This window comes from Streptomyces sp. NPDC092369, from assembly GCF_044755245.1.
Taxonomy (GTDB): domain Bacteria; phylum Actinomycetota; class Actinomycetes; order Streptomycetales; family Streptomycetaceae; genus Streptomyces.
Window position 1 is genome coordinate 1,315,315 of the sequence record NZ_JBIVQP010000003.1, and the last position, 57,671, is coordinate 1,372,985.

The window sequence follows — 57,671 nt, forward strand, 5'->3', positions numbered from 1 at the left end:
CCACCGCGTACAGGGCCTGCAGGCCCAGGTTCTTCGTCAGGTCGTCCCAGTAGATCGGGTCGCGCATGAGGTCGGCGAAGGACAGCCAGTAGTGGGAGAAGAAGTACGGCTGGATCGTGTGCAGTTGGGGGATCTGGTCGAGGATCTGGATGGTGATCAGCAGACCCACGGTGGTCGCCATCGCCGCGATGCCGCTGTTGGTCAGGGTCGACACGAACAGACCCAGGGCCGCCATGCCGATCAGGGACGCGGCGACCACCAGGGCGATCAGCAACGCCCGGCCCAGCCCGTCGGCGAAGCTGATCTGCGTGCCGGAGATCGTGGTCAGGTCGCCCAGTGGGAAGAGGATCGCGCCGACCGCCAGGGCCGAGACGGCGACGACGAGGGTGGCGACCAGGCAGAAGGTCAGTACCGTCGCGTACTTGGTGACCAGCAGTCGGGTGCGGCCCGCGGGGGCGACCAGGAGGTAGCGCAGGGTGCCGGCGTTGGCCTCGCCCGCGATGGCGTCGCCGGCGATCACGCCGATCGCCATCGGAAGGAAGAACGGGAGGGTCGCGGCGAGTGCGGTGAAGACGAGGAAGAGGCCGTTGTTGGTGATCTGTGAGATGAACGCGGGGCCTCCCCCTTCGCCGCCTGGGCCCGTGCCGCCGCCGTCGCTCGTCTCGATCTTCACCGCGATGCCTACGAGGATCGGTACGGCCGCGAGTACGCCCAGGAGGGCCAGGGTGCGCCAGCGGCGGAAGGTGGTGAGCAGTTCGTTGCGGAAAAGGCCGAAGGTCCACAACAGCCGGGGAGCGCGTGGGACTTCGACCTGACGAACATGATCAACCTGCGACATCGAAGCCCTCCCCCGTCAGGGCCACGAAGGCGTCCTCCAGTGAGGCTCGTTCCACTCCGAAGCCTCGGACTCTCACCCCCGCCTTCACCAACGCGGCGTTGATGTCGGACAGTTCGCGGTCCGGGGGCTCGGCGGTGACGCGGTCCTCCGTGATGACGATGTCTGTCGCGCCCTGCTCCTTCAGTACCCGCGCCGCGTCCCCCGTGTCCGGTGTCGTCACGACCAGGCGGCCCCTCGCGCCCGCCGCCAGGTCGGCCACCGGGCCCTGGGTGATCAGGCGGCCCTGGGCCATGACGGCCGCGTGGGTGCAGACCTGCTCGATCTCGTCGAGGAGGTGGGAGGAGAGGAAGACGGTCGTGCCGTCGGAGGCCAACTCCCGGACCAGGGAGCGGATTTCGCGCATGCCCTGCGGGTCGAGGCCGTTGGTGGGCTCGTCGAGGACGAGGAGTTGGCGGGGTTGGAGCAGTGCCGCCGCCAGGCCCAGGCGCTGCTTCATGCCGAGCGAGTACGCCTTCGCCTTCTTGCCGGACGCGGCCGTCAGACCCACCCGGTGCAACGCCGTGGCGACGCGGGCGCGCCGGGTGCGCGGGTCGGCGGTCGGGTCGGCGGCGTCGTAGCGCAGGAGGTTGTCGCGGCCGGAGAGGAAGCCGTACAGGGCGGGGCCCTCGATCAGGGCGCCGACGTGCGGGAGGACGGCGCGGGTGGCGCGCGGCATGGGCCGCCCGAGGACGCGCGCCGTCCCGGAGGTGGGCTCGATGAGGCCCATCAGCATGCGGATGGTGGTGGTCTTGCCGGAGCCGTTGGGACCGAGGAAGCCGAAGACGCTGCCCGCCGGGACGGTCAGGTCGAGACCGTCCACGGCGAGCTGTCCGCCGCGGTAGCGCTTGGTGAGGCCGCGGGTGGCGATGACGCTGTCACCCGGGTCCTCCTGCTCCGGCTCCGTGGCGGACGCTTCGCCCATCGGCTCCCTCATTCGTCGTGCTGCTGGTTCCTGCGGTGTTACTGCGCGGCGTTGGCCGCCTTCACCAGCGCGTCCTTGGTGACCGCGCCGACGTAGACCTTGCCGTCGTCGGTGATCAGGGCGTTGATCAGACGGGTCTTGAAGACCGTGCCCGAGCCGAACTTGCCGGACGCCTTGTCGCCGAGCGAGTCCAGGAAGCCGCCGAAGGCGCCGGCCTCGGAGCCGGACGGGACGCCCTGGCCGCCGGTGTCGAAGGTGGCGATGGAGTCCCAGCCGTCACCGATGACGTTCAGGCCGTCGGCGCCCTTGCCGAAGTCGCCGCCGGGGTTCTCAGGGATCTTGCCGTCGGTCTTCGTGCCGCCGCTCGCCTTGCCGCCGGCCCCGTCGACCTTCCCGTCCTCCGTGACCTTCGCGCCCTTGGGCGGCGTGAAGTCGAAGGTGGACGCGGCGGGCCTGGAGTAGCTGATCTTGGTGAAGCCGGCGTCGACGACGGCCGCGCCCCCGCTCGCCGGAGTGAGCGTGAACTTCAGCGGCAGGCCGGTCTTGGCGTCGACGGCCACGGTGATCTGACCGACCGTGGAGCCGTCGTCCTTGGGCTTGATGACCAGGCGGTAGGCGTCCCGGCCGGCCACCTGGGCGGTGCCCTGGACGGTCACCGAGGTCGTGTCGTCGACCGCGGCGAGGGCGTCCTTGGCGAGCTGCTGGGGAGTCGCGGGCGTCTCCTCCTGCTTCTCCTTGGCGCTCGCGCTGTCGTCGGCGGTGGCGTGGTAGACCTCGTTGGTCCCGCTGTCGTAGCCCCAGACGTCCTTGCCGTCGTGGATCAGGCTGTACTCGGCCGCGCTCTCCAGGAGCGACACCTTCTGCCGGTCCGGACCGTCGGTGGCGACGCGCAGGGTGTGCGTGCCGGTGGCGAGTTCGGTGAGCTTGGCCGACGGGTCGGCGGACGAGCCGTCGCCCGAGCCGGTGGCGCCCTGCGTCAGACTGCTCTCCAGACCGCCGAGGTTCGGCAGCCCCAGATCCGTGGTGATCTTCACCGTGCCGGACATCTGCTGTACGTCCGACTTGGCGATCTTCTCGATGAGCTGCTGCGCGGTGATCTTCGGCAGGTCGGGGTCGCCGGAGTCGGCGAGCGCGGGCACGAGCCCGATGGTCGCCGCCGCCACCCCCAACACCGCGACCGGGACGACGTAGCGCGCGGCCTTGCGGCGGCCGGCGCGCAGGTCGTCTGCCTCCGCGGCGGACGTGCTGTCGTCGGATTCGTACGGTGCCATGTGTGCCTTACCTCCGTCGTCGGCGGCGGCTGTCCAGCTGCACTCGCTTTCCACCCCGTGCCGCCATTCTCACCCGAATCGGTGAGGAGTGGTGTTTTCCGTGGTTTCCATCTGACCAAATCGACGGGAGGTAAGCGTCAGACCCCGGACTCAACTCCATGTACACCTGCGGGATGACATGAGGAGGCGACGCCTCCCCCGACCCGTAGGGGTCGTGTCGGGGAGGCGCCGCCCGGACGCTCTCGCGTCAACTGTGTGTCAGCGCTGGAGGAACACGTAGTCCGCCTGGTAGGGCACGCCCACGATGGTGCCGGGCGTGCAGGATCCGGTCGGGGCGACGCCGCCGACGGTGTTCAGGCGCAGGATCTCGGTGGTGTGGGCGAGCAGGCCGCGGTGCTTGCCGGACTGGGTGGCCTTGAGGTCGAGTTCGGGAATGTTGGTGTCGCCGTTCGCGGTCTTGCTGATGACGGCTCCGGTGACCGCGCTGCGGTCGGGCGCGATCCACTGCGGCGTACCGGAGTTGGGCTTGACGAAGGTGTGCTTGATGTTGCCGCCGAGCAGCGCGCTGACGTCCCGCTGGGCGAAGGCGTACCCGCCGCCGGCGGCCGGCTTGCACTCGTAGATCTGCTTGCCCTTGACCACGGAGGCCTGGAAGTTGTGCAGGGCGTCACGGAAGTCGAAGCCGGCGACCGTGACCTTGTGGAGCTGGCCGCGGACGGCGCCGCCGGGGAACTGGGCGGTGTGCAGGTTGGCGTAGAAGGAGTTCGGGTCGGACTTGAGGGCGTTGAGCAGGGCCTTGTCCTTGACCTTGACGGTGCCGGTGACGCTGTGGCCCCTGATCTTGTCGAGCAGCTTGGTGAAGTCGACCTTGACGCCGCCGTTGGTGCCCTTGGCGCCCTGGTGGATGTGGAGCATGGTCGGCCTGCCGGTGCCGCGCCAGGTGACGGCGACGGAGACCTTGTCGCCCTTGACCTTGATGAACTCGACGGCGGCGCCGTCCTTGTCGCCGACGGCGGGACCGCCGGCCACGGGCACCTCGTTGGCACCGCGCAGGCTGGTGGCCAGCAGGGTTCCCCCGGTGCCGCCGGAGACGCCGCCGCTCTGCGTGACGATGTCCTGGCTCGCGCCGGACGGGTCGTTCATGCCGCCCATGGCGACGGAGTGGCCCGCGTGGTCGGCGTGGGTCCCTCCGGCGGCGAAGGCGGGAATCACCGCGGCGGAGATTCCCCCGGCGGCTGCCACCGCGACCGCGGTGACGATGAGGCTCTTACGGCGCTTGGAGAACGTCGCGTTCATGCCCATGATTCTGTTTTCTCCCCGTATTCATGCCGACGCCCCCTGCGTCGGCTTCTGGGAGTGAAACGGGGCTGATCTCAGATTGGACTTAATCCAGAGATGTGATGTGTATCACCTAGCCCGCCCGGTGCACCACCGCGTCGCACAGCTCCACCAGCGCCGCCTTCGCGTCGCACTCCCGCAGCGGAGCCAGCGCGGCCCGCGCGTCCTCGGCGTAGCGGACCGTGTCCCGGCGAGCCTGCTCCAGCGCGGGGTGCTCCCGCAGTCCCGCCAGCGCCTCGGCGTGCCGGGCGTCGTCGGTCAGGTCGGAGTCCAGCAGCTCGCACAGGGCGATGTCCTCGGCCAGGCCGAGGCGCGCCGCCCGCTCGCGCAGCCGCAGTACGGGCATGGTCGGGATGCCCTCGCGCAGGTCGGTGCCCGGCGTCTTGCCCGACTCGTGCGAGTCGGACGCGATGTCCAGGACGTCGTCCGCGAGTTGGAAGGCGACACCGAGCCGCTCGCCGTACTGCGTGAGCACGTCCACGACCGTCTCGTCGGCGCCCGACATCAGCGCGCCGAACCGGCACGAGACCGCGACCAGGGAGCCCGTCTTGCCGGCGAGCACGTCCAGGTAGTGGTCGATCGGGTCCCGTCCGTCCTGCGGTCCCGCGGTCTCCAGGATCTGGCCGGTCACCAGGCGTTCGAACGCCTCGGCCTGCACCCGGACCGCCTCGGGGCCGAGGTCGGCCAGTATGTGCGAGGCGCGGGCGAACAGGAAGTCACCCGTGAGGACGGCCACCGAGTTGCCCCAGCGGGTGTTGGCGCTGTCGACCCCGCGCCGCACGGTCGCCTCGTCCATGACGTCGTCGTGGTACAGCGTGGCGAGGTGGGTCAGCTCCACCACCACCGCGGACGGCACGATCCCCGGCGCGTACCGGTCCCCGAACTGCGCGGCGAGCATGACCAGCAGCGGGCGGAACCGCTTGCCGCCGGCCCGCACGAGGTGCTGCGCGGCCTCCGTGATGAACGGGACCTCACTCTTGGTGGCTTCGAGCAGTCCCTCCTCGACAGCGGCCATCCCCGCCTGGACATCGGCTTCCAGAGCCTGGTCCCGCACGCTCAGCCCGAACGGCCCGACGACGGTCACGAGGGATCTCCTGTCTGCTGGTGTCCACGGCTGGTTACACGGTTTGTCGATAGGTCGCTGCCATCACTCAAGTCAGCGTATCCGGTCAAGTTTCGATCACCCATGCCGCCCACGCGTGCTGCCTGGGTAGGCACCTATGCCACTCGCCCGTGCAGCCCGGGCGATATCCGATCACGACGGGTATGTTTTTGATCACTTGATAACAACGGACATATATCGACTTACATGGAAGTAGTGGAGCGTGTCCCGAACGAGGCAGACGTCGAACCCGAGGACCGCCCGGCTCCTACCAACCGCACTGGGGTCACGCTCATGCGCATCCGAACGTCCTTCCCGTACGAGACGACTCACGAGGACCTCCGTGTCCGGCTGCCCGACGGAACGCGGTTGTACGCCCGCGTCTGGCGACCGCTCACCGACGAACCCGTACCGGCGCTCCTGGAGTACCTGCCCTACCGCCTCACCGACTGGACCGCGCCCCGCGACGCCCAGCGGCACCCCTGGTACGCCGGGCACGGCTACGCCTCCGTCCGCGTCGACGTGCGCGGGCACGGCAACAGCGAGGGGATGCCGGGTGACGAGTACTCGGCGACCGAGCTGGCCGACGGGGTCGAGGTGGTCAACTGGCTTGCCGCACAGCCCTGGTGCGACGGCAAGGTGGGCATGTTCGGCATCTCCTGGGGCGGCTTCAACTCCCTCCAGCTCGCGGCCCTCGCGCCCGAGCCGCTGAAGGCGGTCGTCACGGTCTGCTCCACGGACGACCGCTATGACAACGACGTGCACTACATGGGTGGTTCCGTCCTCGCCGTCGACATGCACGCGTGGGCGGCGACCATGCTCGCCTTCGTCTCCCGCCCGCCGGACCCGCTCCATGTGGGCGAGGAATGGCGGGACATGTGGCTGAAGCGGCTGGAGGCCGTCGACCCCTTCATCCACACCTGGCTCGCCCACCAGACCCGGGACGAGTACTGGCGGCACGGCAGCGTCTGCGAGGACTACGACGCGATCGGCGCCGCCGTCCTGGCGGTGGGCGGCTGGCACGACCCGTACCGCGACGCCGTGCTGCGGCTCGTCGAGCACCTCCCGGCGGACCGGGTGCGGGGGCTGATCGGCCCGTGGTCCCACCAGTACCCGGACCGCGGCCTGCCGCCGGGCCCGGCGATCGGCTTCCTCCAGGAGACCCTGCGCTGGTGGGACCACTGGCTCAAGGGCAAGGACACCGGCGTCATGGCCGACCCCCTCCTGCGCTCCTACGTCAGCGACTCGCACCCGCCGGCGACGGTCCACGACACCCTGCCGGGCCGTTGGGTCGGCGAGCCGGCCTGGCCCTCGCCGCACGTCAAGACGACGACGTACGGACTGCGGGGCGCCCCCGCGATCGTCCGGTCCCCCATGCACACGGGCGTGGACGCGGGCCGGTTCTTCCCCTTCGGGAACGACGCCGATCTGCCGCCGGACCAGCGGGACGAGGACGCGCGCTCCGCGTGCTTCGAGTTCGAGGTGCCGGCGGAGACCTGGGTGCTGGGGCGGCCGAGGGTGCGGCTGCGGCTGACCTCGGAGGTGGCGCGGGGGCAGGTGATCGCCCGGCTGTGCGATGTGGCGCCGGACGGTTCGTCGACGCTGGTCACCCGGGGTGTGCTGAACCTGTCGGCGCGGTTCGGGCGGGAGCGGGCGGTGCCCTGGACGCCGGGCGCGGTGGAGGACGTGACCTTCGAGCTGAACGGCATCGGGTACGCCGTTCCGGCCGGGCATCGCATCCGGCTCGCGGTGTCCTCGGCGTACTGGCCGTGGATCTGGCCCCAGCCGGAGTCGGCGGCCGGCTTCACGATGGACCCGGAGGGCAGCGCGCTCGAACTCCCTGTGCGAGAGCAGGAGTTGACGTACGACATTCGCTTCGGGGAGCCCGAGGAGGCCGAGCCGATCGGGGTCAACTACCCGCCCACGCTGGACGAGCCGCGGCCGGAGCGGGTGGTCGTGCGGGATGTGGCGAAGGGTGAGTGGCGGCTGGAGGTGGACCCGCGGCACGGCGGCACACGCGTGTATCCGGACGGCCTGGAGTTCACCGAGGACGCGCTGGAGACGTACACGATCGACGAGAGGGACCCACTGTCGGCGCGCGCCCGGTCGGACTGGTCGATCCGGCTGCACCGGCCGGAGCTGGCCTGGGACACCACCGTGCGCACCCGGTCGGAGATTACTTGCGACGAAAAGGACTTTATTGCCTCGAATGAGGTGATCTGCACCGAGGGCGGCGAGGTGATCTTTCACCGGACCTGGGAGAAGAGGATTCCGAGAACTGCCAGTTGAGGATGAATGCCCGTTTTGCCGCTCTTCATCCCGCCGTGACTTGGGTCACGCGCTTCTGTGCGTGCCCTGTGTCCCGACATGTCGGCGTTCCGCCTTTCGCCGCTTGCCAGTTGACCCTTGGCAGGCGCAAAGGATCAAGCGCCTCATAGGCCTCAGACCAAGGTCAAGAGGGTCTATGTGTGAATCCGGTACTTGTTCCGGACATGTGCTCTCGCATACGTTCCCGCCCTGTCGGGTGGAACGCCGAATCCTGCCGCCGCCCGGCATCCCAGTCACGAACTCACCGCACGGCAGGAGCGGGGGACCCAGGTAAGTCGCCGGACCGGTCATCGCGACCGGGACGGCTCGGGGTTAAGTCACGTCCGCGAGGGCGTGGCCGGGCACCTCCCAGCCCGAACCCGACAGCTCACCTCGCAGGCGACGGAGAGGAACCTCGTCATGCCTGCATCCGCTCAGCACCGCCGTAGCCGCAACTCCCGCCTCGCCCGCAAGCTCGCCGTGCTCGGCACGGGGGCCGCGGTGCTCGCCCTCCCCGTCATCGGCGCGACCACCGCGTCCGCGGCTCCCTCGTCGACGGTGACCGCCGCGTCGCTGGGGTACTCCAACACCCTCGACGGCTGGATCCGCGCCTCGCTCCAGGTCATGGCGCAGAACGGGATCCCTGGCACCTACGACGGCATCTACCGCAACGTGATCCGTGAGTCGTCCGGCAACCCGTACGCCATCAACAACTGGGACTCCAACGCCGCGGCCGGCACCCCGTCCAAGGGCCTGCTCCAGGTGATCGACCCGACGTTCGCCGCGTACCACGTGGCCGGCACGTCGTTCGACCCGTACGACCCGGTCGCGAACATCACGGCCGCCTGCAAGTACGCGGCGGCGGTGTACGGCTCGATCGACAACGTCTATGGAGCCTACTGAGCCACCCGGTAAGGGTCACTCTCAGAAGAGTCTTTCGAGGACGACGGCGATGCCGTCGTCCTCGTTCGATGTCGTCACCTCGTCCGCCACCGCCTTGAGTTCGGGGTGGGCGTTGGCCATGGCCACTCCGTGGGCGGCCCAGTCGAACATGGGGATGTCGTTGGGCATGTCGCCGAAGGCGATCGTCTCGTGCGGGCCCAGGCCCAGGTGGCGGGCGGCCAGGGCGAGGCCGGTCGCCTTGGTGACGCCGCATGGCTGGAGTTCGACGGTGCCGGGTCCCGACATGGTGACGGTGGCCAGTGAACCGACCACTGTGCGGGCCGTGGTGGCCAACTCGTCGTCGGACAGGTCGGGATGGCGCAGCAGCACCTTGCTGATCGGTTCGTGCCACAGGTCGTCGCGGCGGCCGACCCGGACCGCGGGCAGCGTGGGGTGCGGCATGAGGTAGCCGGGCTCGATGAGCGTGAGTCCGTCCACGCCGTCCTGGTCCACGGCCGCGTACACCTGCCCGACCTCCGCCTCGATCTTGCCGAGCGCGGTCTCGGCCAACTCCCGGTCCAGCGTGACCGACCAGAGCAGCCGGTCCGCGCCGGCGTCGTACACCTGCGCGCCCTGCCCGCACACCGCGAGCCCCTTGCTGCCCAGCTCGTCGAGGAGCGGACGCACTCTCGGGGCCGGCCGTCCCGTCACGACGAGATGGCGGGCCCCGGCGCCGACCGCCCGCGCGAGCGCGGCGAGGGACCGGTCGGAGAGGGTGTCGTCGCCCCGGAGCAGGCTGCCGTCCAGGTCCGTGGCGATGAGTGAATATGCGAGGGGTGCGGCCATGATCAGAGAATACGGATGGAAAGCCCGGCTAACTCGACGCGAACCGGACGGTTGCTGACTACATGTGCGTGGAGCGGTGGCCGGTGGTCCGGTCACGCCGACTCCCTGATCACCAGCTCGGTCGGCAGCAGCACCCCCGCCGTGTCCTCACCGGCGATCTGCGCGAGCAGCATGCGGACCATCTCGGCGCTGATGCGGTCGTAGGGCTGGCGCATGGTGGTGAGGGCCGGGGTGCCCGCGGTGGCCGCGGCCGAGTCGTCGAAGCCGCCGACAGCGACGTCATCGGGGACCGAACGGCCGTACTGCTGAAGAGTGTTGACGACTCCCAGGGCCATGAGATCGGAGGCCACGAACACCGCGTCGATGTCCGGGGCCCGGTCCAGGAGCCGGCGGGCCGCCTGCTCTCCGCCGGTGCGGCGGTAGTCGCCCTCGACCACGAGCGCGGGGTCGAAGGGCAGGCCCGCCTCGGTGAGGACGTCGCGGTAACCGGCCAGCCGGTCGGGGCCGCCCGCCGTGTCGAGCGGTCCGGTGACCATGCCGATACGACGTCGGCCGCGGGCGATGAGATGGCGCACCATCTCCTGGGCGCCCTCGCGGTCGGCCGCCGCCACGTAGCTGACCTTGGAGCCGAGGCCGACGGGCTTGCCGCAGGCCACCAACGGGATTCCGGCGTCCCGGAGTTCGGCCGCGACCGGGTCGCCGCTGTGGTTGGAGACGAGGAGCACGCCGTCGACGTGACCCGAGGTGATGTACCGGGTGAGGCGGCGCCGGTCGTCCTCGGAGGAGGCCAGCATCAGCAGCAGCGGGATGTCGTGCCGGGCCAGGTGCTCGGTGCACCCGCGCAGCAGCACGTTGAAGTTGGGGTCCTCGAAGAACTTCTCCTGCGGCTCGGTGAGGAGGAACGCCACCGAGTCCGACCGTCCCGTACTCAGGCTGCGGGCATGCCGGTTGACGACATAACCCGTCTTCCTGATCGCCGACTCCACGGCGGTGCGCGCGGCGGGCGAGACGTAGTGGCCCCCGTTCAGGAACCGCGAGACGGTCCCCCGGGAGACCCCTGCCTCCCGGGCCACGTCATGGATGGTGGGCGGTTTGCGGCGGCCGTTCGGACTGGTGGCCATGGTCCTCGTTCTGCCGGGTCGGTGCGGTGGGGGGAAGTCCGGTGCGGTGGCGGGCGGTTCGGCTCAGGCCTTGACGGATCCGCTGAGCAGGTCCAGGGACCAGAAGCGCTGGATCACCAGGAAGAGTCCGATCAGCGGCAGGATCGCGAGGAAGCAGCCCATGATGACCAGCGTGTAGAGCGCGGGTTGGGAGGCGCCCTGGTTGAGCAGGGTGTAGAGGCCCAGCGTGATCGGGAACTTGGTGTCGTCCGCGAGCATCACGTACGGCAGCAGGAAGTTGTTCCAGATGCCGACGAACTGGAACAGGAACACCGTGATGAGACCCGGCATCATCATCGGCACCGCGATCCGCGAGAAGATCCGCCACTCGCTCGCGCCGTCCATGCGGGCGGCTTCGAGGAGTTCGGCGGGCACGGAGGCGGCCGCGTAGATGCGGACGAGGTAGACGCCGTACGGGGAGAGGATCGACGGCAGGAGCATCGACCAGTACGAGTCGGCCAGGCCCAGCTTCGAGAGGAGCAGATACTGCGGGACCGTGAGCACGATGCTCGGGACCAGGACGCCGGCCAGCATCAGCTTGAAGACGAACTCCCGTCCCCTGAAGGCGAAGCGGCCCAGTGCGTAGCCGCCGGCGGCCGAGACCGCGGCGGAGAGCAGGGCGCCGCCGCCCGCGTAGAGAAGGGAGTTGGCCATCCACTCCCAGTAGATGCCGTCCCGGTAGGAGCTCAGCTCCTTGAAGTTGTCGAGGAAGCCGGTGCCGGGGGCGAAGGTGAAGGTGGAGAACAGTTCGCCCTGGCCCTTGCTCGCCGCGATGACCACCCAGGCCACGGGGATCAGGCAGTACAGCGAGCCGATGATCAGCACCACGGTGGGCACCCAGGCGGTGCGCTTCGGCCTGCTGAGGCCCTGGTCGGCGGTGAGGGTGAGGGGGGTCATGCCCGGTCCTCCCGGGTGTAGCGGTCGGAGACGCGCAGCAGCGTGAAGGAGAGCGCGAAGGTCGCCAGGGCCAGCACCACGGCGGTGGCGGACGCGCCGTAGATGTCCGACCTGAGGAAGGCGGCATCGTAGATGGCCATCAGCGGACTCCAGGAACTGGAGAGGCCGTTGGTCAGCGGCTTGAGCGCCATCGGCTCGGTGAAGACCTGGAGCGTGGCGATGACCGAGAAGAAGAACGTGAGCACGAGCGAGGGCAGCACGATCGGGATCTTGATCCGCAGGGCGATCTTCAGGTCGGAGGCGCCGTCGATGCGGGCGGCCTCGTAGATCTCCTGCGGGATCGAGCGCAGGGCGGTGTAGATCACGATCATGTTGAAGCCGGTGCCGCCCCACACCGCGATGTTCGCGAAGGACAGGTACAGGTTGCCGCCGTCGAACAGGTCGGGCTGCGGCAGGTCGAACTCACGGAGGAGGTAGTAGAAGGGGCTGACCGTCGGGAGGTAGAGGAAGCCCCACATCAGGGCGGCGATGATGCCCGGGACGGCGTACGGCAGGAAGATCGCGAGGCGCGCGAACTTGGCGCTGCGCGCCTGCGGGGTGTCCAGCATCAGCGCGAAGACCAGCGCCAGACCGAGCATCGTGGGGATGACGATCAGGCCGTAGCCGAAGGCGCGCAGGACGCTGTGGCCGAACTCGGAGTCCTCGAGGACGTCGGTGTAGTTGCCGATGCCGTTCCACACCTGCTCGCGGGCGCCCTTGCCGAGGCCGATGCCCTTGACCTGGACCTTGTGGAGACTGAGCCACACCGCGTACCCGATCGGTACGACGGTGAAGGCGGCGAACAGGAGCACGGCCGGCAGAAGGAACCAGTACGGCGCGCTGCGGCCACGGCGACGGAGGCGGCGGGGGCGGACGGAGGGGGCGGTGCCGTCCGCCAAGGGCCCGGCCGTCAGCCGGTCGGAGCCCTTGAGCGGAGTGCTGGTCATGCCTCGGTCACCTTGAAGCCCTGCTTCTTCATGTCGGTGAAGGTCGCCGACTGCATGGTGGCGAGCGCGGTGTCGAACTGGGCGGACTTCTTCGCCTTGGTGGCCTTGCCGAAGGCGTCGCTGAAGGTGTCGTAGGCGACCTGGACGTTCGGGCCCCAGGCGGAGGCGGCCGTGGTCGCGGCGATCTTGGCGGCCGTGTCGTAGAAGTCCGTCTGGTTCGGGAAGAACGCCGGCGGGGTGAGCACCGAGCCGGACTGGCCCTTGGTGGCCGCCGGGTAGATGCCGGCCTCCTTGACCAGGGCGGCCAGCGCCTCCGGGTCGGTGTTCAGCCAGTTCGCGAACTTGGTCGCGGCCTCGGCGTGCTTGGAGTCCGTGGAGATGCCGGTGGAGGAACCGCCCCAACTGCCGGTGACGTCCTCGCCCGCGCTCCACTGCGGCAGCGGCGCCATCCGCCACTTGCCCTTGGTGTCGGGGGCCGAGCTGACCAGCACGCCGGGCGCCCACACGGCGGAGACCCAGGCGAGGTGGGTGCCCTTGTTCAGCGCGTTGTTCCAAGCCGGCGTGTACATCGGCTGGTTGTCGATCGCGCCTTCCTGGACCAGGCCGCCCCAGAAGTCGGCGACCTTCTTGGTCGCCGCGTCGTCGATGCCGACGGTCCACTTGCCGCCGTCGCCCACGGTCCACCACTTGGCGCCGGCCTGCTGCGCCAACCCCGCGAACAGACCGGGGTCGTTGGAGGAGAACGTCGTCAGGTAGGCGTTCGGAACTGCCTTCTTGGCGGCGCGGGCGGTCTTGGCGAAGTCGTCCCAGGTGGTGGGGACGGTCAGGTTGTGCTGCTTGAACAGGTCCTCGCGGTAGAAGAACATCAGCGGCCCGGAGTCCTGCGGTATCGCGTACACGGCGTCCGTGCCGAGCGTGACCATGCCCCAAAGGCCCTCGGCGAACTGGGACTTGGCGGACTTCGCGTACTTCGAGATGTCCGCGAGGACGTCGTTGGAGACCAGCGTCGGCAGCGACTGGTACTCGACCTGGATCAGGTCGGGGGCGTTGCCCGCCTTCTTCGCGGTGATCAGCTTGGAGACGATGTCCTTGCCGGCCGCCTGCTTGGACACGGTGACCGTGATGTCCGGGTTCTTCTTGTTCCAGATCGCGGCGACCTTGTCCATGTTCGGCGCCCAGGCCCAGTAGGTCAGCTTGACCGGCCCGCCGCTCTCGCCGGAGTCGTCGTCGGAACCGCCACAGGCGGCGAGGGTGCCGGTGAGGCCGACAGCTGCTGCCCCGGCAAGGATGCTGCGCCTGCTGAGTTGATGGCGGTGGATCGACATCTTCATCTCCCCTGACTGAACGGCTCTGCCCGAACGGCTCTGTGATCGTGCACAGTAGAGAAGTGTTTCGGACCCTTGTCAATGGATGAAGCCTGGGGTTATCTACCTGTTGTCGACGGATGACACCCTCGGTCGGCTATGTGCACGATCACAGAAATAGGAGCGAACTCCATGCCGTCCCCCGCCCCGCACGACCGCCCGCCGCTCGCCTTCGGGGGTGACTACAACCCCGAGCAGTGGCCACCGGAGGTGTGGGAGCAGGACGTACGGCTGATGCGCGAGGCCGGGGTCACGACGGTCTCCCTCGGCGTCTTCTCCTGGGCCCGCATCGAGCCCCGCCCCGGCGCGTACGACTGGGAGTGGCTCGACACGGTCATCGGCCTGCTGCACGAGGCGGGCATCTCGGTGAACCTCGGCACGCCCACGGTCGTACCGCCGGCGTGGTTCTACCGGGCGCACCCCGACGCCCTTCCCGTGACCCGCGAGGGCGTCCGCCTGTCCTTCGGCTCGCGGGGCGCGATCTGCCACTCCAACCCGGAGTACCGGACGGCGGCGGCCACGATCACGCGGGCGCTGGCCGAGCGCTACGGCAGCCACCCGGCGGTGGTCCTGTGGCACGTCCACAACGAGTACGGCGCACCCGTGCTCGCCTGTTACTGCGACACCTGCGCGGCCGCCTTCCGGGTCTGGCTGCGGGATCGGCACGGCACGCTCGACGCCCTCAACGAGGCCTGGGGAACGGCCTTCTGGGGCCAGCAGTACGGCGAGTGGGAGGAGATCACCCCGCCCCGGGCGACCCCGTCCGTCTGCAATCCGACCCAGCAACTGGACTACCGGCGCTTCGCCGACGCCCAGGCCCGCGCCAACTTCGTCGCCGAGCGGGACATCCTGCACCGGCTCTCCCCCGGCGTCCCCGTCACCACCAACTTCATGGTCGCCCCGAGCCAGGGCCAGACCGTCGACTACTGGGCCTGGGCGAAGGAGGTCGACCTCGTCACCAACGACCACTACCTGATGACCGACGGCCGCCGCACGCACGTGAACCTGGCGCTGGCCGCGGACTTGACGCGCTCGGTGGCGGGCGGTGGTCCGTGGCTGCTCCTGGAACACGCCACGTCCGGGGTCAACTGGCAGCCGTACAACCCGGCGAAGCGCCCCGGCGAGATGGCCCGCAACTCACTGGGGCACGTGGCCCGGGGTTCCGAGGGCGCGATGTTCTTCCAGTGGCGGCAGTCGCGGTCGGGCGCGGAGAAGTTCCACACCGCGATGCTGGCGCACTCGGGGACGGACAACCGGGGCTGGCGGGAGGTGACCGAACTAGGCCGCCGTGTCGCGGACTTGGGCCTGGCCGGCCTGCGGGGTACGCGGACCCGGGGTGACGTGGCGATGGTGTGGTCATGGGACTCCTGGTGGGCGCAGGGCCTGGAGTGGCGGCCGAGCCAGGACCTGGATGCGCGGGAGCGGTTGGATTCCTTCTACGAGGCGCTCTACGACCGGCACTTGACGGTGGACTTCCTGCCGCCGACGGGGTTGGGGGACCTGGACCCGGCGCGGTATCCGCTGCTGGTGGTACCGCAGTTGTACGCGGCGCCGGTCGGGGTGGGGGCCGATCTGGAGCGGTATGTGGCGCGGGGCGGGACGCTGCTGGTGTCGTTCTTCTCGGGGATCGTCGACGAGAACGACGCGCTGCATCCGGGGGCGTATCCGGGGGCGCTGCGGGACGTACTCGGCCTGACGATCGAGGAGTTCGACCCGTTGCTGCCGGGCGAGACGGTGCAGGTGCGGCGGGTCGGGGGCGGCGACGGATCCGGCGGCGAGTCCGAGTCGTACGCGGCCGATCTGTGGTCCGAGGTGGTGGTGCCGGGCGACGGGTGCGAGGTGGTCGCGGTCTTCGCCGAGGGGCGCAGGGTGGGCGGGGCGGCGCTGACCCGGCGTGCGGTGGGGTCGGGGGCCGCGTGGTACCTGGCCACGCGGTTGACCGGCGCGGACCTGGCGGCCGTGGTGGACCTCGCCCTCGCGGACGCGGGAATCGCCCCCAGCGGCCTGCCCCGCGATGTCGAACTCGTCGTACGGGAGGGCGAGTCGGGCACGTTCCGGTTCTACGTGAACCACACCGGGGGCGAGGTGAAGGTGGTGCTGCCGGACGGGAGCCGGGCGGCGGTGCCGGCGGGTGGGGTGGAGGTGTTCCGGGACCCGCGCTGAAGCTCGGCTCAACTCGCCTGTTCCTTCTGTTCCTTCTGTTTCTTCGGTTACTTGGTGAAGGGAAGCTTTGTGATGCGCAGACGCAGTGTTCTTACGGCGGCCGGCGCCGCCGCGCTCGCCGTGCCGGTGTTCGGCGCGGCACCCGCGTTCGCCGGTGAGCGGCGCCGGTTGGAGATCCGGGGCATGGACATCTCCTCCCTCCCCAAGGACGAGGCGCTCGGTGCCGTGTACCGCCGTGCGGACGGCCGCCGGGACGATCCGGTCTGCATCCTGGCGGACGCCGGCATCACGCACGCCCGCCTCAAGGTCTGGGTGAACCCGGCCGACGGCTACAACACCAAGAAGCGGATCCTGCCGCTGGCCAGGCGGTTGCGCCGGGCGGGCATCGGCATCTGGGTCGACTTCCACTACTCCGACACCTGGGCGGACCCGGCACACCAGTCCAAGCCGGCCGCCTGGGCGGACCTGGATGTGGCCGGCCTGACCCGGGCCGTCTACGACCACACCGCCGACGTACTGGGCGCGCTGCGCCGCCAGGGCACCCCGGCGGACCTGGTCCAGATCGGCAACGAGATCAACGGCGGCCTGCTCTGGCCGACCGGCAAGAACTGGGGTGACGACGGCGGGGGTTGGGGCAACCTGACGACGTTCCTCAAGGCCGGTCTCAGCGCGGCCCGCGACACCACGCCCCGCATCCGCACGATGCTCCACATCGCCTCGGGCGGCGACAACGGCACGTCGCGTTGGTGGTACGACAACGTGGTCGCAGACGGGGTGGACTTCGACATCATCGCCCAGTCGTACTACCCGTTCTGGCACGGCACCCCGGCGGCAGCGGCGGCCAACTTGGCCGATCTGGCGGCCCGTTACGACAAGCCGGTGCTGATCGCGGAGACGGCGTACCCGTTCACGCTGGAGAGCGAGGACGCGACGAACGACATCCTGTACGACCCGTCGCAGCTGACGGAGGGGTATCCGGCGACGCCGGCGGGACAGGCGGACTGGATCCGTACGGTGGCCGACCTGATGGCGGGCGTGCCTGGCGGCAAGGGGCTGGGCTACTGCTATTGGGAGGGGGTGTGGACGTACCGGAAAGGCGACGGCTGGGACCCGACCGATCCGACGTCCGGTAACGCGTGGGAGAACCTGGCGCTGTTCGACTTCCGGGACAGGGCGCTGCCGGGACTGAGAACCCTGGGCCGGTACCGGGGGGATGCGTAGACCTCCGGTACCGGGACACCCCGTCCCGCCAGGCCGGCGTCAGCAGTTCTTGATGGACCAGACGGGGCTCCACTTGTAGTCGTTGCCGGAGCCCCCCGCCCGGACGGACGTGATGAGGTTGCCTGTCTTGCCGTAGAAGCGCGCGACCGCGCCTCCCGTCTGGGCGTTGTGGTACGAGCCGGTGCCCACGAAGTTGGAGAGCGCGTAGGTGTCGCAGTAGTAGAGGAAGAAGACCACGTAGTCCCCCGTCGTGTGGTCGAAGACCGACACGCAGAGGTTGCCGCTGGTGCAGTTGAGGGAGGCGGCGGCCGGGACGTGCACGATCTTGTCGGGCTTCGGCCAGGCCGTCGGAGGCTCCTCCGCCGCGGTGGAGGCGAGCGACGGTGGCGCGGCCGGCATGGTCATGATCCGGTCGCCCTGGCGCAGCTGGCTCAGGTCGTGGTCCGGCGAAGCCGCCTGGGCCGGACCGGTCGTGAACACGGCGGCCAGGGCGAGGGCCAGGGCACCGAGCCCACCGAGCAGCGGACGTCGTGGTCTGTCGAGCATGGTGTGTGAACCCCCTGTCGGACCGGGACGTTCGTAGGTCCCGGTCCTTCAAGGCTGTCGGCGCCCTTCCGGGCACGCCACACCTTTCAGCCCAGCCTTAAACGGAGTCACCCCCTCCGAGCGTGCGCCGCGACTCGACTACCCGTGCGCCGCCGCCAGATGACCGGCCAGCCGCGGTGACGCGAACTCCGTCCCGCACACGAACCGCATCACCGGGCCGTACGAGGACGCGGCCGGCAGGCCCGTGAAGTACAGGCCCGGGATCGACGAGACGTATCCCGCGCCCAGCTTCGGCGCGCCACGGCTCACCGCGAGGTGGGTGCGCAGTTCGTGGCCGAGGAAGTCCATCGCCGCGATGTCGACGCGGTATCCGGTGGCCGCGATGACGTGGTCTGCGGTGAGCCGCTCGCTGCCGCCGGCGTGCGTGCGGACCGTGAGGGTGGGGGTGCCGTCGCTCGCGTCGGCGCCGACTATGCGGTCGACCTCGCTGACCTGGATCTTGCCCTCGAAGCGGTCGCGCAGCCACCAGGCGCCGAGCGGGCCGAGGACGCGGCGGACGAGATAGTGGCGGGTCCGGGCCGGGAGGTAGCGGTAGGGCTGCGGGTAGTAGCTGAGCGCCCACAGCGACCAGGCGCGGCCGAACGGCGACTCGGGGCGCAGTTTCGGCTGCTGCCAGGGCGGTGCCCCGAAGGCGACCCGGCCGCGGCCGCGGGAGACCACCCGCACCCGCGCGCCCGCCTCCGCCGCCAGCGCCGCCGTCTCCAGCGCGGACTGGCCCGCGCCGACGACGATCAGCTCCTTGCCGGCGTAGCGCGTGAGGTCGTGCTGCTGGGAGCTGTGCGAGACCGGGCCCACGGGGGTCGGTCCGTCCGGCGCGGCGGCCGCGAGCTCCGGGGGCAGTTGCGCGAGGCCGGACAGGCCGGTGGCCACGACGACGGCGCGGGCGGTGAACGACTCGCCCGAGTCCAGCTTCAGGTCGAAGCCGCCGCCGTCACGCCGGTCGACGGAGACCACCCGCACCTGCTCCAGCTCGGGCACCAGCTTCTGCCGGAACCACTCGCCGTAGGCGATGAAGGTCTCGACCGGGATGATGTCCTCGTCGGTGACCAGGCGGGGTATGCCCGCCGCGTCGCAGTAGTCGACGAGGGTGTGCCCCGGCTGCGGGGCATCAAGGTTGGAGGCGACCGGGGTCGACTTGAGCAGCATGCCGACGGGCATGTGGTCACGCCAACTGACCATGGGGTCGCCGAAGACGCGGACCGGAATGCCGCGGGCTCGCAGATGGGCGGCGGTCGACAGGCCGAACGGCCCGGCGCCGATGACAGCTACCGGTTGCAACACGAAGTCCCTCCCCAGGACGTTCAATTCGCCACTTCGTGGACGGCTCGGGCGGCCGATACCGCTGACTGACCTGCTGCCGGCTTGACTGCTGATGGCCGGCTAGCCGCCCGAACCGGTCGTGCTGCCGCGGCGGTTGGTGCGCCACAGCTGATACAGGTGCTTCGCGCCAGGTCGCACGAAGCGTGTGAGCATCGTGAGGAACGGCAGCGGGTCGTCACCCGCGAGCCAGGCCAGCTCCGTCCCGCTCGCGCGCGCCGGTGCGTGCGGCGTCGTATAGCCGCTGCGGCGGTAGGCGAGCAGGGCGGGCAGGTCGATGTTCTCCACGATGTACCGGTGGCCGGCGCGCTGTTCCCCCTCCGGGACGGAGCGGCCGGTCAGATCCAGGTGCATGGCGCGGACCACGTCCACTCCCGACTCGCTCTCGAAGAGCCGGAACTGGGCGCCCATGCGGGGGTTGAAGTCGAGGAGTTTGTACTGTCCGTCGCGTCGGTCGAAGCGCAGATCGAGGTCGATGATGCCGGTGAAGCCGATCTGCTTGATGAAACGCGCGGCAAGATCCGCGAGTTCCGGATTGTCGACGACATACGCGTTCGCGGTCATCCCTGCGTGCGGTGGCCAGGAGCGGACCTTCACTCCTGTGAACATCGCGCGCGGGGTGGCGTCCTGGTCGAAATAGGCGTGCACGATCCAGTCCTCGGCCTCCTCCCGCGGGAGATACTCCTGGAGGATCACGCCGGGGTGCTCGCCCCAGTCGCGGGCGAGCGTGAGCAGGCCCTCGCGGGTGGCGATCCTCGTCGTGCCGTTCACCGCGGGCCGCCTGCGGCGCAGGAACGCCTCGCGGTTCTTGGCCACCACCGGGAACGTGGCCTTCTCGGCAAAGTCCACGATCTCGTCGTAGGACTGCGGGAACGCGGCCGTCGGGCTCGGGATGCCGTGCTCCACGCACAGTTCGTGCAGGCCCTGCTTGCTGGCCAGATGCCGGGGCAGGGCGCGCTCCACGCGCGGGAAGAGGAAGAGGCCGGTGAGTTCGTCCTGGTGCTCGGCGATCAGGACGGCGGCCTCCTCGTCCGTCGGAATGAGCACGGTGGGACGGCCGATGCGGCGCGCGATGCGCAGCAGGCCCTCCACCAGGTGATCGGGGTCCTCCGTGCCGGTGGTCGGCCAGACGAAGGCCTTCTTGAGATAGCGGCTGGCGGCGGCGGGCGTGTACGCGTCCTCCGTGATCGCGTACATCGGTACGCCGAGGCGGCCGAGGCTGCGGATCGCGCCGACTCCGCCGTGGTGCAGCGGATAGTCGCCGAACTTCACGATCAGGCCAGGCACTTCACGATCAGCCTCAAAAGGCAAACTGGCAGCACTTTTGGCCACGGGTCCCCCCACGCGTCCCCCTACGGACCGGACCCACCCCGTCCGTGTCCCCCAAAGGACGCTAAGCCGGAATTGGGCCGTCCGACAAGGCCATTTCGGACATTGCAAACTCTTTAGACACTGTCAGGACAGCCAACTCGGCCGTAACGTGTGGCACGGCCGCATGTCAGAACGCGACACATGGTGAGAGTGAGGCAGCACCCCATGCCCCCCTTCAACGTCCCCGAGGGCGACCCTTTCGGTGTCCACAACCTTCCGTACGGCGTCTTCTCGCGCGCGGGAGCAGAGGCCGGACCCGCTGATGGATCCGTCGACGGTTTCGGCGGGCGGACGGTGGGCGTCCGGCTGGGCGACCACGTCCTCGACGCGGGCGCGGCGGCACGGGCGCTCGGTTCGCCGTACGCGGCCCTGCTGGCACGCCCCTCGCTGAACCCGCTGCTCGCGGCCGGCCCCACGGCCTGGTCGGACGTCCGCCGCGCACTGACGGCCTGGGTGACGGTCCCGGCGCACCAGGAGACGATCGCGCCCTTCCTGTACCCGCTGTCGTCGGTCACGCTCCACCTCCCCTTCGAGGTCGCGGACTACGTCGACTTCTACGCGTCCGAGAACCACGCGCGGAACGTCGGCCGGATCTTCCGCCCGGACGCCCCCGACCCGCTGACCCCCAACTGGAAGCACCTGCCCATCGGTTACCACGGCCGCTCCGGCACGGTCGTGGTCTCGGGCACGGATGTCGTACGACCGTCGGGGCAGCGCAAGGCCCCCACCGACCCGGCACCCGTCTTCGGCCCCTCCGTCCGCCTGGACATCGAGGCGGAGGTCGGCTTCGTGGTGGGCGCGCCCTCGCCGATGGGCGGGTCGGTGGCGCTCGGCGACTTCCGGGACCACGTCTTCGGGCTCTGCCTGCTCAACGACTGGTCCGCACGCGACCTCCAGGCCTGGGAGTACGTCCCCCTCGGCCCGTTCCTCGGCAAGTCGTTCGCCACCTCGGTGTCGGCGTGGATCACGCCTCTGGACGCACTGGAGGAGGCCGCGGTGGCGCCGCCGGAGCGCACGCACGCGTTGCTGCCGTACCTGGACGACGGCGCCTCGGGGATCGACCCGGGCGGCTACGACATCCGGATCTCCGTCGCGATCAACGGCCATGTCGTCTCCGAGCCGCCGTTCTCCACCATGTACTGGACGGCCGCCCAGCAGTTGACCCACATGACCGTCAACGGCGCCTCCCTGCGCACCGGGGACTTCTACGGCTCCGGCACGGTGAGCGGGCCCGAGCGGTCGCAGCGCGGCTCCTTGCTGGAGCTGACCTGGAACGGGACCGAACCCCTGGAACTCCCCGACGGCAAGCGGACGTTCCTGGAGGACGGGGACGTCGTCACGCTCTCGGCGTGGGCACCGGGGCCGGGCGGGGTCCGGGTGGGGTTGGGCGAGGTGACCGGGCGGATCGTGGCGGGGAGGGTGTGAGGGGATGGCCGGGGTGACGGGGGAAGGGTGAGGTGGGTGTGACGGGGGTCGTACGGGGCGTAGTGGGTCTTTCCCATGTCCTGACGTTCGGCTCCGGCACCGGCATACTGGCGGCGGGCGGACAGGCCGTCGGCGGAACGCGCGCCGAGCCCGTCGCCCCGAACCGCACCTCTCCTTCCTCCGACCAGGATCCGGAGCCCATGGCATGACCGATGGCATGACCGTCTGCCTGCTCCTGCTGAGCGTCGTCGCCCTCACGGCCGCCGTGCCGGTGCCGCGTGCCCTGGTCCGGGCCGGGTGGCCCGACCGGGAACCCGTGGTCGCGCTGTGGGTGTGGCAGTGCCTGGTGGCCACCGTCCTGCTGTGCTGTCTGACGGCGCTCGTGCTGGGCGCGGCCGCCGTCTTCCACACCGTCCGCGACCACGTCTTCGCGCCGGCGCCGCCCGCCGTGACCGCGGCCTACGACCTGTCCGCCGCGCCGGTCTGGGCCGCCGCCCTGACCCTGCTGCTGGCCTGCGGCGCGGCCTGGACGACGGCGATGCTCGCCCGCGAGCTGGTCGAGGCGCGCCGGCACCGCGGCCAGGCCCGGGCCCGGTTGCGCGAGCGCGCGCCCGAACTGCCCGCCGGCCTGGAGGAGGCGGCACGCGGGCCGCTCCTGGTGCTGGAGGACGAGTACCCGGACGCCTGGTGGATGCCGGGCCACCCGCCCCAGCTGGTGGTCACCACCGGCGCTCTGCACCGCCTCACCGACCCTCAGCTGGAATCGGTCCTCACTCACGAGCGCGATCACGCTCGCGCTCACCACGACTGGCTGCTGCATCTGTCGACGGCGCTCGCGACGGGCTTTCCCCGGGTGCCGCTCTTCGCCCACTTCTGCGACCAGACGCACCGCCTGGTGGAGCTCGCGGCGGACGACACGGCGTCGCGTCGCTGCGGTCACCTCACCACGGCGTTGGCCCTGATCGAGCTGAACCAGCACCGGGGTGTTCTCTCCTGTGCCTCCAGTCACCGGCTGCTGGGCGAGCGGGTGGACCGACTGCTGCAGCCTCCGGCTCGCCTCGGCCGCCGTCACCGGGCCCTCACCGCGACGGTGGCGACGCTTGTGCCGCTGCTGCCGCTGCTGATCACGTTCGCTCCCGGACTGACGGCGCTGGGCTGACCGCCGAACGCCGGCCGGGCCGGACGGGCGCGGACCGGCGGCAAGAGGCACCGTCCTGGCGGGCAGTGGCAGATGTAGCCGGACAGCCCCCGTTTCCCCAGGTCAACCGCCCCACCGGCGGAGCCCTTGGTGGCGCAACACTCTCGCAACACTCCCTTCCCTACCGGCTCGCTATGGTTCGAGACATGCCATCCAGCGAGCGCGTCCGGGACCACGCAGGGCAGGGTGCGACCACCGTCGCCGCCCACCGTGCGCGGCGCCGGCTGCGCGCCGACCAGGCACGGCAGCTCGCCGACCTGCTCCGCCACCAGCTGCTGGCCGGCGGGTTCCCGGACGGCACGCTCCCGCACGAGACGACCCTCGCCGCCGACTACCGCGCCACCCGCAACACCGTCCGTGAGGCCCTGGACCTGCTCAGGGCCGAGGGGCTGGTGGAACGGCTGCCCGGTGTCGGCACCGTGGTGGTCGCCGAGAAGTACCCGCACGGCCTGGACCGGCTGATGGGCCTCGCGGAGACCCTGCGCGAACACGGCCGGGTCACCAACGAGGTCCGCACGATGGGCCCCGCCTCCGCACCCGCACCGGTCGCCGAACGCCTGCACGTCCCGCCCGGCTCGGACGTCCTCTACATCGAACGTCTGCGCCGCCTGGACGGCCTCCCCCTCTCGCTCGACCTCACCTACATCCCGCTCGACATCGGCACCTCCCTGCTCGGCGCCGACCTGGAGAACACCGACGTCTTCCGCCTCCTGGAAGCCATCACCGGCCACTCCCTCGGGCACGCCGAGATCACCCTGGAGGCGGTGAACGCGGACACCCACTCCGCCGCCGTACTCGAAGCCCCGCGCGGCGCGGCCGTCCTGATGCTGGAACGTCTCACGCATCTCGACGACGGCCGCCCGGTCGACCTGGAGTTCATCCGCTTCCGCGGCGACCGCATCACGATGAGCGGCCTCCTGCACCGCTCCCTCTGATCACAGCTCTCCCTTTCCGACCCACCCCTCTCGCCCCTCTTGCTGGACCTTCCTGGAGACAGCCATGCCTTTGGCGCCCCAGCGGGCCGACGTGCCCGTGACCATCGACGAGTCGAAGTGCATCGACGGCTGCACGCTCTGCGTCGACATGTGCCCCCTGGACTCCCTCGCCATCGACGAGAGCAACGGCAAGGCCTACATGCATGTCGACGAGTGCTGGTACTGCGGCCCGTGCGCGGCCCGCTGTCCCACCGGAGCCGTGACGGTCAACATGCCCTATCTCCTCCGGTGAGAGGTCCGAACTCCCATGAAACGCACGGCAGTTGTCCTGTCCACGGCCGCTCTGCTGCTCCCCCTGTCCGGCTGCGGCGGCAGCGCGGAGGCCGGTAGCGGCAGCACGGTGACGGTCACCGTCGGCTACCAGTCCAAGACCATCAACACGGTCACCGCGGGAACCCTTCTGCGCTCCCTCGGCTACTTCGAGAGGGACCTCAACGCCCTCCATGACGGCCACACCTACAAGGTCGACTGGCAGGACTACGCCACCGGCGCCCCCATCACCGCCCAGATGACCGCCGGGAAGATCGACATCGGTTCGATGGGCGACTTCCCGCTGCTCATCAACGCGGCCCGCGGCAAGCAGCTCGGCAAGCCGACCCGACTGGTCTCCGTCACCGGCTACAACCTCCGCGGCGGCCTCAACACCGTCGTCACCGCACCCGACTCCGCACTCACCTCCCTCACGGACCTGAAGGGCAAGAAGGTCTCCACGAGCATCGGCTCGGCCGCCGACGGCACCCTCGTACGCGCCCTCCAGGAGGCCGGCATCGACCCCGACGAGGGCATCGAGAAGCTCAACCAGCAGCCGGCGGTGGGCGCTTCGGCCCTCGCCGCCGGCAGCGTGGACGCGCTCTCCCAGTTCGTCGCCTGGCCCGGCCTGCTCACCTATCAGGGCAAGGCGAAGGCCCTGTACGACGGTGCCCAGCTGAACCTCCCCACCTTCCACGGCGTCACCGCCCGCGAGGACTTCGCCAAGCGGCGCCCCGCCGTCCTTCAGGCCTTTCTCAAGGCCCAGTCCGAGGCGACGGACTACCTGAACGCCCACCCCGTCGCCGCCGCCGAGAAGGTCGCCAAGGCCACCGAGCTGCCCGCCGAGGTCGTCTACCTCTACAACGGCGCCCACGGCATCGCCACCTTCGACCCGGCCATCAAGCCCCGACTCGTCGCCGCCCTCAAGAAAGACGTCTCCGTCCTGAAGGCGGCGAAGCTGACCGGTGACGTCGACGTGGACGCCTTCGTCGACGACCAGTACGTCAAGAAGGCCCTCGGCGCGGGCTACGCCACGCAACTCGCCGCGGAGCCGGCTGCCGCCGCGAGCGAGGTGTGGCCGAAGGGTTCGGAAAAGACGCTCGCCTTCAAGTCTCCGGCCGAGTTGTTGAGTTACGTGGGCCGGCACCGGAACGGCATCCGTGCCGCCTACGTGCCCGACGCCACCACCGGCACCCTGTGGTTCGCCGACAAGGCGGTGTGGGTGGCTGATGGCGAGGAGTTGCTGCCGTTCGTGGCACCGGCGACCGCGAAGGCGTACGTCTCCGGGCATGGGGGCGCTCGCGTCATCACATACGCCGATGCGCTGGAGCAGGCGTCGTGAGCGGGCCCGCGAAACAGGCGGCCCGGTACGCGCTGCGACTCGGCTCGCTCGCCGCCGCCCTCGGCATCTGGCAGCTGCTGACCAGCCTGGACGTCGACCTGTGGCTGCGCTTCTCGCAGTTCCCCACGGTCGCCGACGTGGCCCGCGCCTTCGCCGACCGGGTGTCCGGCCCCGACTACTGGACGGACCTCACCGACAGCCTCACCCGTATCCTCACCGGCTTTCTGCTCGCCGCCGTCCTGGGGGTGGCCACCGGCGTGCTCGTGGCGCGCTCGCGGCTCGCCGAGGACCTGCTCGGTCCGGTCCTCGAAGTCCTGCGCCCGATCCCGGCCATCGCCCTCGTGCCCGTCGCGATCCTCCTCTTCCCCTCCAACGAACAGGGCATCGTCTTCATCACCTGCACCGCCGCCTTCTTCCCGGTCCTGGTCTCCACCCGGCACGCCGTCCGTGCCCTGACTCCCGTGTGGGAGGAGGCGGTTCGCACCATGGGCGGCGGCCGGTGGCGCGTGCTCGGCTCGGTCGTGCTGCCGGGTGCGCTGCCCGGCATCTTCGGCGGCCTGTCGGTCGGCATCGGCGTCTCGTGGATCTGCGTGATCTCCGCCGAGATGATCTCCGGCCAGTACGGCGTCGGTTACCGCACCTGGCAGGACTACACGATCGTCAACTACCCGGGCGTCTTCGTCGGCATGGTCACGATCGGCGTCCTCGGCTGGCTCACGTCCACGGCGGTCGAACTGCTGGGGCGGCGGCTGACGCGCTGGTTGCCCCGGACGTCGTACGTGGCCGTCGGGCGCCCTACGCGGCGAGCGCGTAGCGCCGGTACCGCCTCCGCCACCGCCTCCACGCCGGTCGCCCCCGGGAGTAACAGGCGCAACAGGAACAACGGGAGCAAGGAGGACGTGCCCCATGACCAGCTCGTCTGAGGTCCGCACGGCCGACTCTTCCGGTGCCCGCCCAACCGAGGTGTCGGGCACGCACCCAAGCGACTCGTCCGGCACGCGCCCAACCGACTCGTCCGGCACCCGCCCGGCATCCCCCCGCACCGGCGCCGCACTCGCCCTGCGCCGGGCCGCCCTCGGCCGACCGGGCGCGCCCGTGCTCGACGCCGTGGACCTCGCCGTCTCCCCCGGCGAGATCCTCACCGTCGTCGGCGCCTCCGGCTGCGGCAAGTCGACCCTGTTGCGCACGCTCGCCGGGCTGCTGTCGCCGCTCGCCGGTGAAGTCACCCAGGACGAACGTCCGTTGACGGGGCCCGCCGCCGACCGCGCCCTGGTCTTCCAGGAGGACGCCCTCCTGCCCTGGCGCTCCCTGCGCGCCAACGTCGAACTCCCCCTCGCCATCAAGGGGTTGTCGCGCACCGAACGCCGTACCCAGGCCGATTCCTGGCTCGACCGCATCGGACTCACCCCGCTCGCTCGACAGTTGCCGCACCGCGTATCCGGCGGGCAGCGCCAGCGCGCCCAACTCGCCCGTGCGCTCGCGGGAGCGCCCCGTGCCGTCCTCATGGACGAGCCCTTCGGCGCCCTCGACGCCCAGACCCGGGCCGGCATGCAGGACCTGCTGGTGGAGGTGTTGCGCGGCACGGGCGCGACCGTCGTCTTCGTCACCCACGACGTGGACGAGGCCCTCTTCCTCGGCGACCGCGTGGCCCTCCTAGGCGCCGGCCGGCTGACCGCCGTACGCGAAGTGCCGCGCCCGCGCGACCGTACCGCGCACGACGACCCGGCGCGCGTCGCGCTGCGGCGCGACGTGCTCACCTCGCTCGGTACCTGACCCAGTACCTGAAAGGCCCTTCGGTGACCCCCGTGAACACGCCCCCGGCGACTCCTGTGCACACTCCCCCGGCGACTCCCGCGACCACGCCCCTGGAGATCCCCGCGCTCGCCGACGCCGAGGAACTGACCTGTGACGTCCTCGTCATCGGCGGCGGCACCGCCGGCACGATGGCCGCCCTGACCGCCGCCGAGCACGGCGCGGACGTGATCCTGCTGGAGAAGGCCCACGTCCGGCACTCCGGCGCGCTCGCCATGGGCATGGACGGCGTCAACAACGCGGTCATCCCCGGCCGCGCCGAGCCCGACGACTACGTCGCCGAGATCACCCGCGCCAACGACGGCATCGTCGACCAGTCCACCGTCCGCCAGACCGCCACCCGCGGCTTCGGCATGGTGCAGCGACTGGAGTCGTACGGCGTGAAGTTCGAGAAGGACGAGCACGGCGAGTACGCGGTCCGCCAGGTCCACCGCTCGGGCTCGTACGTGCTGCCGATGCCGGAGGGCAAGGACGTCAAGAAGGTCCTGTACCGGCAGTTGCGGCGGCGCGAGATGCGCGAGCGGATCCGGATCGAGAACCGGGTGATGCCGGTGCGAGTGCTGACGGCGGAGGGCCGGGCCGTGGGGGCGGCCGGCTTCAACACCCGTACGGGCGGCTTCGTTTCGGTCCGCGCGGGCGCGGTGATCCTGGCCACCGGCGCCTGCGGCCGGCTCGGTCTGCCCGCCTCCGGTTACCTTTACGGCACCTACGAGAACCCGACCAACGCGGGCGACGGCTACGCGATGGCGTACCACGCGGGCGCCGAGCTCACCGGCATCGAGTGCTTCCAGATCAACCCGCTGATCAAGGACTACAACGGCCCCGCCTGCGCCTACGTCGCCAACCCCTTCGGCGGCTACCAGGTCAACCGGCACGGCGAACGCTTCGTCGACTCCGACTACTGGTCCGGCCAGATGATGGCCGAGTTCGCGGCGGAGGTGGCGTCGGACCGCGGGCCCGTGTACCTGAAGCTGAGCCATCTCCCGGAGGAGTCGATCTCCGCCCTGGAGTCGATCCTGCACTCGACGGAGCGGCCCACGCGCGGGACCTTCCATGAAGGGCGCGGCCACGACTACCGCACCCACGACGTCGAGATGCACATCTCCGAGATCGGCCTGTGCGGCGGCCACTCCGCCTCCGGCGTCCGCGTCGACGACCACGCCCGCACGACCGTCCCCCGCCTGTACGCCGCCGGCGACCTGGCCTGCGTGCCGCACAACTACATGATCGGCGCGTTCGTCTTCGGCGACCTCGCGGGCGCGGACGCGTCCCAGTACTCGGCCTACGAAGGGGAGTTGCCGGCCGACCAGCTCCGCGAGGCGCACGAACTGATCTACCGCCCGCTGGGCAACCCGGACGGCCCGCCGCAGACCCAGGTCGAGTACAAACTGCGCCGCTTCGTGAACGACTACGTGGCCCCGCCCAAGTCCGGCGCCCGGCTCTCCCTGGCCCTGGAGGCGTTCGAGCGCATGCACGCCGACATCGCGGAGATGGGCGCGCGCACCCCGCACGAACTGATGCGCTGCGCCGAGGTCTCTTTCATCCGCGACTGCGCCGAGATGGCCGCGCGCGCTTCCCTCGCCCGCACGGAGTCCCGCTGGGGCCTCTACCACGACCGTCTCGACCACCCGCATCGCGACGACGCGTCCTGGTTCCACCACCTCGATCTGCACAAGTCCCCCTCTGGTGCGATGGAGTTCACGGCCCGTCCCGTGGCTCCCTACCTGGTCCCCATCGACGAGTTCACGCCCGTCGGCGGCCCTTCCCGTCACCTCGGCGAGGTCCACGCCGAGGACGTCGCCACCGCCGGCTCCCGGGACCTGGCCCCGGTCGCCGCGGGTGCGGACGGCATGGAGAGTGCGGGCGGTACAGGGGGTGCAGGCGGTACGGAGGGTGCAGGCGGTACGGAGGGTGCGGACCCGAACCGCGCCTCCGTCCCGAACTCCCCCGAGCCCCGCCCCGAGGAGTCCTCCCGACGCCTCCTGGAACTGGTCGCCCTCGCCGACGAACAGCCCGAACTCGACTCCCTGCGGCCCTACTTGACCGACCCCGCCGCCGCCGTCCGCCGCGAGGCCGTAGCCGTCCTCACCGAGACGGTCCCGCCGGGCACGGGCCCCGCCCTCGCCGCGTCCCTCCGCGACATCGCCCCCGAAGTCCGGGCCGCGGCCGCCGCCTCCCTGCGCGAACTCGTCGAGACGCTTCCGCCCGACCCCGCCCTCCGTGACGGCCTGGTCGCCGCCCTGGCCGAGTCCGACCCGGTCGTCCGCGCCGCCTCCCTCGACGTCCTGCGCGCCCTGCACCTGGGTGACGCCGTGCTCTTCTCCCCCTGCCTCTCCGACCCCGACATCGCCGTCCGCATCGAGGCCGTACGCGCCCTGGTCTCGGTCGACGCCGCCCTCGAACTGGCCCGCGCCACCGACGACCCGTCCCGCGAGGTCCGCGTGACGATCGCGAAGGCGTTGGCGACGGTGACGGGGACTCGGGGGGCGGCCGGCGTGGTCCTCGCCGCCCTCGCCCAACTCACCAACGACCCCGACCCGTTGGTCCAGGGCGCCGCCTACGGCGCACTCGGCACGACCGGCTGCCCGGCTCCGCTCACCGCCCACGCCGTGGCCGCGTTGTCAGACCCCGCCTGGCAGGTCAGGTCAGGCGCCGCGACCGCCCTGTCCGCCGCCGACCCGGACCTGGCCGTCCCGGCCCTCGCGAAGGCCCTCGCCGACGCGAACGCCGACGTCCGCAAGGCCGCCGTCCTGGCCTTGACCCGGCACAGCACCACCGAGGATGCCCGAGCGGCCCTCGCCACGGCCGCGACGGATACGGACGCGGACGTCAGGGCGTATGCGTCACGGGCGTTGTGACGGGGGCGTTGTGACGGGGCGTGCGGGGCGCTTCGCTGTGAAGCGCCCAGCACTCCGAGCCGACGGCCAGTCCCTATATCCAGTCCTCCGGCTCCGGCTCCATGTCCATCTCGGGCCAGTAGTCGGCACCCGGATCGGCGGCAGCGGCCGGAGTCGGCGTCGCTCTTGCCGCTGCCGTCGTTCTCGTAGCCGCCGTCGATCTGGGTGCCGCCGTAGCCGCTGCCGCCGGCGCCTGCGCCGGAACCGCCGTCGCCGTAGGGGCCACCTCCGGCGCGTCCCCCAGCCCCGCCAGTACCCCGATCACGCCCTCCCCGTACGTCGCCAGCTTCTTCTCGCCGACTCCGCTGATCGTGCCGAGCTGGGACACCGACGTCGGCCAGACCGTGGCGATCTCGCGGAGGGTGGCGTCGTGGAAGATGACGTAGGCCGGGACGCCCTGTTCGCGGGCCTGTTCGGCACGCCAGGCCCGTAGCGCCTCGAAGGCCGGCTGCAGCGCCTCCGGCAGCTCCGCCGCCGCGGCCTTGGCCTTGCGGTCGCCCCGACTGCCGGACGAGGAGCCCGACTTGGCGCCCGCCGGCTTCTTCGGCTCCTTGCGCAGCGGGACCTCCCGCTCGCGCCGCAGCACCGTTCCGCTGGCCTCGGTCAGCACCAGCGTGCCGTAGTCGCCCTCGACCGCGAGCAGCCCTTGCGCGAGCAACTGCCGTACGACGCCCCGCCACTCGGCCTCCGCGAGGTCCTCGCCGATGCCGAACACGGACAGCTGGTCGTGGTCGAACTGGATCACCTTGGCCGAACGCCGGCCCATGAGGATGTCGATGATCTGCACCGCGCCGAACTTCTGCCCCCGCTCGCGCTGCAGCCGCACCACCGTGGACAGCACCTTCTGAGCCGCGACCGTGCCGTCCCAGGTCTCCGGCGGGGTGAGGCAGGTGTCGCAGTTGCCGCAGCCGCTCGCGTCGGGGTCCTGGCCGAAGTAGGCGAGCAGCTGGCCCCGGCGGCACGCGGCCGTCTCGCACAGGGCCAGCATCGAGTCCAGGTGGGCGGCGGCGCGGCGGCGGAACGCCTCGTCGCCCTCGCTGGACTGGATCATCTTGCGCTGTTGTATGACGTCGTTGAGGCCGTAGGCCATCCAGGCCGTGGAGGGCAGACCGTCACGGCCCGCGCGGCCCGTCTCCTGGTAGTAGCCCTCGACCGACTTGGGCAGGTCGAGGTGGGCGACGAAGCGGACGTCCGGCTTGTCGATGCCCATGCCGAAGGCGATCGTCGCGACGACCACCAGGCCTTCCTCGCGCAGGAAGCGGGACTGGTTCGCCGCGCGGGTGCCCGCGTCCAGGCCCGCGTGGTACGGCACCGCCTCGACGCCGCTGCGGGAGAGGAACTCCGCCGTCTTCTCGACGGAGTTGCGCGAGAGGCAGTACACGATGCCCGCGTCGCCCGGGTGCTCCTCGCGCAGGAAGTTCAGCAGCTGCTTCTTGGGATCGGCCTTCGGGACGATCCGGTACTGGATGTTGGGGCGGTCGAAGCTCGCCACGAAGTGGCGGGCGTTCGGCATGCCGAGCCGCGCGGTGATCTCCTGGTGCGTGGCGTGCGTGGCCGTCGCCGTGAGCGCGATCCGGGGGACGTCCGGCCAGCGCTCGCCCAGGACGGAGAGGGTGAGGTAGTCGGGGCGGAAGTCGTGGCCCCACGAGGAGACACAGTGCGCCTCGTCGATCGCGAAGACCGAGATCTTGCCGCGGGAGAGCAGGTCCAGGCTGGAGTCGAGGCGCAGCCGCTCCGGCGCCATGTACAGCACGTCCAGCTCGCCGGCCAGGAACTCGGCCTCGACCACGCGCCGCTCGTCGAAGTCCTGCGTGGAGTTCATGAAACCGGCGTTGACCCCGAGGGCCCGCAGCGCGTCCACCTGGTCCTGCATCAGCGCGATCAGCGGCGAGACCACCACGCCCGTGCCGGGTCTGACCAGGGCCGGGATCTGGTAGCACAGCGACTTGCCGCCGCCGGTCGGCATGAGGACCACGGCGTCGCCGCCGGCCACGACATGCTCGATGACCTCTTCCTGTTCGCCGCGGAAGGTCTCGTATCCGAAGACCCGGTGCAAGGTGGAGAGCGCTTCGCTCTCCGTGACCCCTGGCATCTCGCTGATCCCGCCCATCCCACGCATCGTCCCGTCCCCCGTACGTCGTCCCTCGACCACTGCGTCCACGATAGGGGCCCGGACTGACAGCCATGGAGTTATCCACAGGCTGGTGACGGTTACGGGGTGTGGTCATTCGAATGGCTCCGTCACATGGCGCGACGGATCCGGCCGGGACATGCTGCCGGTGCGGGACGGGGGAGGTCCGCCACGCCACCGAACGGACGGCGCGCCGTGCGTGCGGACGCCTCCCGAAGTCAAGGAGCCCCACCATGTCCCCTCGGTCCCTGCAGGGCGCCGTCAAGGCCGCCATCGCGGTGGCGACGGCCGCGGCCTTCGCGCTGACCGCCGCCCCGGCCCACGCCGCGCCCGATGATCCCGACCCGTCCGTGTGGACCGAGCTGAGCAAGACGTACCAGGCCACCTCCAAGTACGGGTACGAGGCGTCCGCCGCGGCCGGCGGCTACGTACGCACCGACGAGTGCGTCGCCGACCCGACCGAGGGCGGCATGGGCTACCACTACCTCAACAAGGCGAACATCGGTTCGGTCGATCCGGAGAAGCCGGCGGCCCTGCTGTACTCGGAGGGGTCCAGGAACGCGTGGGCGGACGTGTCCGACTTCACCGGCGGGCGCAAGCTGGTCGCCGTGGAGTGGGTCGTGGAGGACGAGGGGCAGGCCGCGCCGACGCTGTTCGGGCAGACCTTCCAGAAGGACCAGCTCCCCGGCTTCTTCACCCTCCACGCCTGGATCTACAAGCCCAACTCCGAGGGCCTGTTCGCGCCCTGGAACCCCCTGGTCGTCTGCCCGACGACCTGAGCCGGTCGCGCGCGAAGGGCCCCGGTTCCCTCGAAGGGAACCGGGGCCCGCCGCTCATGTACCGCTCGTCAGCGCACGAACACTCCCGCCTGGTTGGCCAGGTCCAGGAAGTACTGCGGCGCCACACCGAGGACCAGCGTGACCGCCACGCCGACCCCGATCGTCGTCATCGTCAGCGGCGACGGCACGGCGACCGTGGGGCCGTCGGGCCGCGGCTCGCTGAAGAACATCAGCACGATGACGCGGATGTAGAAGAACGCGGCGATCGCGGACGAGATCACACCGACGACGACCAGCGGAGCCGCGCCGCCCTCCGCCGCCGCCTTGAACACGGCGAACTTCCCGGCGAAGCCCGAGGTCAGCGGGATGCCGGCGAAGGCCAGCAGGAACACCGCGAACACGGCCGCCACCAAGGGTGAACGGCGGCCGAGCCCCGCCCACTTGGACAGGTGGGTCGCCTCGCCGCCCGCGTCGCGCACCAGCGTCACCACGGCGAAGGCGCCGACGGTCACGAAGGAGTACGCGCCCAGGTAGAACAGGACCGACGAGACGCCGTCGGGCGTGGTCGCGATGACACCCGCGAGGATGAAGCCCGCGTGCGCGATCGACGAGTACGCCAGCAGCCGCTTGATGTCGGTCTGCGTGATCGCCACGATCGCACCGCCCAGCATGGTGACGATCGCGACGGCCCACATGACCGGCCGCCAGTCCCAGCGCAGGCCCGGCAGGACGACGTAGAGCAGGCGCAGCAGCGCGCCGAACGCCGCCACCTTCGTGGCCGCCGCCATGAAGCCGGTGACCGGGGTCGGCGCGCCCTGGTAGACGTCGGGCGTCCACATGTGGAACGGCACCGCGCCGACCTTGAACAGCAGGCCCATGACGATCATCGCCGCGCCGATGAGCAACAGCGCGTCGTTGCCCATGGTGTCGGCGAGCGCCGGGTCCACATTGGTGACCGTGCCGTCGACGACCTGCGCGATCGTCGCGTACGACACCGAGCCCGCGTAGCCGTAGAGCAGCGCGATGCCGAACAGCGTGAACGCGGAGGCGAACGCGCCGAGCAGGAAGTACTTGACCGCGGCTTCCTGCGACATGAGCCGGTTGCGGCGGGCCAGCGCGCACATCAGGTACAGCGGGAGCGAGAACACTTCCAGGGCGATGAAGAGGGTCAGCAGGTCGTTCGCCGAGGGGAAGACCAGCATTCCGGCGACCGCGAAGAGCAGCAGCGGGAAGACCTCTGTGGTGGTGAACCCGGCCTTGACGGCGGCCTTCTCGCTGTCGCTGCCCGGCACGGAGGCGGCCTGCGCGGCGAACGAGTCGACGCGGTTTCCGTGCGCTTCCGGGTCCAGGCGCCGCTCGGCGAAGGTGAACAGGCCCACCAGGCCGACGAGCAGGATCGTGCCCTGCAGGAACAGGGCCGGTCCGTCGACCGCGATCGCGCCCATCGCCGCGATGCGCGCCTTGGTGGTGCCGTATCCGTCCGCCGCGAGGGCCACGACCGCCGCGAAGGCGGCGCAGAGCGCGACGGCGGAGACGAACACCTGGGCGTAGTAACGGGACTTGCGCGGCACGAAGGCCTCGACCAGCACGCCGACGATCGCCGCGCCGAGGATGATCAGGGTGGGCGACAGTTGCCCGTATTCGATCTTCGGCGCGTCGATCTTGGAGATCGGGTCGGCCGCGGTTGTCCACAGGCTGTGGACGGCTGCTGCGCTCACTTGGCGGCCTCCACCTCGGGCTGGGGGTCCTTCTTGTGTACGTCGGACAAGGTCGACTTCACCGCCGGGTTGACGATGTCGGTGACCGGCTTGGGATAGACGCCCAGGAAGATCAACAGGATGATCAGGGGTGTCACGACCACGAGTTCACGCGCGCGCAGGTCCGGCATCGAGGAGACCTCGGGCTTCACCGGCCCGGTCATCGTCCTCTGGTAGAGGACGAGGACGTAGAGCGCGGCGAGGACGATGCCGAAGGTGGCGATGATGCCGATCGCCGGGTAGCGCGCGAACGTGCCGACCAGGACCAGGAACTCGCTCACGAACGGCGCCAGGCCCGGCAGCGACAGGGTCGCGAGCCCGCCGATCAGGAAGGTGCCGGCGAGCACCGGGGCGACCTTCTGCACTCCCCCGTAGTCCGCGATGAGCCGCGAACCGCGCCGGGAGATCAGGAAGCCGGCCACCAGCATCAACGCGGCCGTGGAGATGCCGTGGTTGACCATGTACAGCGTCGCGCCCGACTGGCCCTGGCTGGTCATCGCGAAGATGCCCAGGATGATGAAGCCGAAGTGCGAGATCGACGCGTACGCCACCAGGCGCTTGATGTCCCGCTGGCCCACCGCGAGCAGCGCGCCGTAGACGATGCTGATCAGGGCGAGGACGAGGATCGCGGGCGTCGCCCACTTGCTGGCCTCCGGGAACAGCTGGAGGCAGTAGCGGAGCATCGCGAAGGTGCCCACCTTGTCGACGACCGCCGTGATGAGGACGGCGACCGGGGCGGTGGCCTCCCCCATCGCGTTGGGCAGCCAGGTGTGCAGCGGCCACAGCGGCGCCTTCACCGCGAAGGCGAAGAAGAACCCGAGGAACAGCCAGCGCTCCGTGCTCGTCGCCATGTGCAGTGAGCCGTTCGCGCGGGCCTCCGCGATCTCCTGGAGGCTGAAGTTCCCGGCGACCACGTAGAGGCCGATCACCGCGGCCAGCATGATCAGACCGCCGACCAGGTTGTAGAGCAGGAACTTCACGGCCGCGTACGACCGTTGCGTCGACGCCGCCTCCTCGCCGTGCTCGTGGGCACGGTCCCCGAAACCACCGATGAGGAAGTACATCGGGATCAGCATGGCTTCGAAGAAGATGTAGAAGAGGAAGACGTCGGTGGCCTCGAAGGAGATGATCACCATCGCCTCGACGGCCAGGATCAGCGCGAAGAAGCCCTGGGTGGGCCGCCACCGCTTGTTGCCGGTCTCCAGCGGGTCGGCGTCGTGCCAGCCCGCGAGGATGATGAACGGGATCAGCAGCGCGGTCAGCGCGAGCAGCGCGACCCCGATGCCGTCCACGCCCAGCTCGTAGCGGACCCCGAAGTCCTTGATCCAGGCGTGGGATTCGGTGAGCTGGTAGCGGTCGCCGTCCGGGTCGAAGCGGACCAGGACGACGATCGCGAGCGCGAGCGTGGCGAGCGACACCAGCAGCGCGAGCCACTTGGCGGCGGTGCGCCGCGCGGCCGGCACGGCCGCCGTGGCGATCGCCCCGATCGCCGGGAGCACCGCCGTCGCTGTCAGGAGGGGAAAGGACATCGGTATCAGACCGCCCTCATCAGCAGGGTCGCGGCGACGAGGATGGCCGCACCGCCGAACATCGAGACCGCGTACGACCGCGCATAGCCGTTCTGCAGCTTGCGCAGCCTTCCGGAGAGGCCGCCCATCGAGGCCGCCGTGCCGTTGACGACCCCGTCGACCAGGGTGTGGTCGACGTAGACCAGGGAGCGCGTGAGGTGCTCGCCGCCGCGCACCAGGACCACGTGGTTGAAGTCGTCCTGGAGCAGGTCGCGGCGGGCGGCCCGGGTGAGCAGCGACCCGCGCGGGGCGACGGCCGGCACCGGGCGGCGGCCGTACTGCGCCCAGGCGATGGCGACGCCGATGACCAGGACCACCATCGTGGCCAGGGTGACCGTCAGTGCGCTGACCGGGGAGTCTCCGTGCTCGTGCCCGGTGATGGGCTCCAGCCAGTGCAGGAAGCGGTCGCCGATGCCGAAGATGCCGCCGGCGAAGACCGATCCGAAGGCGAGCACGATCATGGGGATCGTCATCGTCTTCGGGGACTCGTGCGGGTGCGGCTCGTTGCCGTTCTCGTCGGGCTGCCAGCGCTTCTCGCCGAAGAAGGTCATCAGCATCACGCGCGTCATGTAGTACGCCGTGATGGCCGCGCCCAGCAGGGCCGCGCCGCCGAGGATCCAGCCCTCGGTGCCGCCCTTGGCGAAGGCCGCCTCGATGATCTTGTCCTTGGAGAAGAAGCCGGACAGGCCCGGGAAACCGATGATGGCGAGGTAGCCGAGGCCGAAGGTGACGAAGGTGACCGGCATGTACTTCCTGAGGCCGCCGTACTTCCTCATGTCGACCTCGTCGTTCATGCCGTGCATGACCGAACCGGCGCCGAGGAAGAGCCCGGCCTTGAAGAAGCCGTGCGTCACCAGGTGCATGATCGCGAAGACGTAGCCGATGGGGCCGAGGCCCGCGGCGAGCACCATGTAGCCGATCTGCGACATCGTCGAGCCGGCGAGGGCCTTCTTGATGTCGTCCTTCGCGCAACCGACGATCGCACCGAACAGGAGCGTGACGGCACCGACGACGGTGACGACCAACTGGGCGTCGGGCGCCGCGTTGAAGATCGCTCCGGAGCGGACGATCAGGTACACGCCCGCGGTCACCATGGTCGCCGCGTGGATGAGGGCGGAGACCGGGGTCGGGCCCTCCATCGCGTCACCGAGCCAGGACTGCAGCGGTACCTGGGCCGACTTGCCGCAGGCGGCGAGCAGCAGCATCAGGGCGATGCCGGTGAGCTTGCCCTCCGAGGTGTCGCCGACGCTGTCCAGCACCGGCCCGAAGGCGAAGGTGCCGAACGTCGTGAACATCAGCATGATGGCGATCGACAGGCCCATGTCGCCGACGCGGTTGACCAGGAAGGCCTTCTTCGCCGCCGTCGCCGCGCTGGGCTTGTGCTGCCAGAAACCGATCAGCAGGTAGGACGCCAGACCGACGCCTTCCCAGCCGACGTACAGGAGCAGGTAGTTGTCGGCGAGGACCAGGATCAGCATCGCCGCGAGGAACAGGTTCAGATAGCCGAAGAAGCGGCGGCGGCGCTCGTCGTGCTCCATGTACCCGATCGAGTACAGGTGGATCAGCGAGCCGACGCCCGTGATCAGCAGGACGAACGTCATCGACAGCTGGTCGAGGCGGAAGGCGACGTCCGCCTGGAAGCCCTCGACCGGGACCCAGGTCCACAAGTGCTGGAGCAGGGTCCGGTGTTCGGCGTCCTTGCCGAGCAGGTCGGCGAAGAGCACGACGCCGATCACGAAGGAGGCGGCCGCCAGTGCCGTGCCGATCCAGTGGCCGACGGCGTCGAGACGCCGGCCACCGCACAGCAGTACGGCCGCTCCGAGCAGTGGCGCCGCCACCAGCAGCGCAATCAGGTTCTCCACGATTCAGCGACCCCTCAGAGCTTCATCAGGCTGGCGTCGTCGACCGAGGCCGAGTGGCGGGAACGGAACAGGGACACGATGATCGCGAGCCCGACCACGACCTCCGCGGCGGCGACGACCATCGTGAAGAAGGCGATGATCTGGCCGTCGAGATTGCCGTGCATCCGGGAGAAGGTGACGAACGCGAGGTTGCAGGCGTTCAGCATCAGCTCGATGCACATGAACACGACGATCGCGTTGCGTCTGATCAGCACGCCGCTGGCGCCGATCGTGAACAACAGGGCGGACAGGTACAGGTAGTTGACCGGGTTCACTTCGACGCCTCCTCGGTCCGCTGGAAGTGCGCCGGCTCGACCTCGGTCCGCTCCAGCCGCTCCTCGGAGCGCTGCTCCAGCGCCTTGAGGTCGTTGAGCGCCTCGGCGGACACGTCACGGATCTGACCGCGCTCGCGCAGCGTCTTGTTGACGGTGAGCTCGGACGGGGTGCCGTCGGGCAGCAGGCCCGCGATGTCCACGGCGTTGTGCCGCGCGTACACACCGGGGGCCGGCAGCGGCGGCAGGTGGTTGCCGCGCACGCGCTCCTCCGACAGCTCCCGCTGGGTCTTGGCGCGCTCGGTGCGCTCCCGGTGCGTGAGCACCATGGCGCCGACGGCGGCCGTGATCAGCAGGGCGCCGGTGATCTCGAAGGCGAAGACGTACGTGGTGAAGATGCCGGTCGCCAGGCCCTCCACGTTGCCCTTCGCGTTCGCCTGGCCGAGGCCGTTGAACTCCGTGAGGGACGCGTTGCCGATCCCGGCGATCAGCAGGATGCCGAAGCCGAGACCGCACAGAAGGGCCAGCCAGCGCTGGCCCTTGATGGTCTCCTTCAGGGAGTCGGCGGCCGTGACGCCGACCAGCATCACCACGAAGAGGAACAGCATCATGATCGCGCCCGTGTAGACGACGATCTGCACGATCCCCAGGAAGTAGGCGCCGTTGGCGAGGTAGAACACCGCGAGGATGATCATGGTCCCGGCGAGCGAGAGCGCGCTGTGCACCGACTTCTTCATGAAGACGGTGGCCAGGGCGCCGATCACCGCGACCGTGCCGAGGACCCAGAACTGGAACGCCTCGCCGGTGGAGGTGGAGTAGGCGGCGAGCTGCGCGGTGGAATGGGCGGCGAGCTGGGGGCTCATGCCTCCACCCCCTCTTCGTGCGCCGCGCCCGAAGGGCTTGCCAATGGATCCCGTTCGCCCTTGGAGACGGCTACTTGGCGCTCGGTGCCGGGCGCGGCCTCCGTGACGAGACCTCGGTAGTAGTCCTGCTCGTCGGTGCCCGGGAAGATCGAGTGCGGGCTGTCGACCATGCCCTCTTCGAGGCCGGCCAGCAGCTGTTCCTTGGTGTAGATGAGGTTGGCGCGGCTGCTGTCGGCCAGCTCGAACTCGTTCGTCATCGTGAGCGCGCGCGTGGGGCACGCCTCGATGCACAGGCCGCACAGGATGCAGCGGGCGTAGTTGATCTGGTAGACGCGGCCGTACCGCTCGCCCGGCGAGTAGCGCTCCTCGTCCGTGTTGTCCGCGCCCTCGACGTAGATCGCGTCGGCGGGGCAGGCCCAGGCACACAGCTCGCAGCCGACGCACTTCTCCAGGCCGTCCGGATGGCGGTTGAGCTGGTGCCGTCCGTGGAAGCGGGGAGCGGTGGTCTTCTGCTGCTCCGGGTACTGCTCGGTCAGCCGCTTCTTGAACATGGCCTTGAAGGTCACGCCGAAGCCGGCCACGGGGTTCTGGAAACCGGGCTTGGTCTCCTTGGGTTCCTCAGCCATCGGACGCCTCCTTTCCATCCGTAGGTCCGTCACTGGCAGTATCCGACCCGCCACTGACAATGAGCTCCCGCTCCCGTCGCGGGCTGCGCCTGGGCACCGGCGGCAACTCCTGTCCGGGCAGTGGCGGCACGGGGAATCCGCCCGCCATCGCGTCGAATCCGGCGGGCTCCGCGGCGGGCCCCTCGGCCGTCTCCGCCTTCTGGCGGAACATGTCCGCGACGAAGGACAGAAGCAGCAGGACGAGGACGCCACCGCCGATGTAGAGGGCGATGTCGGCGAAGTCGTAGTTCTCGTTGCGCAGCGCCCGCACGGTCGCGACCAGCATCAGCCAGACCACGGAGACCGGGATGAGGACCTTCCAGCCGAGCTTCATCAACTGGTCGTAGCGCACGCGCGGGAGCGTGCCGCGCAGCCAGATGAAGAAGAACAGCAGCAGCTGGACCTTGATCACGAACCAGAGCATCGGCCACCAGCCGTGGTTCGCGCCCTCCCAGAAGGAGCTGATCGGCCAGGGCGCCCGCCAGCCGCCGAGGAAGAGCGTGGTCGACACCGCCGAGACCGTCACCATGTTCACGTACTCGGCGAGCATGAAGAGCGCGAACTTGATGGACGAGTACTCGGTGTTGAAGCCGCCGACCAGGTCGCCCTCGGACTCGGGCATGTCGAAGGGGGCGCGGTTGGTCTCGCCGACCATCGTGATGATGTAGAGGATGAAGGAGACCGGCAGCAGGACGATGTACCAGCGGTCGTGCTGCTGTTCGACGATCGTCGAGGTCGACATCGACCCCGAGTAGAGGAACACCGAGGCGAACGCGGCGCCCATCGCGATCTCGTAGGAGATCATCTGCGCGCAGGAGCGCAGACCGCCCAGGAGCGGATACGTGGATCCGGAGCTCCAACCGGCGAGCACGATGCCGTAGATGCCGACCGAGGCGACCGCGAGGATGTAGAGCATCGCGATCGGCAGGTCGGTGAGCTGCATCGTGGTGCGGTGGCCGAAGATCGAGACCTCGTTGCCGGACGGGCCGAAGGGGATCACCGCGATCGCCATGAAGGCCGGGATGGCCGCGATGACCGGCGCGAGGACGTAGACCACCTTGTCCGCGCGCTTGACGATGAGGTCTTCCTTGAGCATCAGCTTCACGCCGTCGGCGAGCGACTGGAGCATGCCCCAGGGGCCGTGCCGGTTGGGGCCGATGCGCAACTGCATCCAGGCGACGACCTTGCGCTCCCAGACGATCGAGAACAGCACGGTGATCATCAGGAACGCGAAGCAGAAGACCGCCTTGACGACGACCAGCCACCAGGGGTCGCGGCCGAACAGCGAGAGGTCTTCGGCGGCGAGGTACTGGCTCATGCCGTACTGGCTCATGCCGTGGGGGCTCATGACTCCACCTCCTTGGGGGCCTCGCCGACGGACGTCGCCGGGCCGATGCGGACGAGGGAGCCGGGACGCGCCCCGGTGTCGGAGGCGACGCCCCCGCCCACGGAGTTCAGCGGGAGCCAGACCACCCGGTCGGGCATCTCCGTGACGCGCAGCGGGAGTTCGACGGCTCCGGCGGGTCCGGTCACGGCGAGCGTGTCGCCGTCCTTGACGCCGGCCTCGGCGGCCGTGGCGAGCGACACGCGCGCGTGGGCGGCGTGCCGCGTCCCGGCGAGCGCCTCGTCACCCTCCTGGAGAAGACCCTGGTCGAGGAGCAACCGGTGTCCGGCCAGCACGGCCTCCCCGGCGGCGGGCCGCGGCAACTGGGCCGCGGTCTCCAGGGGTTCGGTGGCCCGCGGCCCGTCCCAGGCGCCGAGCCGGTCGATCTCGGCGCGCACGGTCCGCAGGTCGGGCAGACCCAGGTGGACATCCATGGCGTCGGCCAGCATCTGCAGCACGCGCGCGTCGGTGGGCGAGAGGTGGCGGGTCATCTGCTCGGGCTTGAGCGCGGCCTCGAAGAACCGCACCCGGCCTTCCCAGTTGAGGAAGGTGCCGGCCTTCTCGGCGACCGCGGCCACCGGAAGGACGACGTCGGCCCGCTCGCTGACCTCGCTGGGCCGCAGTTCCAGCGACACCAGGAAGCCGACCTCGTCCAGCGCGGCACGCGCGCGTGCCGGGTCGGGCAGGTCGGCGACCTCCACGCCGGCGACCAGCAGGGCCTGCAGTTCGCCCGCGGCGGCGGCCTCGATCATCTGGCTCGTGTCGCGGCCGTAGCGGTGCGGGAGTTCGGCAAGTCCCCAGACCGCGGCGACCTCGTCACGCGCGCGTGGGTCGGTGGCCGGGCGGCCGCCCGGCAGCAGCGTCGGCAACGCGCCCGCCTCCACGGCGCCGCGCTCTCCGGCCCGGCGCGGGATCCACACCAGCCGGGCGCCGGTCGCGGACGCGGCCCGTACGGCGGCGGTGAGCCCGCCGGCCACGGCCGCCAGCCGCTCTCCCACGACGATGACCGCGCCGTCGGCGCGCAGCGCCTCCGCGGCCCGCGCGCCGATCTCGTCCAGGCCGACCCCGCTCGTGAGCGCGTCCAGCCAGGCGGTCTCGGTGCCGGGGGCCGCCGGCAGCAGCGTGCCGCCGGCCTTCTCCAGGCCGCGCGTGGCGTGCGTGGCCAGCGAGAAGACCTTCTGGCCATGCTTGCGCCAGGCCTTGCGCAGTCGCAGGAAGACGCCGGGCGCCTCCTCCTCGGCCTCGAAGCCGAGCAGCAGGACGGCGGGCGCCTTCTCCAGGAGGGTGTTCGTGACGCCCGTACCGTCGAGGTCACGGCCGCGTCCGGCGACCTGGGCCGCCAGGAAGTCGGCCTCCTCGCCGCTGTGCACGCGTGCCCGGAAGTCGACGTCGTTCGTGTCGAGCGCCACGCGCGCGAACTTGCTGTAGGCGTAGGCGTCCTCGATGGTGAGCCGGCCGCCGGTCAGCACGCCGGTCCGGCCGCGCGAGGCCAGCAGCCCCTGTGCGGCGATCTCCAGCGCCTCCGGCCAGGAGGCCGGCACGAGTTCACCCTCGGGGTTGCGCACCAGCGGCGTCTGCAGCCGGTCGCGCTGCTGCGCGTACCGGAAGCCGAACCGCCCCTTGTCGCAGATCCACTCCTCGTTGACCTCGGGGTCGTTGGCCGCCAGGCGCCGCATGACCTTGCCGCGCCGGTGGTCGGTGCGGGTGGCGCAGCCGCCGGCGCAGTGCTCGCACACCGACGGCGAGGAGACCAGGTCGAAGGGGCGGGAGCGGAATCGGTACGCCGCCGAGGTCAGCGCACCGACCGGGCAGATCTGGATGGTGTTGCCGGAGAAGTACGACTCGAAGGGGTCGCCCTCGCCGGTGCCCACCTGCTGCAGCGCGCCCCGCTCAAGGAGTTCGATCATCGGGTCGCCCGCGACCTGGTTGGAGAAGCGGGTGCAGCGGGCGCACAGCACGCACCGCTCGCGGTCGAGCAGCACCTGCGTCGAGATCGGCAGGGGCTTCTCGTACGTCCGCTTCTTTCCTTCGAAGCGGGAGTCGGCCTGGCCGTGGGACATCGCCTGGTTCTGCAGCGGGCACTCGCCGCCCTTGTCGCAGACCGGGCAGTCCAGCGGGTGGTTGATGAGCAGCAGCTCCATCACACCGTGCTGGGCCTTCTCGGCCACGGGCGAGCTGAGTTGGGTCTTGACGACCATGCCGTCCGTGCATGTGATCGTGCAGGACGCCATCGGCTTGCGCTGCCCCTCGACCTCGACGATGCACTGGCGGCAGGCGCCGACCGGGTCGAGGAGGGGGTGGTCGCAGAAGCGGGGGATCTCGATGCCGAGCTGTTCGGCGGCCCGGATCACCAGGGTGCCCTTGGGCACGCTGATCTCGGCGCCGTCGATCGTCAGCGAGACGAGGTCCTCCGGCGGGACCGCCGCTTCTCCCCCTCCCGAGGGAGCGTTGGTGGTCACGGTCATGCGTTCACCTCCGTGCGGTCGGCCCAGGCCGTCGATTTGGCCGGGTCGAAGGGGCAGCCGCGGCCCGTGATGTGCTGCTCGTACTCGTCGCGGAAGTACTTGAGCGAGGAGAAGATCGGCGAGGCGGCACCGTCGCCGAGAGCGCAGAACGACTTGCCGTTGATGTTGTCGGCGATGTCGTTGAGCTTGTCGAGGTCGGACATGACGCCCTTGCCGGCTTCGATGTCACGCAGCAACTGCACGAGCCAGTACGTGCCTTCGCGGCAGGGGGTGCACTTGCCGCAGGACTCGTGGGCGTAGAACTCGGTCCAGCGGGTGACGGCTCGGACCACGCAGGTCGTCTCGTCGAAGCACTGCAGGGCCTTGGTGCCGAGCATGGATCCGGCGGCGCCGACACCCTCGTAGTCGAGGGGTACGTCGAGGTGTTCGTCGGTGAACATCGGCGTCGAAGAACCGCCCGGCGTCCAGAACTTGAGCCGGTGCCCAGGCCGCATCCCGCCGCTCATTTCGAGGAGCTGGCGAAGCGTGATGCCGAGCGGTGCCTCGTACTGGCCGGGACTGGCGACATGGCCGCTGAGCGAGTAGAGCGTGAAGCCCGGGGACTTCTCGCTGCCCATCGACCGGAACCATTCTTTGCCCCGATTGAGAATCGCGGGAACCGACGCGATGGACTCGACGTTATTCACAACAGTCGGGCACGCATAGAGGCCCGCCACCGCAGGAAAGGGGGGACGCAGCCGCGGTTGACCACGACGGCCTTCGAGCGAGTCGAGCAGTGCGGTCTCCTCACCGCAGATGTACGCGCCCGCGCCCGCGTGCACGGTGAGCTGGAGATCGAGGCCGCTGCCCAGGATGTTCTCTCCCAGGTAGCCGGCCGCATAGGCCTCGCGCACGGCTTCGTGCAACCGCCGCAACACGGGGACGACTTCACCGCGCAGATAGATGAAGGCATGCGACGACCTGATGGCATAACACGCGATGACAATGCCCTCGATGAGGCTATGCGGGTTCGCGAACAGGAGCGGGATGTCCTTACAGGTCCCGGGCTCCGACTCGTCGGCGTTGACAACTAGATAGTGCGGCTTTCCATCCCCTTGGGGAATGAACTGCCATTTCATTCCCGTAGGGAATCCCGCGCCGCCGCGGCCCCGCAGTCCGGACTCCTTCACATACGCGATCAGGTCGTCCGGCGACATGGCCAGCGCCTTGCGAAGACCCTCGTATCCCTCGTGCCTTCGGTAGACGTCCATCGTCCAGGACTTGTCCTCGTCCCAGAAGGCCGACAGCACGGGTGCGAGCAGTTTCTCGGGGCTGGTGTCTTTCAGTTCGGGTGCCAAGGTCATCACTCCCCCTCCTCGGCGGCGGGCCCGGCCGGATGGGCCGGGTCGGAGGCCGACGTGTCCTGTGGCGCATCGTGTGAACTGAGGTGCTCCGACGGCGACGGGTGATGCGCCGCCGCGTCCTGCGACTCGTCCTGCGGCCTGCCGTCCCGCGGGTGCACCACGCGCGCGGGTGCGGTCTCTCCCCTGGCCAGGCGGAGGCCCACCAGCGAGGCGGGGCCCGCGCCACCGCTCTCCTCGACGGCCCCGGGCCGCTCGTCGGGGAAGCCGGCGAGGATGCGGGCGGTGTCCTTGAAGGTGCACAGACGTGCCCCGCGCGTGGGCCGGACGTCCGCTCCCGCGCGCAGGTCGTCGACGAGGCGCTTGGCGCTGGCGGGGGTCTGGTTGTCGAAGAACTCCCAGTTGACCATCACCACCGGCGCGAAGTCGCAGGCCGCGTTGCACTCGATGTGCTCCAGGGTGACCTTGCCGTCGCCGGTGGTCTCGCCGTTGCCGACGCCGAGGTGCTCCTGGAGCTCCTCGAAGATCGCGTCGCCGCCCATCACCGCGCACAGGGTGTTGGTGCAGACGCCGACCTGGTAGTCGCCGCTCGGCTTGCGCCGGTACATGGTGTAGAAGGTCACGACCGCGGCGACCTCGGCCGTCGTCAGGTCCAGCAGTTCCGCACAGAACTGCTGTCCCGTGCGCGTGACATGGCCCTCCTCCGCCTGCACGAGGTGCAGCAACGGCAGGAGCGCGGAGCGGGAGTCCGGGTAGCGGGCGATGATCTCCCGCCCGTCGGCCTCCAGCCGGGCTCGGACGTCGTCCGGGTAGGCGGGCGCGGGCAGTTCGGGCATGCCCAGGCTGACGCTCTGCTCCGAAGAACTGGTGGTCACCGGTCGACGCCTCCCATCACGGGGTCGATGGAGGCGACAGCGACGATGACGTCGGCGACCTGGCCGCCCTCGCACATCGCCGCCATGGCCTGCAGGTTGGTGAAGGACGGGTCCCTGAAATGGACCCGGTAGGGGCGGGTGCCTCCGTCGGACACGGCGTGCACCCCGAGTTCGCCCTTGGGCGACTCGACGGCCGCGTACGCCTGTCCCGGCGGGACGCGGAAGCCCTCGGTGACCAGCTTGAAGTGGTGGATCAGGGCCTCCATGGAGGTGCCCATGATCTGCTTGATGTGGTCGAGGGAGTTGCCCAGTCCGTCCGGTCCCAGGGCGAGTTGGGCGGGCCAGGCGATCTTCTTGTCGGCGACCATGACCGGGCCGGGCTGCAGCCGGTCCAGGCACTGCTCGACGATCGCGAGCGACTGGCGCATCTCCTCCAGGCGGATCAGGAAGCGCCCGTAGGAGTCGCAGGTGTCGGCGGTCGGGATCTCGAAGTCGTAGGTCTCGTAGTCGCAGTAGGGCTGCGACTTGCGCAGGTCGTGCGGCAGACCGGTGGAGCGCAGGATCGGACCGGTGGCGCCGAGGGCCATGCAGCCGGCCAGGTCGAGGTAACCGACGTCCTGCATACGGGCCTTGAAGATGGGGTTCCCGGTGGCGAGCTTGTCGTACTCGGGGAGGTTCTTCTTCATCTTCTTCACGAACTCGCGGATCTGGTCCACCGCGCCGGGCGGCAGGTCCTGGGCGAGTCCGCCGGGGCGGATGTACGCGTGGTTCATCCGCAGGCCCGTGATGAGCTCGTAGATGTCGAGAATCATTTCACGATCGCGGAATCCGTAGATCATGATCGTGGTGGCGCCGAGTTCCATACCGCCGGTGGCGATGCACACCAGGTGCGAGGACATCCGGTTCAGCTCCATCAGGAGCACCCGGATGATCTTGGCCCGCTCGGTGATCTGGTCCTCGATGCCGAGGAGTTTCTCGACGGCGAGACAGTAGGCGGTCTCGTTGAAGAAGGACGTCAGGTAGTCCATGCGCGTCACGAACGTGGTGCCCTGCGTCCACGTGCGGTACTCGAGGTTCTTCTCGATGCCGGTGTGGAGGTAACCGATGCCGCAGCGGGCCTCGGTGACCGTCTCGCCCTCGATCTCCAGGATCAGGCGGAGCACTCCGTGGGTGGACGGGTGCTGGGGACCCATGTTGACGACGATGCGCTCGTCGTCGGCGCGGGCCGCGGACTGGACGACCTCGTCCCAGTCGCCACCGGTGACCGTGTACACGGTGCCCTCGGTGGTCTCGCGGGCCGCGGCGGCAGCGGCCGCGGATTGTGACTGTGTGCTCACGAGTACGACCTCCGCTGGTCCGGAGCCGGGATCTGGGCGCCCTTGTACTCGACGGGGATGCCGCCGAGGGGGTAGTCCTTGCGCTGCGGATGGCCCTGCCAGTCGTCCGGCATCATGATCCGGGTCAGCGCCGGGTGACCGTCGAAGACGATTCCGAAGAAGTCGTAGGTCTCGCGCTCGTGCCAGTCGTTGGTCGGATAGACCGAGACCAGCGACGGGATGTGCGGATCGCTGTCCGGGGCGCTGACTTCGAGGCGGATCAGCCGGTTGTGGGTGATCGAGCGCAGGTGGTAGACGGCGTGCAGCTCGCGGCCCTTGTCGTGGAGATAGTGGACCGCGCTGACGCCCGTGCAGAGCTCGAAGCGCAGGGCCGGGTCGTCGCGCAGGGTCTGGGCCACGCGCAGCAGGTGCTCGCGCTCGATGTGGAAGGTGAGCTCCCCGCGGTCGACGATCGTCTTGTCGATCGCGTTGTCGGGCACCAGTCCCTGTTCCTCCAGGGCGCCCTCCAACTCGTCGGCGACCTCGTCGAACCAGCCGCCGTAGGGCCGGCTGGAGGCTCCCGGGAGGCGGACCGAGCGGACCAGGCCGCCGTAACCGGAGGTGTCGCCGCCGCTGTTGGCGCCGAACATGCCGCGCTGGACGCGGATCTCCTCACCGCCCTGGCCGCGTTGGCCGGGGAGGTTCTCGGCGGAGAGGTCCTTCTCGGGGTTCACGCCGTTCGACGCACCGTTCGCACCGGCGGTGCCGTTCGCGTCGCTCACCGCAGCAGCCCCTTCATCTCGATCGTGGGCAGAGCCTTGAGCGCCGCTTCCTCGGCCTCGCGGGCCGCCTCCTCGGCGTTCACGCCGAGCTTGGAGGTCTGGATCTTGTGGTGCAGCTTGAGGATGGCGTCCATCAGCATCTCGGGCCGTGGCGGGCAGCCCGGGAGATAGATGTCGACCGGCACGATGTGGTCGACGCCCTGGACGATCGCGTAGTTGTTGAACATGCCGCCCGAGGAGGCGCAGACCCCCATGGAGATGACCCACTTGGGGTTCGGCATCTGGTCGTAGACCTGCCGCAGCACCGGCGCCATCTTCTGGCTGACCCGGCCCGCGACGATCATCAGGTCCGCCTGGCGGGGCGAACCGCGGAAGACCTCCATGCCGAAGCGCGCCAGGTCGTAGCGGCCTGCGCCGGTGGTCATCATCTCGATGGCGCAGCAGGCGAGGCCGAACGTGGCCGGGAAGACGGACGACTTGCGCACCCAGCCCGCGGCCTGCTCGACGGTGGTCAGCAGGAAGCCGCTCGGCAGCTTTTCTTCGAGTCCCATGTTTTAAAGGCCCCTCAGTCCCATTCCAGGCCGCCTCGCCGCCATACGTACGCGTACGCGACGAAGACGGTGAGCACGAAGAGCAGCATCTCCACGAGCCCGAAGATCCCCAGGGAGTCGAAGGTGACCGCCCAGGGGTAGAGGAAGACGATCTCGATGTCGAAGACGATGAAGAGCATCGCCGTCAGGTAGTACTTGATGGGGAAACGCCCGCCGCCGGCCGGCGTGGGGGTCGGCTCGATCCCGCACTCGTAGGCCTCGAGCTTGGCCCGGTTGTACCGCTTCGGACCGATCAGCGTGGCCATGACCACGGAGAAGATCGCAAAGCCTGCCCCGAGGGCTCCCAGTACGAGGATGGGCGCATACGCGTTCACCGCTCCTCGCTCCTCTCAGTCGGCACTGACTGCTGGCGATGGCACCGGGCCCGCTGCCGCCCCACCGGATCCCCGAACACCTCGCGTCCCAGCGAAGATCGAGAACATGTGAAGCAGGTCACAAGCCCAACTGCCTCGCATCTTATGCCCGGCGCTCTGTGATCTGCGACACGGGGTATTGCACAAGCTTTGTGATCTCCACCACCTGACCAAGGATCATGAAGTCGGATGAGTGGTGATCTTCGTACGTGAAGCGTCCGAGTGATCACCAGAGGTGACATTTCCGCTCGTCGGCGCAGTTCGGGGCGGGCGTCTCCATATCAAGAGGCTTCCCGTGCATGCAAATTGGTGCTGGACGGGGCGCCTTGATAGAGGACGGCATTCACACATCAGAGGGAGACGCGCGGCGCGATGTGGACACGTGCACACATTCACGAGCGGGTGAGGACCGAGGCACGCGCATGACGCAGCCGCCGCTGTGACCGTTGCGTGACCTCCGCCACATCCATGAGAGGCGGCTGAGAGCGGGGCTTGGCCACTTGTCTCAACCAGTGGTAGGCCGCGGGCAATTCGGGCGTAACGACGAAAGAGCGTGATCACGGGCCGATCGGGCTGCGCCCGCAATGTCCGTTACGGCGTCAATAAGGAACGCCACGCCCGGGATTGTGGGGGCCCATTGAGTAATTGTGGCGCACCACACGTTTCTTGAAGGTATGGAGGAGCCCCTGATACCGGTTGGACTCATGTCCCACACCGCTCACATACGCAGCCACCGGAAACCCCGCCGCAACGCGACGACTTCGATCGCGGTGCGTGCCGGAGTCGCCGGTGGCGTACTCAGTCTGGCAGCGGCGGGCGCGTCGGCCTCGGCGAGCGCCGCCGAGCCGGTGACCCAGACCCTCGAACTGCCCACCCTGACAGCCGACCTGTCCACTCAGGTCGCCCAGTCCGCGGATGCCACGCAGCAGACAGCCGCGAACTACCAGTTGCGTGCCGAGCGTGACGCGGCCGCCGCAAAGGCCGCGAAGCAGGCCAAGATCGACCTCGCGGACGCCAAGAAGAAGGCGGAGGCCAAGAAGAAGGCGGAAGCGGCCCGCAAGGCCGCCGCGGAGGAGGCAGCCAGCCGCAGCACCCAGCGGACCACGCTCGCCGCCTCGACTCCCTCGACCACCACGACGAGTTCGTCGACGGCGACCGGTTCCGCGGCCACCATCGTCAACTTCGTCAAGGCCCAGGTCGGCAAGGCGTACGTGTCCGGCGCGACCGGTTCGTCCGCCTATGACTGCTCGGGTCTGGTGCAGACCGCCTTCAAGCAGGTCGGCATCAGCCTGCCGCGCGTCTCGCAGGACCAGTCGACCGCCGGCACCCAGGTGTCGCTCAGCAACCTGCAGCCGGGCGACATCCTGTACTGGGGCAGCGCGGGCAGCGCCTACCACGTGGCGGTGTACGTCGGTGGCGGCATGTTCGTCGGCGCGCAGAACTCCTCGACGGGCGTCGTCGAGAAGCCGCTGTCGTACGACCCGCCGACCGGTGCGGTGCGGGTGCTCTGAACCTGAGAGATTCGGACAGCTTGTGAGGGCCGCAGCCGCTCGGGGGCAGCGGCCCTCCCGGCGTCCGCCCGCAGGGCGCCGATGAGGAACATCCGTCGGCGCGGCCGGTGTTCACCTGCGGCCGCTGGGTGCGTTCTGTTGTCATGACTCCTGGAGGGCCTGGAGAGGGCCCAGGAAGCCGTAAAGGCCTCTCCTGGTCGCGAGACCTCTCCCGCCCGCCACAGCGTCCTCACACGACAGGAGAGACAGCCATGCCCAGTGTGTTCGTCCAGGGGAAGCCCGTCGACGCGTATCCGCCGCTCGCGCCCGAGGCCCGGCGCGGGTCGGTGCGACGCATCACCGAGGTGGGCGAGGAGGTCCTGCACAAGCCCTGCCGGGACATCACCGAGTTCGGACCCGACCTCGCCGCGCTGATCGACGACATGTTCCTCACGATGTACGTCGCCGAGGGAGCCGGCCTTGCGGCGAACCAGGTCGGCGTCGATCTGCGGTTGTTCGTGTACGACTGCCCCGACGACGACGGGGTCCGGCACGTCGGGCACATCGTCAACCCGGTCCTCGAAGCGCTCGACCCGACCGGACGCCGGCTGCTCGACGACAACGAGGGATGCCTGTCCGTGCCGGGCGCGATCATGGAACTGCCCCGCCCGGACCTGGCCGTGGTGCGCGGCCTCGACAAGGACGGCGAGCCGGTCGTCGTCGAGGGAACGGGCTATTTCGCCCGCTGCCTCGCCCACGAGACCGACCACGTCAACGGCCACGTCTACCTGGACCGGCTCTCCAAGCGCCAACGCCGGGACGCGCTACGGCAGGTGGAGGAACACCGCGACGAGGTGTACGCCCGCCGCGCCGCCAACATCGAGGCGCTGAACAGCTAGGGCCTGCCCGGCTGACAGACCCCGGCCGTCGCCGCGGGCGGCGTCACTCCCGGTGCCGCTCGCGGTGCCGCTCCCGGCAACACTCCGGGTGCCGCTCCCGGTGGCGGTCACGCCTTCGGCGCCACCTTGCTCAGGCCGTTGATGATGCGGTCCATCGCGTCGCCGCCCGTCGGGTCCGTGAGGTTGGCGAGCATCTTCAGGGTGAACTTCATCAACAGCGGGTGGGTCAGGCCGCGCTGGGCCGCGATCTTCATGACCTTCGGGTTGCCGATGAGCTTCACGAAGGCGCGGCCCAGCGTGTAGTAGCCGCCGTAGGTGTCCTTGAGGACGCGCGGGTAGCGCTGCAGAGCCAGTTCGCGGCTGGCGGGGGTCGGGCGGGCGTGGGCCTGGACGATGACGTCGGCGGCGATCTGGCCGGACTCCATGGCGTAGGCGATGCCCTCGCCGTTGAAGGGGTTGACCATGCCGCCCGCGTCGCCGACGAGCAGCAGCCCGCGCGTGTAGTGCGGTTGGCGGTTGAAGGCCATGGGGAGCGCGGCGCCGCGGATCGGGCCCGTCATGTTGTCGGGGGTGTAGCCCCAGTCCTCGGGCATGGACGCGCACCAGGCCTTCAGCACCTCGCGCCAGTCCAACTCCTTGAAGGAGTCGGAGGTGTTGAGCACACCGAGGCCGACGTTGGAGGTGCCGTCGCCCATGCCGAAGATCCAGCCGTAGCCTGGCAGCAGCCGGTCCTCGCCGGGGCCGCGGCGGTCCCACAGTTCCAGCCAGGACTCCAGGTAGTCGTCCTCGTGGCGGGGCGAGGTGAAGTACGTCCGTACGGCCACGCCCATCGGGCGGTCCTCGCGCCGGTGCAGGCCCATCGCCAGGGACAGGCGCGTGGAGTTGCCGTCGGCGGCGACCACGAGCGGCGCGTGGAAGGTGACTTCGCGTTTGTCCTCGCCGAGCTTGGCGTGCACCCCGGTGATGCGGCCGGTGCGGTCGTCGATGATCGGGGCGCCGACGTTGCAGCGCTCGTAGAGGCGGGCGCCCGCCTTCTGGGCGTTGCGGGCGAGCTGCTCGTCGAAGTCGTCGCGTTTGCGGACCAGGCCGTAGTCCGGGTACGAGGCGAGGTCCGGCCAGTCCAGCTGGAGGCGGACGCCGCCGCCGATGATGCGCAGCCCCTTGTTGCGCAGCCAGCCGGCCTCCTCGGAGATGTCGATGCCCATGGCCACCAGCTGCTTGGTGGCACGCGGGGTGAGGCCGTCGCCGCACACCTTCTCGCGCGGGAACTCGGTCTTCTCCAGCAGGAGTACGTCGAGTCCGGACTTGGCGAGGTGGTACGCGGTCGTGGAGCCGGCCGGCCCCGCGCCGACGACGATCACATCGGCGGTGTTTTCGGAGAGCGGCTCAGTCACGACGGTCACGGCGGGATCTCCCCAAGTTCGGAATCTGCGTGCCGACGGGCACTGGACAAGGGCAGTCTATTCAGCAGAATTGATCACCCGGCTGAAGGGCTGCCAACGTGAACCGAGCTCTGCCCGTCGTACGGCTGCGTGTCCCCACCGACGAGGACGCCGTGGCCTGGCACCGGATCTTCGACGACCCGGACGTGATGGAGTTCCACGGCGGCAAGTCCGCGGAGCTGTCCGTCTACGAGGAGCTCACCGCCCGCCAGCGCCGGCACGACGCCGAGCACGGCTTCTGCCTGTGGACCATGGTCGACGACACCGGCCGGGTGATCGGCTTCACCGGCGCCCAGCCGTGGCCGCAGGACTGGGGCCCCAAGGGCGAGATCGAGATCGGTTGGCGTCTCGGCCGGGAGTTCTGGGGCAAGGGGTACGCGACCACGGCCGCGCAGATGACCCTGGAGCGGCTGCGGGCGGCGGGCGTGCCGACGGTGGTGGCGATGGTCATCGCCGACAACGAGCGGTCCATCGCGGTGACGCGACGGCTGGGCATGCGTCTGGACGAGGTCTTCCGGACGCCGTCGAGCGACCGGGAGGGGCACTGCTACCGGCTCGACCTGTGAGGCGCCGACGCATGAGGCGCCGGCGCGATCCGGGATCGTAGCTGATCCCGAAAAGTCACTCACAGTAACTGACTGCTACAGAAAGACACTTGGACCTTCCGATCGCCACCCCCAGGCGGTTACTCTGCCAGTACCGCTGGGGGTGACATCTGTGCGCTTAACACCCAAAACACCCGAAGTGCGAGTGCCACGGCTGGTCGGTCTGATGGCCATGGACGCGCGCAGGACGGCCGAGGACACCGGCCTCTTCCTGAACGCGCCGGACCGGCCCGACTTCCACCAGACCGTGGTCGAGTACATCGTCCGGCAGTACCCGCAACCCAACGCCGAGGTGCCCCGGGACTCCGTGGTGTACGTGTGGTTCGACTTCGGTGAGGGCGACGGCGGTGGCGGAGTGCGCGAGCCGCGCCTGCCCAGGCCGCCCGGCGGCGGACTGCAGCGCGAACTGAACGAGCCGGGCGGAAACGACCCGTACGCCTTCGTCAGCTCTGCCTGAAGCCCCGTAGCCAGCTCTGCTTGAAGCCCCGTAGCTCAGCTCTGCCTGAAGCCCCGTAGCTCAGCTCTGCTTGAAGCCGCGGTGCAGGGCGACCACCCCGCCCGTGAGGTCGCGCCAGGCAACCTTCGTCCAGCCAGCCTTCTGGAGATGACCGGCGAGCGCGGGCTGGTCGGGCCAGGCCCGGATGGACTCGGCGAGATAGACGTATGCGTCCGGGTTGGAGGACACCGCGCGGGCCACCGGCGGCAGCGCCCGCATCAGGTACTCGGTGTAGACCGTGCGGAAGGGCGCCCAGGTCGGGTGCGAGAACTCGCAGATCACGACCCGTCCGCCGGGCTTGGTCACGCGGTACATCTCGCGCAGGGCCGAGTCGTAGTCCTGCACGTTGCGCAGCCCGAAGGAGATCGTGACGGCGTCGAACACGTCGTCCCGGAAGGGCAGCTTCGTGGCGTCGCCCGCGGTGAACGGCAGCCAGGAGTGGTTCTTCTTGCCGACCTTGAGCATCCCGAGCGAGAAGTCGCACGGGACGACGTACGCGCCCGTGCGGGCGAAGGGCAGCGACGAGGTCGCCGTACCGGCGGCCAGGTCGAGGATCTTCTGCGCAGGCCGCGCGTCGACCGCCTTCGCCACCTCCTTGCGCCACACCCGGTCCTGGCCGAGCGACAGCACGTCGTTGGTCAGGTCGTACCGTTCCGCCACGTCGTCGAACATCGAGGCGACTTCGTGCGGCTGCTTGTTCAGGGAGGCGCGGGTCACCGGGCCATTCTTGCAGTACGGCCCCCGCCACCCGCTCAGGAGGGCAGCAGCCGCGGCCGCTTCTTCGCCGCCACGTCCTCCACCCAGCCGCACGCCAGCACGAACACCGCGATCAGGCTCCAGCCGATCCCGAACATGAACCACTGGCTCTCCAGCGGCAGCCACTTCTCGAACGCGGGCACGTTCCAGAACTGGTCGATCAGCGGCACCGCCAGAATCAGCGCGATCTCGTGCCAGAGGTAGATCGTGACCGCACGCGCGTTGAAGATCGCGACCAGGCGGTCGGTCCGCCGGAACCGGGTCAGCCGGGCGAAGTCGATCCGGAAGTACGCCTTGGCCCACATCAGCAGCAGCACGAACCCGGCCGACCAGAAGGCCTGGGCGAGCGGGATCTCGTCCAGGTCGTACGTGCCGACCTCCCCCTGCTGCGAGAAGGCGTACCAGCCGCCGTAGCCGAGCGCGGCGAGCGAGAGGACGACCACCAGCGCCGGCTTCAGCCGCTCCAGCACGCCGTCGCGATGCGCGAAGCCGAGCAGCCAGCAGAAGAGATACGTCGAAAGGTCCCACAGGGCGCTGCCGAAGCGGTTGTCGGGCCCGGCCCACAGGTAGGTGAGGACCAGGATCGGGGCCAGGGACAGCAACAGCACGAAGACGGGGGCGAGCCGGAAGACCCGCAGGAGCAGCGGGGAGAGGAGCACGAACCACAGGTACGTCCGCAGGTACCAGAGGATCTCCCAGGCCTGCTGCCCCCACGCGTTGCCCGGCGGGTCGCCGAGCGGCACGACCCAGTAGACGATCTCCCAGCCCGGCATCCAGTCGTGCACCAGCATGGCCAGTACGACGAAGACGCCCCAGAACCAGAAGGGCGGCAGCAGCCTGCGCAGCCGGCTCTTCAGCACCTTGGCCGCGGGCCGCTCCAGCGACTTGGCCATGAGCGTGCCGGCCAGGCCGAACATGATGCCCATGGAGGGGAAGACCATCCCGCACCAGGCCCACCCGAAGGTGTGATAGGTGACGACCCGGATCAGGGCGACCGCGCGCAAGGTGTCGAAGTAGCGGTCGCGGGCGGGGGGTTGAGGGAGCGGGGCGGTGGTCCGGACGTCCGGTTCAGCCGAAACCGTAGCCGCAGGCACAGCCGTAGCAACAGGCACAGCCGTAGCCGCGTTCGCCGGCGCCCCTCTTCTGTGCGAACCCACCTCAGCTCACCCCCGCCGGAGTTCCGACCTCGCCGGTGCGCTTCAGCTTCTGCCAGCGCAGGCGCCCGCCGGTGAGGGCGGTGATGCAGGAGTGGATGAGGACGAGGTACATCATCTGCCGGTAGGCCAGCTGTTGCAGCGGCATCATCAGCAGGTACCGGTACTTCTCGCGGTCCAGCCGGAAGGCGTACGCGGCGCAGAAGAGCTGGATGCCGAGGACGGCGAGCCACGCGTAGAGCGCGGCCCGGAAGTCCACGAAGATCATCGAGTACACCGTGAACACGTCGATCAGCGGGGCGAAGACCGGCGTGACGATCTGGAAGATCACCACGAGCGGCATGCCGACCCGGCCGAAGCGGCCCGAAGGTCCCTTGTCCGTGAGGGACTTGCGGTGCTTCCACAGCGCCTGCATGGTGCCGTACGACCAGCGGTAGCGCTGCGACCACAACTGCTTGAGCGAACCGGGCGCCTCCGTCCAGGCCCTGGCGTGCTCCTGGTAGACGACCCGCCAGCCCGCGCGGTGCATCGCGATGGTGATGTCGGTGTCCTCGGCGAGGGTGTCCTCGCTCATGCCGCCGACCTGGAGCACCGCGTCCCGGCGGAACGCGCCGATCGCGCCCGGGATGGTGGGCATGCAGCGCAGCAGGTCGTACATGCGGCGGTCGAGGTTGAAGCCCATCACGTACTCGATGTGCTGCCAGGCCCCGATGAGGGTGTCGCGGTTGCCGACCTTCGCGTTGCCCGCGACCGCGCCGACCTCGGGGTCGGCGAAGGGCTGCACCAGTTGGTGCACGGCCTCCGGCTCGAAGACGGTGTCGCCGTCCATCATCACGACGATGTCGTAACTGGCGCTGCGGACACCGTTGTTGAGAGCGGCTGGCTTGCCCGCGTTCTCCTGGCGGATGACCCGGACGTTCGTCATGCCCAGTTCCCTGGCCGCGGCGCGGGCGATCTCGGAGGTGTCGTCGGTCGAACCGTCGTCCACGACGATGACCTCGATCGGATGAGTGCTCCGCGCCAGCGACTTGAGGGTGTTGGCGATGCACTCCTTCTCGTTGTACGCCGGGACGATCACGCTCACCGGCCGGGTGACGGTCGGCCCCCAGCCGAACCGGCGTCTGTTGCGCTGTCTGTAGTGGCGCCGGGCGAGGACCAGCATCATCCCGAAGCGGCCCATGACGGCCACGCCGACGACGATCAGCCCGACGGAGAGCGC

50 protein-coding genes and 1 riboswitch (2 of these 51 only partly in view) are annotated in these 57,671 nt (G+C 69.8%); of the genes, 18 read left to right on the forward strand and 32 right to left on the reverse strand.

The genetic code is table 11. The annotated features are described in order from the left end of the window. The 5 genes from ACIQI8_RS22960 to ACIQI8_RS22980 form a co-directional block, all read right to left on the reverse strand. Positions 1–838: the 5' portion of an ABC transporter permease gene (locus ACIQI8_RS22960; RefSeq protein WP_402353471.1), read on the reverse strand. The gene continues 53 nt to the left of window position 1, outside the view; only the first 838 of its 891 coding nucleotides appear in the window; its start codon is at positions 836–838; the stop codon falls past the left edge of the window. Beyond that, positions 825–1,799, reverse strand: coding sequence for an ABC transporter ATP-binding protein (locus ACIQI8_RS22965; RefSeq protein WP_402353474.1), 975 nt, complete (start codon positions 1,797–1,799; stop codon positions 825–827). Before ACIQI8_RS22965 ends, ACIQI8_RS22960 begins: the two co-directional genes overlap by 14 nt. Before the next feature lie 38 nt (positions 1,800–1,837). Next, complete coding sequence (locus ACIQI8_RS22970; protein WP_402353477.1) at positions 1,838–3,070, reverse strand: outer membrane lipoprotein carrier protein LolA; 1,233 nt, start codon at positions 3,068–3,070, stop codon at positions 1,838–1,840. A 258-nt stretch (positions 3,071–3,328) separates the two neighbouring features. Continuing rightward, entirely contained in the window at positions 3,329–4,366 is a 1,038-nt protein-coding gene (locus ACIQI8_RS22975; protein ID WP_402353478.1) for a CHRD domain-containing protein, read from the reverse strand. Positions 4,367–4,481: 115 nt separating this feature from the next. Continuing rightward, positions 4,482–5,492 carry a polyprenyl synthetase family protein gene (locus ACIQI8_RS22980; protein ID WP_402353481.1) on the reverse strand — a complete coding sequence of 337 codons (1,011 nt, stop codon included), beginning with the start codon at positions 5,490–5,492 and terminating at the stop codon, positions 4,482–4,484. 312 nt (positions 5,493–5,804) lie between these two features. On the opposite strand from ACIQI8_RS22980, the gene ACIQI8_RS22985 reads away from it, so the two are divergent. Together ACIQI8_RS22985 and ACIQI8_RS22990 are read left to right on the forward strand one after the other, a co-directional pair. After that, positions 5,805–7,799 carry a CocE/NonD family hydrolase gene (locus ACIQI8_RS22985; protein WP_402353483.1) on the forward strand — a complete coding sequence of 665 codons (1,995 nt, stop codon included), beginning with the start codon at positions 5,805–5,807 and terminating at the stop codon, positions 7,797–7,799. A gap of 231 nt (positions 7,800–8,030) precedes the next feature. After that, a riboswitch (cyclic di-AMP (ydaO/yuaA leader) is annotated at positions 8,031–8,232 on the forward strand. A 5-nt stretch (positions 8,233–8,237) separates the two neighbouring features. After that, positions 8,238–8,720 carry a transglycosylase SLT domain-containing protein gene (locus ACIQI8_RS22990; protein WP_402353486.1) on the forward strand — a complete coding sequence of 161 codons (483 nt, stop codon included), beginning with the start codon at positions 8,238–8,240 and terminating at the stop codon, positions 8,718–8,720. A 21-nt stretch (positions 8,721–8,741) separates the two neighbouring features. Here ACIQI8_RS22990 and ACIQI8_RS22995 read toward each other — a convergent pair whose 3' ends face one another. The 5 genes from ACIQI8_RS22995 to ACIQI8_RS23015 form a co-directional block, all read right to left on the reverse strand. Next, the gene (locus ACIQI8_RS22995; RefSeq protein ID WP_402353489.1) at positions 8,742–9,545 is read right to left on the reverse strand and encodes an HAD family hydrolase; all 804 of its coding nucleotides are present in this window, start codon (positions 9,543–9,545) and stop codon (positions 8,742–8,744) included. Between the two features lie 92 nt (positions 9,546–9,637). Further along, the gene (locus ACIQI8_RS23000; protein ID WP_402353492.1) at positions 9,638–10,666 is read right to left on the reverse strand and encodes a LacI family DNA-binding transcriptional regulator; all 1,029 of its coding nucleotides are present in this window, start codon (positions 10,664–10,666) and stop codon (positions 9,638–9,640) included. Between the two features lie 63 nt (positions 10,667–10,729). Then, complete coding sequence (locus ACIQI8_RS23005) at positions 10,730–11,602, reverse strand: carbohydrate ABC transporter permease (RefSeq protein WP_402353494.1); 873 nt, start codon at positions 11,600–11,602, stop codon at positions 10,730–10,732. Next, entirely contained in the window at positions 11,599–12,588 is a 990-nt protein-coding gene (locus ACIQI8_RS23010) for a carbohydrate ABC transporter permease (RefSeq protein ID WP_402353497.1), read from the reverse strand. The genes ACIQI8_RS23005 and ACIQI8_RS23010 overlap by 4 nt, the downstream gene beginning before the upstream one ends. Then, positions 12,585–13,919 (reverse strand): ABC transporter substrate-binding protein, encoded by a 1,335-nt coding sequence (locus ACIQI8_RS23015; RefSeq protein ID WP_402353500.1) that lies wholly within the window; start codon positions 13,917–13,919, stop codon positions 12,585–12,587. Before ACIQI8_RS23015 ends, ACIQI8_RS23010 begins: the two co-directional genes overlap by 4 nt. A gap of 165 nt (positions 13,920–14,084) precedes the next feature. Between ACIQI8_RS23015 and ACIQI8_RS23020 the strand changes: the two genes are divergently transcribed. Both ACIQI8_RS23020 and ACIQI8_RS23025 read left to right on the forward strand, forming a co-directional pair. Continuing rightward, positions 14,085–16,115, forward strand: coding sequence for a beta-galactosidase (locus ACIQI8_RS23020; protein ID WP_402353503.1), 2,031 nt, complete (start codon positions 14,085–14,087; stop codon positions 16,113–16,115). 72 nt (positions 16,116–16,187) lie between these two features. Beyond that, positions 16,188–17,336 (forward strand): arabinogalactan endo-beta-1,4-galactanase, encoded by a 1,149-nt coding sequence (locus ACIQI8_RS23025; RefSeq protein WP_402353505.1) that lies wholly within the window; start codon positions 16,188–16,190, stop codon positions 17,334–17,336. Between the two features lie 39 nt (positions 17,337–17,375). On the opposite strand, the gene ACIQI8_RS23030 is transcribed toward ACIQI8_RS23025, so the two are convergent. The 3 genes from ACIQI8_RS23030 to ACIQI8_RS23040 form a co-directional block, all read right to left on the reverse strand. Beyond that, positions 17,376–17,882, reverse strand: coding sequence for a hypothetical protein (locus ACIQI8_RS23030; RefSeq protein WP_402353508.1), 507 nt, complete (start codon positions 17,880–17,882; stop codon positions 17,376–17,378). A 138-nt stretch (positions 17,883–18,020) separates the two neighbouring features. Beyond that, complete coding sequence (locus ACIQI8_RS23035; RefSeq protein ID WP_402353511.1) at positions 18,021–19,223, reverse strand: FAD-dependent oxidoreductase; 1,203 nt, start codon at positions 19,221–19,223, stop codon at positions 18,021–18,023. Positions 19,224–19,322: 99 nt separating this feature from the next. Continuing rightward, complete coding sequence (locus ACIQI8_RS23040; RefSeq protein ID WP_402353514.1) at positions 19,323–20,570, reverse strand: ATP-grasp domain-containing protein; 1,248 nt, start codon at positions 20,568–20,570, stop codon at positions 19,323–19,325. Between the two features lie 225 nt (positions 20,571–20,795). Between ACIQI8_RS23040 and fahA the strand changes: the two genes are divergently transcribed. The 9 genes from fahA to ACIQI8_RS23085 all read left to right on the forward strand — a co-directional run bounded on the left by fahA (position 20,796) and on the right by ACIQI8_RS23085 (position 30,509). Further along, the gene (gene fahA, locus ACIQI8_RS23045; RefSeq protein ID WP_402353517.1) at positions 20,796–22,055 is read left to right on the forward strand and encodes a fumarylacetoacetase; all 1,260 of its coding nucleotides are present in this window, start codon (positions 20,796–20,798) and stop codon (positions 22,053–22,055) included. A gap of 32 nt (positions 22,056–22,087) precedes the next feature. Continuing rightward, a complete protein-coding gene (locus ACIQI8_RS23050) occupies positions 22,088–22,264 on the forward strand; it encodes a hypothetical protein (RefSeq protein ID WP_402353519.1) in 177 nt (58 codons plus the stop codon). Between the two features lie 8 nt (positions 22,265–22,272). Continuing rightward, entirely contained in the window at positions 22,273–23,214 is a 942-nt protein-coding gene (locus tag ACIQI8_RS23055) for a M56 family metallopeptidase (RefSeq protein WP_402354133.1), read from the forward strand. Positions 23,215–23,399: 185 nt separating this feature from the next. After that, positions 23,400–24,188, forward strand: coding sequence for a GntR family transcriptional regulator (locus ACIQI8_RS23060; protein WP_402353522.1), 789 nt, complete (start codon positions 23,400–23,402; stop codon positions 24,186–24,188). A gap of 64 nt (positions 24,189–24,252) precedes the next feature. Continuing rightward, on the forward strand, positions 24,253–24,480 hold the full coding sequence (locus ACIQI8_RS23065; RefSeq protein ID WP_010986276.1) for a ferredoxin family protein: 228 nt from the start codon (positions 24,253–24,255) through the stop codon (positions 24,478–24,480). 15 nt (positions 24,481–24,495) lie between these two features. Further along, entirely contained in the window at positions 24,496–25,839 is a 1,344-nt protein-coding gene (locus tag ACIQI8_RS23070; RefSeq protein WP_402353526.1) for an ABC transporter substrate-binding protein, read from the forward strand. Continuing rightward, positions 25,836–26,762, forward strand: a complete 927-nt coding sequence (locus ACIQI8_RS23075) for an ABC transporter permease (RefSeq protein ID WP_402353529.1) — start codon at positions 25,836–25,838, stop codon at positions 26,760–26,762. The genes ACIQI8_RS23070 and ACIQI8_RS23075 overlap by 4 nt, the downstream gene beginning before the upstream one ends. Then, on the forward strand, positions 26,746–27,612 hold the full coding sequence (locus ACIQI8_RS23080; protein ID WP_402353532.1) for an ABC transporter ATP-binding protein: 867 nt from the start codon (positions 26,746–26,748) through the stop codon (positions 27,610–27,612). Before ACIQI8_RS23075 ends, ACIQI8_RS23080 begins: the two co-directional genes overlap by 17 nt. A gap of 32 nt (positions 27,613–27,644) precedes the next feature. Then, entirely contained in the window at positions 27,645–30,509 is a 2,865-nt protein-coding gene (locus tag ACIQI8_RS23085) for a fumarate reductase/succinate dehydrogenase flavoprotein subunit (RefSeq protein ID WP_402353534.1), read from the forward strand. A 73-nt stretch (positions 30,510–30,582) separates the two neighbouring features. Here the strand turns inward: ACIQI8_RS23085 and recQ are convergent, their stop codons facing one another. Continuing rightward, a complete protein-coding gene (gene recQ, locus ACIQI8_RS23090) occupies positions 30,583–32,667 on the reverse strand; it encodes a DNA helicase RecQ (protein WP_402354136.1) in 2,085 nt (694 codons plus the stop codon). A 245-nt stretch (positions 32,668–32,912) separates the two neighbouring features. Here recQ and ACIQI8_RS23095 point away from each other — a divergent pair, with 245 nt between their 5' ends. Continuing rightward, positions 32,913–33,458 (forward strand): hypothetical protein, encoded by a 546-nt coding sequence (locus tag ACIQI8_RS23095; RefSeq protein ID WP_402353537.1) that lies wholly within the window; start codon positions 32,913–32,915, stop codon positions 33,456–33,458. A gap of 68 nt (positions 33,459–33,526) precedes the next feature. On the opposite strand, the gene nuoN is transcribed toward ACIQI8_RS23095, so the two are convergent. The 14 genes from nuoN to ACIQI8_RS23165 are packed head-to-tail and all read right to left on the reverse strand — an operon-like array spanning position 33,527 to position 49,571. Next, positions 33,527–35,176, reverse strand: coding sequence for an NADH-quinone oxidoreductase subunit NuoN (gene nuoN, locus ACIQI8_RS23100; protein WP_402353540.1), 1,650 nt, complete (start codon positions 35,174–35,176; stop codon positions 33,527–33,529). Further along, entirely contained in the window at positions 35,173–36,744 is a 1,572-nt protein-coding gene (locus tag ACIQI8_RS23105; RefSeq protein WP_402353543.1) for an NADH-quinone oxidoreductase subunit M, read from the reverse strand. The genes nuoN and ACIQI8_RS23105 overlap by 4 nt, the downstream gene beginning before the upstream one ends. 5 nt (positions 36,745–36,749) lie before the next feature. Then, on the reverse strand, positions 36,750–38,645 hold the full coding sequence (gene nuoL, locus ACIQI8_RS23110; protein ID WP_402353546.1) for an NADH-quinone oxidoreductase subunit L: 1,896 nt from the start codon (positions 38,643–38,645) through the stop codon (positions 36,750–36,752). A 14-nt stretch (positions 38,646–38,659) separates the two neighbouring features. Then, complete coding sequence (gene nuoK / locus ACIQI8_RS23115; RefSeq protein ID WP_123998414.1) at positions 38,660–38,959, reverse strand: NADH-quinone oxidoreductase subunit NuoK; 300 nt, start codon at positions 38,957–38,959, stop codon at positions 38,660–38,662. Then, on the reverse strand, positions 38,956–39,819 hold the full coding sequence (locus tag ACIQI8_RS23120; RefSeq protein ID WP_402353549.1) for an NADH-quinone oxidoreductase subunit J: 864 nt from the start codon (positions 39,817–39,819) through the stop codon (positions 38,956–38,958). The genes nuoK and ACIQI8_RS23120 overlap by 4 nt, the downstream gene beginning before the upstream one ends. Continuing rightward, a complete protein-coding gene (nuoI, locus tag ACIQI8_RS23125; RefSeq protein WP_402353552.1) occupies positions 39,816–40,445 on the reverse strand; it encodes an NADH-quinone oxidoreductase subunit NuoI in 630 nt (209 codons plus the stop codon). Before nuoI ends, ACIQI8_RS23120 begins: the two co-directional genes overlap by 4 nt. Next, complete coding sequence (gene nuoH / locus ACIQI8_RS23130; RefSeq protein WP_402354139.1) at positions 40,438–41,802, reverse strand: NADH-quinone oxidoreductase subunit NuoH; 1,365 nt, start codon at positions 41,800–41,802, stop codon at positions 40,438–40,440. The genes nuoI and nuoH overlap by 8 nt, the downstream gene beginning before the upstream one ends. A 26-nt stretch (positions 41,803–41,828) precedes the next feature. Continuing rightward, a complete protein-coding gene (locus ACIQI8_RS23135; protein WP_402353555.1) occupies positions 41,829–44,333 on the reverse strand; it encodes an NADH-quinone oxidoreductase subunit G in 2,505 nt (834 codons plus the stop codon). Further along, positions 44,330–45,676 carry an NADH-quinone oxidoreductase subunit NuoF gene (gene nuoF, locus ACIQI8_RS23140; protein ID WP_402353558.1) on the reverse strand — a complete coding sequence of 449 codons (1,347 nt, stop codon included), beginning with the start codon at positions 45,674–45,676 and terminating at the stop codon, positions 44,330–44,332. The genes ACIQI8_RS23135 and nuoF overlap by 4 nt, the downstream gene beginning before the upstream one ends. Next, positions 45,676–46,548: an NADH-quinone oxidoreductase subunit NuoE gene (nuoE, locus tag ACIQI8_RS23145; RefSeq protein ID WP_402353561.1), complete on the reverse strand. Its 873-nt coding sequence runs from the start codon at positions 46,546–46,548 to the stop codon at positions 45,676–45,678. The genes nuoF and nuoE overlap by 1 nt, the downstream gene beginning before the upstream one ends. Beyond that, positions 46,545–47,885, reverse strand: a complete 1,341-nt coding sequence (locus ACIQI8_RS23150) for an NADH-quinone oxidoreductase subunit D (RefSeq protein WP_402353564.1) — start codon at positions 47,883–47,885, stop codon at positions 46,545–46,547. The genes nuoE and ACIQI8_RS23150 overlap by 4 nt, the downstream gene beginning before the upstream one ends. Beyond that, positions 47,882–48,646, reverse strand: a complete 765-nt coding sequence (locus ACIQI8_RS23155) for an NADH-quinone oxidoreductase subunit C (RefSeq protein WP_402353567.1) — start codon at positions 48,644–48,646, stop codon at positions 47,882–47,884. Before ACIQI8_RS23155 ends, ACIQI8_RS23150 begins: the two co-directional genes overlap by 4 nt. Further along, positions 48,643–49,197 carry an NADH-quinone oxidoreductase subunit B family protein gene (locus ACIQI8_RS23160; RefSeq protein WP_043442859.1) on the reverse strand — a complete coding sequence of 185 codons (555 nt, stop codon included), beginning with the start codon at positions 49,195–49,197 and terminating at the stop codon, positions 48,643–48,645. The genes ACIQI8_RS23155 and ACIQI8_RS23160 overlap by 4 nt, the downstream gene beginning before the upstream one ends. Positions 49,198–49,211: 14 nt before the next feature. Further along, a complete protein-coding gene (locus ACIQI8_RS23165; protein ID WP_030379754.1) occupies positions 49,212–49,571 on the reverse strand; it encodes an NADH-quinone oxidoreductase subunit A in 360 nt (119 codons plus the stop codon). A 743-nt stretch (positions 49,572–50,314) separates the two neighbouring features. Between ACIQI8_RS23165 and ACIQI8_RS23170 the strand changes: the two genes are divergently transcribed. Further along, the gene (locus ACIQI8_RS23170) at positions 50,315–51,121 is read left to right on the forward strand and encodes a C40 family peptidase (protein WP_402353571.1); all 807 of its coding nucleotides are present in this window, start codon (positions 50,315–50,317) and stop codon (positions 51,119–51,121) included. 251 nt (positions 51,122–51,372) lie between these two features. Then, entirely contained in the window at positions 51,373–51,999 is a 627-nt protein-coding gene (gene def / locus ACIQI8_RS23175) for a peptide deformylase (protein ID WP_402353574.1), read from the forward strand. Positions 52,000–52,106: 107 nt separating this feature from the next. Here the strand turns inward: def and ACIQI8_RS23180 are convergent, their stop codons facing one another. Continuing rightward, on the reverse strand, positions 52,107–53,402 hold the full coding sequence (locus ACIQI8_RS23180; RefSeq protein WP_123998424.1) for a geranylgeranyl reductase family protein: 1,296 nt from the start codon (positions 53,400–53,402) through the stop codon (positions 52,107–52,109). A 98-nt stretch (positions 53,403–53,500) separates the two neighbouring features. On the opposite strand from ACIQI8_RS23180, the gene ACIQI8_RS23185 reads away from it, so the two are divergent. Continuing rightward, entirely contained in the window at positions 53,501–54,007 is a 507-nt protein-coding gene (locus ACIQI8_RS23185) for a GNAT family N-acetyltransferase (RefSeq protein ID WP_402353578.1), read from the forward strand. Between the two features lie 178 nt (positions 54,008–54,185). Then, on the forward strand, positions 54,186–54,503 hold the full coding sequence (locus tag ACIQI8_RS23190; protein WP_402353581.1) for a PASTA domain-containing protein: 318 nt from the start codon (positions 54,186–54,188) through the stop codon (positions 54,501–54,503). Positions 54,504–54,563: 60 nt separating this feature from the next. Here ACIQI8_RS23190 and ACIQI8_RS23195 read toward each other — a convergent pair whose 3' ends face one another. The 3 genes from ACIQI8_RS23195 to ACIQI8_RS23205 all read right to left on the reverse strand — a co-directional run. Next, complete coding sequence (locus ACIQI8_RS23195) at positions 54,564–55,259, reverse strand: demethylmenaquinone methyltransferase (RefSeq protein WP_402353584.1); 696 nt, start codon at positions 55,257–55,259, stop codon at positions 54,564–54,566. A gap of 35 nt (positions 55,260–55,294) precedes the next feature. Beyond that, on the reverse strand, positions 55,295–56,392 hold the full coding sequence (locus ACIQI8_RS23200; RefSeq protein WP_402353587.1) for an acyltransferase: 1,098 nt from the start codon (positions 56,390–56,392) through the stop codon (positions 55,295–55,297). Positions 56,393–56,456: 64 nt separating this feature from the next. Then, positions 56,457–57,671, reverse strand: partial view of a bifunctional polysaccharide deacetylase/glycosyltransferase family 2 protein gene (locus tag ACIQI8_RS23205; protein ID WP_402353590.1) — the 3' portion only. The gene runs 1,122 nt beyond the window's last position; 1,215 of the gene's 2,337 nt are visible here — the last part of the coding sequence; the start codon falls outside the window, past its right edge; the stop codon is at positions 56,457–56,459.

Excerpts from the sequence above, each read along its gene's own strand:
- ACIQI8_RS22965 (WP_402353474.1), bottom strand. The coding sequence starts at position 1,799 with ATGGGCGAAGCGTCCGCCACGGAGCCGGAGCAGGAGGACCCGGGTGAC.
- ACIQI8_RS22970 (WP_402353477.1), bottom strand. The coding sequence starts at position 3,070 with ATGGCACCGTACGAATCCGACGACAGCACGTCCGCCGCGGAGGCAGAC.
- ACIQI8_RS22975 (WP_402353478.1), bottom strand. The coding sequence starts at position 4,366 with ATGAACGCGACGTTCTCCAAGCGCCGTAAGAGCCTCATCGTCACCGCG.
- ACIQI8_RS22985 (WP_402353483.1), top strand. The coding sequence starts at position 5,805 with ATGCGCATCCGAACGTCCTTCCCGTACGAGACGACTCACGAGGACCTC.
- ACIQI8_RS22990 (WP_402353486.1), top strand. The coding sequence starts at position 8,238 with ATGCCTGCATCCGCTCAGCACCGCCGTAGCCGCAACTCCCGCCTCGCC.
- ACIQI8_RS22995 (WP_402353489.1), bottom strand. The coding sequence starts at position 9,545 with ATGGCCGCACCCCTCGCATATTCACTCATCGCCACGGACCTGGACGGC.
- ACIQI8_RS23000 (WP_402353492.1), bottom strand. The coding sequence starts at position 10,666 with ATGGCCACCAGTCCGAACGGCCGCCGCAAACCGCCCACCATCCATGAC.
- ACIQI8_RS23005 (WP_402353494.1), bottom strand. The coding sequence starts at position 11,602 with ATGACCCCCCTCACCCTCACCGCCGACCAGGGCCTCAGCAGGCCGAAG.
- ACIQI8_RS23010 (WP_402353497.1), bottom strand. The coding sequence starts at position 12,588 with ATGACCAGCACTCCGCTCAAGGGCTCCGACCGGCTGACGGCCGGGCCC.
- ACIQI8_RS23015 (WP_402353500.1), bottom strand. The coding sequence starts at position 13,919 with ATGAAGATGTCGATCCACCGCCATCAACTCAGCAGGCGCAGCATCCTT.
- ACIQI8_RS23020 (WP_402353503.1), top strand. The coding sequence starts at position 14,085 with ATGCCGTCCCCCGCCCCGCACGACCGCCCGCCGCTCGCCTTCGGGGGT.
- ACIQI8_RS23025 (WP_402353505.1), top strand. The coding sequence starts at position 16,188 with ATGCGCAGACGCAGTGTTCTTACGGCGGCCGGCGCCGCCGCGCTCGCC.
- ACIQI8_RS23030 (WP_402353508.1), bottom strand. The coding sequence starts at position 17,882 with ATGCTCGACAGACCACGACGTCCGCTGCTCGGTGGGCTCGGTGCCCTG.
- fahA (WP_402353517.1), top strand. The coding sequence starts at position 20,796 with ATGCCCCCCTTCAACGTCCCCGAGGGCGACCCTTTCGGTGTCCACAAC.
- ACIQI8_RS23055 (WP_402354133.1), top strand. The coding sequence starts at position 22,273 with ATGACCGTCTGCCTGCTCCTGCTGAGCGTCGTCGCCCTCACGGCCGCC.
- ACIQI8_RS23060 (WP_402353522.1), top strand. The coding sequence starts at position 23,400 with ATGCCATCCAGCGAGCGCGTCCGGGACCACGCAGGGCAGGGTGCGACC.
- ACIQI8_RS23065 (WP_010986276.1), top strand. The coding sequence starts at position 24,253 with ATGCCTTTGGCGCCCCAGCGGGCCGACGTGCCCGTGACCATCGACGAG.
- ACIQI8_RS23070 (WP_402353526.1), top strand. The coding sequence starts at position 24,496 with ATGAAACGCACGGCAGTTGTCCTGTCCACGGCCGCTCTGCTGCTCCCC.
- ACIQI8_RS23080 (WP_402353532.1), top strand. The coding sequence starts at position 26,746 with ATGACCAGCTCGTCTGAGGTCCGCACGGCCGACTCTTCCGGTGCCCGC.
- recQ (WP_402354136.1), bottom strand. The coding sequence starts at position 32,667 with ATGCGTGGGATGGGCGGGATCAGCGAGATGCCAGGGGTCACGGAGAGC.
- ACIQI8_RS23095 (WP_402353537.1), top strand. The coding sequence starts at position 32,913 with ATGTCCCCTCGGTCCCTGCAGGGCGCCGTCAAGGCCGCCATCGCGGTG.
- ACIQI8_RS23105 (WP_402353543.1), bottom strand. The coding sequence starts at position 36,744 with ATGTCCTTTCCCCTCCTGACAGCGACGGCGGTGCTCCCGGCGATCGGG.
- ACIQI8_RS23120 (WP_402353549.1), bottom strand. The coding sequence starts at position 39,819 with ATGAGCCCCCAGCTCGCCGCCCATTCCACCGCGCAGCTCGCCGCCTAC.
- nuoI (WP_402353552.1), bottom strand. The coding sequence starts at position 40,445 with ATGGCTGAGGAACCCAAGGAGACCAAGCCCGGTTTCCAGAACCCCGTG.
- nuoH (WP_402354139.1), bottom strand. The coding sequence starts at position 41,802 with ATGAGCCAGTACCTCGCCGCCGAAGACCTCTCGCTGTTCGGCCGCGAC.
- ACIQI8_RS23135 (WP_402353555.1), bottom strand. The coding sequence starts at position 44,333 with ATGACCGTGACCACCAACGCTCCCTCGGGAGGGGGAGAAGCGGCGGTC.
- nuoF (WP_402353558.1), bottom strand. The coding sequence starts at position 45,676 with ATGACCTTGGCACCCGAACTGAAAGACACCAGCCCCGAGAAACTGCTC.
- ACIQI8_RS23160 (WP_043442859.1), bottom strand. The coding sequence starts at position 49,197 with ATGGGACTCGAAGAAAAGCTGCCGAGCGGCTTCCTGCTGACCACCGTC.
- ACIQI8_RS23170 (WP_402353571.1), top strand. The coding sequence starts at position 50,315 with ATGTCCCACACCGCTCACATACGCAGCCACCGGAAACCCCGCCGCAAC.
- def (WP_402353574.1), top strand. The coding sequence starts at position 51,373 with ATGCCCAGTGTGTTCGTCCAGGGGAAGCCCGTCGACGCGTATCCGCCG.